The sequence below is a fragment of the Fictibacillus nanhaiensis genome (assembly GCF_042686385.1).
Taxonomy (GTDB): Bacteria; Bacillota; Bacilli; order Bacillales; family Fictibacillaceae; genus Fictibacillus; species Fictibacillus nanhaiensis.
Map to the genome: position 1 here is coordinate 114,190 of NZ_JBHUPF010000005.1, position 57,671 is coordinate 171,860.

Annotated in this window: 60 protein-coding genes and 1 other annotated feature (1 of these 61 running past the window's edge); of the genes, 16 read left to right on the forward strand and 44 right to left on the reverse strand. The window is 39.6% G+C overall.

Annotated features, from left to right (window positions below; genetic code table 11):
* The 3 genes from ACFS5O_RS03185 to ACFS5O_RS03195 all read left to right on the forward strand — a co-directional run.
* Positions 1-707 carry the 3' portion of a glycosyltransferase family 2 protein gene (locus ACFS5O_RS03185; RefSeq protein WP_379838644.1) on the forward strand. It extends 403 nt beyond the left edge of the window, so 707 of the gene's 1,110 nt are visible here — the last part of the coding sequence; its start codon lies beyond the left edge, outside the window; the stop codon is at positions 705-707.
* The gene (locus ACFS5O_RS03190) at positions 704-2,197 is read left to right on the forward strand and encodes a phytoene desaturase family protein (protein ID WP_205724421.1); all 1,494 of its coding nucleotides are present in this window, start codon (positions 704-706) and stop codon (positions 2,195-2,197) included. Before ACFS5O_RS03185 ends, ACFS5O_RS03190 begins: the two co-directional genes overlap by 4 nt.
* Positions 2,198-2,307: 110 nt before the next feature.
* On the forward strand, positions 2,308-2,811 hold the full coding sequence (locus ACFS5O_RS03195; protein WP_205724420.1) for a GNAT family N-acetyltransferase: 504 nt from the start codon (positions 2,308-2,310) through the stop codon (positions 2,809-2,811).
* 222 nt (positions 2,812-3,033) lie between these two features.
* On the opposite strand, the gene ACFS5O_RS03200 is transcribed toward ACFS5O_RS03195, so the two are convergent.
* From ACFS5O_RS03200 to ACFS5O_RS03250, 11 genes are all read right to left on the reverse strand, one after another.
* On the reverse strand, positions 3,034-3,876 hold the full coding sequence (locus tag ACFS5O_RS03200) for a phytoene/squalene synthase family protein (RefSeq protein ID WP_205724419.1): 843 nt from the start codon (positions 3,874-3,876) through the stop codon (positions 3,034-3,036).
* A gap of 5 nt (positions 3,877-3,881) precedes the next feature.
* Complete coding sequence (locus ACFS5O_RS03205) at positions 3,882-5,321, reverse strand: phytoene desaturase family protein (protein WP_205724418.1); 1,440 nt, start codon at positions 5,319-5,321, stop codon at positions 3,882-3,884.
* On the reverse strand, positions 5,318-6,814 hold the full coding sequence (locus tag ACFS5O_RS03210) for a phytoene desaturase family protein (protein ID WP_205724417.1): 1,497 nt from the start codon (positions 6,812-6,814) through the stop codon (positions 5,318-5,320). Before ACFS5O_RS03210 ends, ACFS5O_RS03205 begins: the two co-directional genes overlap by 4 nt.
* Before the next feature lie 279 nt (positions 6,815-7,093).
* Complete coding sequence (locus ACFS5O_RS03215; RefSeq protein WP_153238203.1) at positions 7,094-7,252, reverse strand: hypothetical protein; 159 nt, start codon at positions 7,250-7,252, stop codon at positions 7,094-7,096.
* A 43-nt stretch (positions 7,253-7,295) separates the two neighbouring features.
* On the reverse strand, positions 7,296-8,564 hold the full coding sequence (locus ACFS5O_RS03220; protein ID WP_205724416.1) for an ATP-binding protein: 1,269 nt from the start codon (positions 8,562-8,564) through the stop codon (positions 7,296-7,298).
* 110 nt (positions 8,565-8,674) lie between these two features.
* Entirely contained in the window at positions 8,675-10,474 is a 1,800-nt protein-coding gene (locus tag ACFS5O_RS03225) for an ABC transporter ATP-binding protein (RefSeq protein WP_205724415.1), read from the reverse strand.
* Positions 10,440-12,197: an ABC transporter ATP-binding protein gene (locus ACFS5O_RS03230; RefSeq protein WP_205724414.1), complete on the reverse strand. Its 1,758-nt coding sequence runs from the start codon at positions 12,195-12,197 to the stop codon at positions 10,440-10,442. Before ACFS5O_RS03230 ends, ACFS5O_RS03225 begins: the two co-directional genes overlap by 35 nt.
* 134 nt (positions 12,198-12,331) lie before the next feature.
* Complete coding sequence (locus ACFS5O_RS03235; protein WP_205724413.1) at positions 12,332-13,330, reverse strand: cation diffusion facilitator family transporter; 999 nt, start codon at positions 13,328-13,330, stop codon at positions 12,332-12,334.
* Positions 13,331-13,861: 531 nt separating this feature from the next.
* The gene (locus tag ACFS5O_RS03240) at positions 13,862-15,283 is read right to left on the reverse strand and encodes an alanine/glycine:cation symporter family protein (protein ID WP_205724498.1); all 1,422 of its coding nucleotides are present in this window, start codon (positions 15,281-15,283) and stop codon (positions 13,862-13,864) included.
* 362 nt (positions 15,284-15,645) lie between these two features.
* Positions 15,646-16,101 carry a threonine/serine exporter family protein gene (locus ACFS5O_RS03245; protein ID WP_066390979.1) on the reverse strand — a complete coding sequence of 152 codons (456 nt, stop codon included), beginning with the start codon at positions 16,099-16,101 and terminating at the stop codon, positions 15,646-15,648.
* 15 nt (positions 16,102-16,116) lie between these two features.
* The gene (locus ACFS5O_RS03250) at positions 16,117-16,878 is read right to left on the reverse strand and encodes a threonine/serine exporter family protein (protein ID WP_379838649.1); all 762 of its coding nucleotides are present in this window, start codon (positions 16,876-16,878) and stop codon (positions 16,117-16,119) included.
* 391 nt (positions 16,879-17,269) lie between these two features.
* On the opposite strand from ACFS5O_RS03250, the gene ACFS5O_RS03255 reads away from it, so the two are divergent.
* On the forward strand, positions 17,270-18,232 hold the full coding sequence (locus tag ACFS5O_RS03255; RefSeq protein WP_205724411.1) for a LacI family DNA-binding transcriptional regulator: 963 nt from the start codon (positions 17,270-17,272) through the stop codon (positions 18,230-18,232).
* Between the two features lie 80 nt (positions 18,233-18,312).
* On the opposite strand, the gene ACFS5O_RS03260 is transcribed toward ACFS5O_RS03255, so the two are convergent.
* From ACFS5O_RS03260 to ACFS5O_RS03290, 7 genes are all read right to left on the reverse strand, one after another.
* On the reverse strand, positions 18,313-18,969 hold the full coding sequence (locus ACFS5O_RS03260; RefSeq protein WP_205724410.1) for a hypothetical protein: 657 nt from the start codon (positions 18,967-18,969) through the stop codon (positions 18,313-18,315).
* 98 nt (positions 18,970-19,067) lie between these two features.
* On the reverse strand, positions 19,068-19,490 hold the full coding sequence (locus tag ACFS5O_RS03265) for a DUF6526 family protein (protein ID WP_205724409.1): 423 nt from the start codon (positions 19,488-19,490) through the stop codon (positions 19,068-19,070).
* Between the two features lie 25 nt (positions 19,491-19,515).
* Positions 19,516-20,613: an ABC transporter permease gene (locus tag ACFS5O_RS03270; protein ID WP_205724408.1), complete on the reverse strand. Its 1,098-nt coding sequence runs from the start codon at positions 20,611-20,613 to the stop codon at positions 19,516-19,518.
* Entirely contained in the window at positions 20,610-21,536 is a 927-nt protein-coding gene (locus ACFS5O_RS03275) for an ABC transporter ATP-binding protein (protein ID WP_205724407.1), read from the reverse strand. The genes ACFS5O_RS03270 and ACFS5O_RS03275 overlap by 4 nt, the downstream gene beginning before the upstream one ends.
* 23 nt (positions 21,537-21,559) lie before the next feature.
* On the reverse strand, positions 21,560-21,913 hold the full coding sequence (locus ACFS5O_RS03280; protein ID WP_318300061.1) for an ArsR/SmtB family transcription factor: 354 nt from the start codon (positions 21,911-21,913) through the stop codon (positions 21,560-21,562).
* 29 nt (positions 21,914-21,942) lie between these two features.
* On the reverse strand, positions 21,943-22,626 hold the full coding sequence (locus tag ACFS5O_RS03285; RefSeq protein ID WP_205724406.1) for an SIMPL domain-containing protein: 684 nt from the start codon (positions 22,624-22,626) through the stop codon (positions 21,943-21,945).
* Positions 22,627-22,978: 352 nt separating this feature from the next.
* Positions 22,979-23,908, reverse strand: a complete 930-nt coding sequence (locus ACFS5O_RS03290; RefSeq protein ID WP_205724405.1) for a dipeptidase — start codon at positions 23,906-23,908, stop codon at positions 22,979-22,981.
* A 127-nt stretch (positions 23,909-24,035) separates the two neighbouring features.
* Here ACFS5O_RS03290 and ACFS5O_RS03295 point away from each other — a divergent pair, with 127 nt between their 5' ends.
* Positions 24,036-25,697 carry a glutamine--tRNA ligase/YqeY domain fusion protein gene (locus ACFS5O_RS03295; RefSeq protein WP_205724404.1) on the forward strand — a complete coding sequence of 554 codons (1,662 nt, stop codon included), beginning with the start codon at positions 24,036-24,038 and terminating at the stop codon, positions 25,695-25,697.
* A 220-nt stretch (positions 25,698-25,917) separates the two neighbouring features.
* Here the strand turns inward: ACFS5O_RS03295 and ACFS5O_RS03300 are convergent, their stop codons facing one another.
* The 9 genes from ACFS5O_RS03300 to ACFS5O_RS03340 all read right to left on the reverse strand — a co-directional run bounded on the left by ACFS5O_RS03300 (position 25,918) and on the right by ACFS5O_RS03340 (position 33,737).
* A complete protein-coding gene (locus tag ACFS5O_RS03300; protein ID WP_205724403.1) occupies positions 25,918-26,442 on the reverse strand; it encodes a M15 family metallopeptidase in 525 nt (174 codons plus the stop codon).
* Between the two features lie 45 nt (positions 26,443-26,487).
* Positions 26,488-27,828 (reverse strand): FAD-binding oxidoreductase, encoded by a 1,341-nt coding sequence (locus ACFS5O_RS03305; RefSeq protein ID WP_205724402.1) that lies wholly within the window; start codon positions 27,826-27,828, stop codon positions 26,488-26,490.
* 118 nt (positions 27,829-27,946) lie between these two features.
* Positions 27,947-28,780 (reverse strand): STAS domain-containing protein, encoded by an 834-nt coding sequence (locus ACFS5O_RS03310; protein WP_205724401.1) that lies wholly within the window; start codon positions 28,778-28,780, stop codon positions 27,947-27,949.
* Between the two features lie 41 nt (positions 28,781-28,821).
* Positions 28,822-29,052 (reverse strand): excisionase family DNA-binding protein, encoded by a 231-nt coding sequence (locus ACFS5O_RS03315; protein ID WP_066390944.1) that lies wholly within the window; start codon positions 29,050-29,052, stop codon positions 28,822-28,824.
* Between the two features lie 90 nt (positions 29,053-29,142).
* Entirely contained in the window at positions 29,143-30,315 is a 1,173-nt protein-coding gene (locus tag ACFS5O_RS03320) for an MFS transporter (RefSeq protein ID WP_205724400.1), read from the reverse strand.
* Positions 30,316-30,557: 242 nt separating this feature from the next.
* Positions 30,558-30,977 carry a VOC family protein gene (locus ACFS5O_RS03325; protein WP_153238175.1) on the reverse strand — a complete coding sequence of 140 codons (420 nt, stop codon included), beginning with the start codon at positions 30,975-30,977 and terminating at the stop codon, positions 30,558-30,560.
* A gap of 87 nt (positions 30,978-31,064) precedes the next feature.
* Positions 31,065-32,372, reverse strand: coding sequence for a DUF4179 domain-containing protein (locus ACFS5O_RS03330; protein WP_205724399.1), 1,308 nt, complete (start codon positions 32,370-32,372; stop codon positions 31,065-31,067).
* Entirely contained in the window at positions 32,365-32,886 is a 522-nt protein-coding gene (locus ACFS5O_RS03335; protein ID WP_205724398.1) for a sigma-70 family RNA polymerase sigma factor, read from the reverse strand. The genes ACFS5O_RS03330 and ACFS5O_RS03335 overlap by 8 nt, the downstream gene beginning before the upstream one ends.
* A gap of 104 nt (positions 32,887-32,990) precedes the next feature.
* Positions 32,991-33,737, reverse strand: a complete 747-nt coding sequence (locus ACFS5O_RS03340) for a L,D-transpeptidase family protein (RefSeq protein WP_066390939.1) — start codon at positions 33,735-33,737, stop codon at positions 32,991-32,993.
* A gap of 178 nt (positions 33,738-33,915) precedes the next feature.
* Between ACFS5O_RS03340 and ACFS5O_RS03345 the strand changes: the two genes are divergently transcribed.
* Both ACFS5O_RS03345 and brnQ read left to right on the forward strand, forming a co-directional pair.
* The gene (locus ACFS5O_RS03345; protein WP_318300060.1) at positions 33,916-34,452 is read left to right on the forward strand and encodes a GNAT family N-acetyltransferase; all 537 of its coding nucleotides are present in this window, start codon (positions 33,916-33,918) and stop codon (positions 34,450-34,452) included.
* A gap of 115 nt (positions 34,453-34,567) precedes the next feature.
* Positions 34,568-34,811: a binding site (T-box leader), on the forward strand.
* A 51-nt stretch (positions 34,812-34,862) separates the two neighbouring features.
* Positions 34,863-36,197: a branched-chain amino acid transport system II carrier protein gene (brnQ, locus tag ACFS5O_RS03350; protein WP_205724397.1), complete on the forward strand. Its 1,335-nt coding sequence runs from the start codon at positions 34,863-34,865 to the stop codon at positions 36,195-36,197.
* A gap of 59 nt (positions 36,198-36,256) precedes the next feature.
* On the opposite strand, the gene ACFS5O_RS03355 is transcribed toward brnQ, so the two are convergent.
* Complete coding sequence (locus tag ACFS5O_RS03355) at positions 36,257-37,429, reverse strand: toxic anion resistance protein (protein ID WP_205724396.1); 1,173 nt, start codon at positions 37,427-37,429, stop codon at positions 36,257-36,259.
* Positions 37,416-38,081 carry a 5-bromo-4-chloroindolyl phosphate hydrolysis family protein gene (locus ACFS5O_RS03360; RefSeq protein WP_205724395.1) on the reverse strand — a complete coding sequence of 222 codons (666 nt, stop codon included), beginning with the start codon at positions 38,079-38,081 and terminating at the stop codon, positions 37,416-37,418. Before ACFS5O_RS03360 ends, ACFS5O_RS03355 begins: the two co-directional genes overlap by 14 nt.
* A gap of 916 nt (positions 38,082-38,997) precedes the next feature.
* Between ACFS5O_RS03360 and ACFS5O_RS03365 the strand changes: the two genes are divergently transcribed.
* On the forward strand, positions 38,998-40,101 hold the full coding sequence (locus tag ACFS5O_RS03365; protein WP_205724394.1) for a PRK06851 family protein: 1,104 nt from the start codon (positions 38,998-39,000) through the stop codon (positions 40,099-40,101).
* 88 nt (positions 40,102-40,189) lie between these two features.
* Positions 40,190-40,642 carry an SgcJ/EcaC family oxidoreductase gene (locus tag ACFS5O_RS03370; protein WP_205724494.1) on the forward strand — a complete coding sequence of 151 codons (453 nt, stop codon included), beginning with the start codon at positions 40,190-40,192 and terminating at the stop codon, positions 40,640-40,642.
* Positions 40,643-40,684: 42 nt separating this feature from the next.
* Here ACFS5O_RS03370 and ACFS5O_RS03375 read toward each other — a convergent pair whose 3' ends face one another.
* The 5 genes from ACFS5O_RS03375 to recQ all read right to left on the reverse strand — a co-directional run bounded on the left by ACFS5O_RS03375 (position 40,685) and on the right by recQ (position 45,934).
* Positions 40,685-40,873 (reverse strand): hypothetical protein, encoded by a 189-nt coding sequence (locus ACFS5O_RS03375; protein ID WP_066390930.1) that lies wholly within the window; start codon positions 40,871-40,873, stop codon positions 40,685-40,687.
* A gap of 199 nt (positions 40,874-41,072) precedes the next feature.
* Positions 41,073-41,912, reverse strand: a complete 840-nt coding sequence (locus tag ACFS5O_RS03380; protein ID WP_205724493.1) for a 1,4-dihydroxy-6-naphtoate synthase — start codon at positions 41,910-41,912, stop codon at positions 41,073-41,075.
* 5 nt (positions 41,913-41,917) lie between these two features.
* On the reverse strand, positions 41,918-42,580 hold the full coding sequence (locus ACFS5O_RS03385; RefSeq protein ID WP_205724393.1) for a futalosine hydrolase: 663 nt from the start codon (positions 42,578-42,580) through the stop codon (positions 41,918-41,920).
* A gap of 19 nt (positions 42,581-42,599) precedes the next feature.
* Entirely contained in the window at positions 42,600-43,796 is a 1,197-nt protein-coding gene (locus tag ACFS5O_RS03390) for a class I SAM-dependent rRNA methyltransferase (RefSeq protein WP_205724392.1), read from the reverse strand.
* Complete coding sequence (gene recQ, locus ACFS5O_RS03395; protein WP_205724391.1) at positions 43,793-45,934, reverse strand: DNA helicase RecQ; 2,142 nt, start codon at positions 45,932-45,934, stop codon at positions 43,793-43,795. The genes ACFS5O_RS03390 and recQ overlap by 4 nt, the downstream gene beginning before the upstream one ends.
* 165 nt (positions 45,935-46,099) lie before the next feature.
* On the opposite strand from recQ, the gene ACFS5O_RS03400 reads away from it, so the two are divergent.
* From ACFS5O_RS03400 to ACFS5O_RS03420, 5 genes are all read left to right on the forward strand, one after another.
* Positions 46,100-46,447 carry an ASCH domain-containing protein gene (locus ACFS5O_RS03400; RefSeq protein WP_153238167.1) on the forward strand — a complete coding sequence of 116 codons (348 nt, stop codon included), beginning with the start codon at positions 46,100-46,102 and terminating at the stop codon, positions 46,445-46,447.
* Positions 46,448-46,458: 11 nt separating this feature from the next.
* Positions 46,459-46,902, forward strand: a complete 444-nt coding sequence (locus ACFS5O_RS03405; RefSeq protein WP_205724492.1) for a hypothetical protein — start codon at positions 46,459-46,461, stop codon at positions 46,900-46,902.
* A gap of 302 nt (positions 46,903-47,204) precedes the next feature.
* The gene (locus ACFS5O_RS03410; protein WP_205724390.1) at positions 47,205-47,633 is read left to right on the forward strand and encodes a hypothetical protein; all 429 of its coding nucleotides are present in this window, start codon (positions 47,205-47,207) and stop codon (positions 47,631-47,633) included.
* A 144-nt stretch (positions 47,634-47,777) separates the two neighbouring features.
* A complete protein-coding gene (locus ACFS5O_RS03415) occupies positions 47,778-47,978 on the forward strand; it encodes a DUF3311 domain-containing protein (RefSeq protein ID WP_144704243.1) in 201 nt (66 codons plus the stop codon).
* Complete coding sequence (locus ACFS5O_RS03420; protein WP_205724389.1) at positions 47,979-49,481, forward strand: sodium:solute symporter family protein; 1,503 nt, start codon at positions 47,979-47,981, stop codon at positions 49,479-49,481. It begins immediately after the preceding gene.
* A gap of 69 nt (positions 49,482-49,550) precedes the next feature.
* Here ACFS5O_RS03420 and ACFS5O_RS03425 read toward each other — a convergent pair whose 3' ends face one another.
* The 8 genes from ACFS5O_RS03425 to ACFS5O_RS03460 form a co-directional block, all read right to left on the reverse strand.
* Positions 49,551-49,892, reverse strand: coding sequence for a DUF1801 domain-containing protein (locus ACFS5O_RS03425; protein WP_205724388.1), 342 nt, complete (start codon positions 49,890-49,892; stop codon positions 49,551-49,553).
* A complete protein-coding gene (locus ACFS5O_RS03430; protein WP_205724387.1) occupies positions 49,885-50,055 on the reverse strand; it encodes a hypothetical protein in 171 nt (56 codons plus the stop codon). The genes ACFS5O_RS03425 and ACFS5O_RS03430 overlap by 8 nt, the downstream gene beginning before the upstream one ends.
* Before the next feature lie 86 nt (positions 50,056-50,141).
* A complete protein-coding gene (locus ACFS5O_RS03435) occupies positions 50,142-51,395 on the reverse strand; it encodes an RNA polymerase sigma factor (protein WP_205724386.1) in 1,254 nt (417 codons plus the stop codon).
* Positions 51,392-51,826, reverse strand: a complete 435-nt coding sequence (locus ACFS5O_RS03440; RefSeq protein WP_205724385.1) for a YciI family protein — start codon at positions 51,824-51,826, stop codon at positions 51,392-51,394. The genes ACFS5O_RS03435 and ACFS5O_RS03440 overlap by 4 nt, the downstream gene beginning before the upstream one ends.
* Positions 51,827-51,934: 108 nt before the next feature.
* Positions 51,935-52,744 carry an alpha/beta fold hydrolase gene (locus ACFS5O_RS03445; RefSeq protein WP_205724384.1) on the reverse strand — a complete coding sequence of 270 codons (810 nt, stop codon included), beginning with the start codon at positions 52,742-52,744 and terminating at the stop codon, positions 51,935-51,937.
* A gap of 192 nt (positions 52,745-52,936) precedes the next feature.
* Entirely contained in the window at positions 52,937-53,380 is a 444-nt protein-coding gene (locus tag ACFS5O_RS03450; RefSeq protein WP_205724383.1) for a hypothetical protein, read from the reverse strand.
* A gap of 18 nt (positions 53,381-53,398) precedes the next feature.
* Positions 53,399-53,836, reverse strand: a complete 438-nt coding sequence (locus ACFS5O_RS03455) for a LytTR family DNA-binding domain-containing protein (RefSeq protein WP_205724382.1) — start codon at positions 53,834-53,836, stop codon at positions 53,399-53,401.
* Positions 53,837-54,053: 217 nt separating this feature from the next.
* Positions 54,054-55,034 carry a spermidine synthase gene (locus ACFS5O_RS03460; RefSeq protein WP_205724381.1) on the reverse strand — a complete coding sequence of 327 codons (981 nt, stop codon included), beginning with the start codon at positions 55,032-55,034 and terminating at the stop codon, positions 54,054-54,056.
* Between the two features lie 141 nt (positions 55,035-55,175).
* On the opposite strand from ACFS5O_RS03460, the gene ACFS5O_RS03465 reads away from it, so the two are divergent.
* Positions 55,176-55,937 carry a ferritin-like domain-containing protein gene (locus ACFS5O_RS03465; protein WP_205724380.1) on the forward strand — a complete coding sequence of 254 codons (762 nt, stop codon included), beginning with the start codon at positions 55,176-55,178 and terminating at the stop codon, positions 55,935-55,937.
* 12 nt (positions 55,938-55,949) lie between these two features.
* On the forward strand, positions 55,950-56,627 hold the full coding sequence (locus ACFS5O_RS03470) for a peroxiredoxin (protein ID WP_205724379.1): 678 nt from the start codon (positions 55,950-55,952) through the stop codon (positions 56,625-56,627).
* Between the two features lie 47 nt (positions 56,628-56,674).
* Here the strand turns inward: ACFS5O_RS03470 and ACFS5O_RS03475 are convergent, their stop codons facing one another.
* Together ACFS5O_RS03475 and ACFS5O_RS03480 are read right to left on the reverse strand one after the other, a co-directional pair.
* Positions 56,675-57,040: a YbaN family protein gene (locus ACFS5O_RS03475; protein WP_205724378.1), complete on the reverse strand. Its 366-nt coding sequence runs from the start codon at positions 57,038-57,040 to the stop codon at positions 56,675-56,677.
* 22 nt (positions 57,041-57,062) lie between these two features.
* Complete coding sequence (locus ACFS5O_RS03480; RefSeq protein ID WP_205724377.1) at positions 57,063-57,545, reverse strand: acyl-CoA thioesterase; 483 nt, start codon at positions 57,543-57,545, stop codon at positions 57,063-57,065.
* Between the last annotated feature and the right edge of the window lie 126 nt (positions 57,546-57,671).

The window sequence follows — 57,671 nt, forward strand, 5'->3', positions numbered from 1 at the left end:
TCCATCCCAACACGATAGAGACTTCCGTTGCACTATTGAAAAAGCGAGAAGCTAGTCTATTATCTGGTTTTCCGAAGTTTCCTGTGACCTTATTTTTTGAAAAACTGATTGTACCTTTACAGCATTTCGTTATCCTTTTTCATCTTCCGCTTCTTTTTGCAAACTTTACAAAATGGCCGCCAGCAACAGCTGCACATGGTGCGTTCATGTTGTTTAAGAGTAAGGATTACCATGCCATTGGTGGTCATGCTAGCATTAAGGATTCTTTAGTTGATGATGTAGACTTAGCCAAAACCATGAAACGAGCACGTTATAAGGTTGTTCTCGCTAACGTAACGAACTATGTTTCTTGTTATATGTACACGACCAATAAAGAAGTTTGGAACGGATTTACGAAGAACCTGTTTCCTGGACTCGGACGTTCTATCTTTCTTGTTGTTTGTTTATCTCTTTTTTATACCGGATTTTACATAGCTCCTTTGTTTTTTTTCATATACGGCTTATTCACTGAACAACTGTTATGGCTGCTTCCTTACTTCATTACAGTCATTCAAAAGGCATACGTCGACCTATTAACGGGACAAAAAGCTTATCTTGCGTTCACTATGCCGCTATCTGCAATAGGGTTGGTCGTACTTGCGATTGCCTCTATGTGGAAAGCTCTGAAAAAGCAAGGCTACGAATGGAAAGGACGTTCTTATCAATGAGAAAAATCGCAATCGTCGGGGGTGGCCTTGGCGGATTATCTGCAAGTATCTCACTTGCTAGTAACGGTTGTGAGGTTCATGTATATGAAAAAAACGAGCATTTTGGCGGGAAGCTGATGCCCGTATCTTTAGGTACTCACACGTTTGATTTCGGACCAAACACCATTACGATGCCTCAAATATTTGACGAAGTCTTTCTAGATGCGGGAGAGAATCCTAGAGATTATTTTCAGTGGATTAAATTAGATACGCATACTCGAAATGTTAGCAGCAATGGGGAAGTTTTTGAGATGTCGACTGATGTAGATCATGTGATGAATCAATTAAAGGAACTCGATTCCTATGCGGCACAACGATATTCAGATTACCTTGCAGAAGTGACCCGTTTATATCATCTAGCAGAAAAAGAATTTTTCCCTAGGACTTTTACGAGTATGAAAGATTATCTTTCTCCTTCACTTTTTAATGCTTTTACAAAAGTGCGACCACTGCAATCCATGGACAGCTTTCATCGTAAATACTTTAAGCATCCGCTATTGCTGCAAACCTTTAACCGATATGCCACCTACATAGGATCATCGCCCTTTCAAGCACCTGCTACATTCTCTCTGATCGCTTATCTAGAGATGATTCAAGGTGTTTATTACGTAAAAGGCGGCAACGTAAAAATTGCCGAAAGCATGGTGCGACTAGCAGAAAAGCTAGGGGTACATTTGCATACAGAAGTAGAAGTGAAAAAAATAAACGTGACAGAAGCTGAAGCAAAATCTCTGATCCTTTCAAATGGACATGAAGTGGCGTTCGATGCTGTCGTAATGAACGGAGATCTACTTGAAGCGTATCCTAAACTCGTAGAAGAGCGCCACAGACCTTCTATGAAGAATAAAAAAGTGGAGAGTTATTCTCCTTCGATTTCTGCATTTGTTCTTTTAGTCGGCTTAAACAAACGGTTAGACAACCTATTGCATCATCAAGTGTATTTCTCGAATGATTACAAACGGGAGTTCGAAATGTTATTCAACGGAGAATATCCTGATGACCCAACCATCTATATTTCAAATTCATCTGTGACTGATCCATCCGTCTCCCCTGAGGGCGATAACCTTTTTATATTGGTTAACGCACCACCTATACAAGCTGGGACGAAAGAAGAAGACACGGTTAGTTATGAGCGTTATAAAAATCTTGTTTACGATCGCCTCGAATCATTTGGTCTACATATACGACCTCATATCCTTCAGGAGAAAATGATAACCCCCCACGACATACAAGGTAAGTTTGGGGCATTCCGAGGGGCGTTATATGGTATATCAGCGAACGAACGAAAAAACACCTTTCTCCGCCCTTCTAACCGTTCTAAAGACATCCGTAATTTGTACTTTGCTGGAGGTACAACACATCCCGGAGGCGGCTCCCCGATGGTCATCATGAGCGGCCGCAATGTCGCCCGTGAACTGCTGAAGGGGTCAGTCCCCAAACAATTATCATAAATCAATAAAAACGAGCAAACGCCCCTAGCGTTTGCTCGTTTTTACATTCATCTTTCATACTCTTTCCATTATGTGGTACACTAATTTTTAAAAACATTGGGGGATATCGTATGGAAGTTCGTCTCTTAAAATCCGAAGATGCAAAAGCATATTGGGAGCTTAGACTTGAGGCATTAAAATCAAATCCAGAAGCCTTTGCTTTAAGCTATGAAGAAGCCATCCAAAGAAAAGATCCATTAAAAGAAGTAGCGAGCAGATTACAAGAAGAAGGCAGTTATACGTTCGGTATGTTTGATGAAGATCGGCTGATCGGCAATGTTACGTTAGTTCAAGAAAAAGCTTTAAAGATGCAACACCGCGGAAACATTTATGCCATGTATGTGAGCGCTGAGAATCGTAAAGCAGGCGTTGGTCGATCTCTCATGAAAACCGTTATCCAACACGCTAAAAGTATATCTGTTCTCGAGAAACTGAACTTAACAGTAGAAGCTAACAATGAAAAAGCAAAGAACCTCTACACCTCACTCGGCTTTAAAACTTACGGGTATGAAGAAAAAGCACTTAAAGTAGATGGTCATTTTCATGATGAGGAGCACATGGTGTTGTTTTTATAGCAAACTTTCAAGAACAATAATTCTAAAAATTTCTGAATGAATACGTCGAGTTTTGCACATATATCGGCGAGTCGACATTATTCGACTCCTACTACATACCTCTATACCCCTCTACCGGGAAATCCAAAGCAACTTAAACAGCAGCTATAATCAAAATAACACTCAAAAAGAGCTGACAACACAGGCAACCACCTGGTTTTCAGCTCTTTTACAACTATCAGTTTATTTCACAGCAACCTGCTTTAACAGTTCCCCTTTTTCAGCACTTGATACGAATGCTCTTCCGTTAAACACTTTATAATTCTGCTTACGAACTTTGTTAAGAATCTCTCGGTAATAGATCGCCGCTAGTTGAACAGGCATTCGTGATTCAATCGGATAATGTTCTAGTGTTTCATTAAATTTTGCATAGAAGACTTCCGCACGAAGCGCTATACTCTCCCATACCGCAATAAAACGATCATCCACCACTTCTTTTTTCAAATCATCCTCTGTATATCCATGTTCAGCCATCACTGTTGATGGAATATATACTCTGTTACGATCCAGATCTTCTGCGATATCTCGCAATACATTCGTAAACTGCATGCCAATCCCTAATGAGATCGCTCCTTCGCGAAGCAATTCTTTTTGTTCAGGAGCTAATATAGGAAGAAGCATTAAGCCAACTGTGCTTGCAACATGGTAAGAGTAATGCTGAAGCTCTTCGATGGTATCATAATGGGTCTTATACAGATCCATTTCTTGGCCTTTAATCATATCTAAAAAAGCTTGATGATCCATCTCAAAGTTTTGAAAAACATCCTGCAGTGCGATCCACGTTGGCTCGGCTGCAGGAATTTCACCTTTAAGAAACTGATTGAACTCTGCCTTAAAGACAGCTAGCTCTTCCTTCGGGCTATCTCCCTCATCTATAATGTCATCTACCGTTCTGCAAAATGAGTACACGGCCCAAACGGCACGTCGCTTGTCTTCTGGTAAAAATGAAAATGCTTTATAAAAGGTTTTAGAATGAACTTTAATGATCTCTTCACAATGAGAATACGATTCCTGAACCGTTACCAACTGTTTCACGCCCTTTCAAGATATTTGGCTAGATGTTTTGCACTCTGCATAACGATAGGCACTCCTCCACCTGGATGGATGGATGCACCTACGGCATACAGATTTTCGTATGGTAGAGGTTTGATCTGTGGCCGAAACACACCAGATTGTTTTAAAGTTGGCGCAATACCAAAACTGCCGCCTTGGTACAGTCCGTCAGTGAGTGCGTCATTAGGAGTGCGGAACTCGCTCCACACGATCGAATCCTTCAGCCCTGGATATCCTCGTTCTTCCAATGAATCAATAATAAAATCTGCATAACTTTGTTTCTCTGACTCCCAATCTATGGTTTCACCTGAAGGAACCGGAACAAGTACGTATAATACGCTTTTTCCATCTGGCGCGAGCGACGGATCTATTTTTGAAGGATAGAACGTGTAAATAGCCGGATCACGAGGCAACTTCTTTTGTAAAAACACTTCTTGCATATGTTCATCAAAGTGATCTGTCATAAAGAACTGATGAACATCCGCTTCATCGAACATCCTGTCTAGGCCAAGGTACAAAAGGAAACAACCAGAAGAAGATTCGTAGTTTTTCTTGACCGGCTTTGGCCCTGGAATGAGATGGTGAATACCAGGAAAGTCACCATTATAAATGACCATGTCATGCAGATGAGTACCTTCTTTAGTCACAACCCCGTTACACGAGTTGCTTTCTAACGACAATGCTTCTACAGGGGTACTCAACCGGATCTCTACGCCTTGCTCGACTAGCTTTCTTTGGAGCAAGTCTACAACACTTCCATATCCGCCTTTTACATACCAGATACCATGAGCGTGTTCACTAAACGGCACGAGTGAATACATGGCAGGTGAGTTTTCAGGTGATCCTCCGATATACAGAGTTTGAAACGAAAAAGCTTCCTGCATTCTAGGATGGCTGAAATACGCTTCTGCTAATTTTTTTACAGATTGATAAGCTTTTAGTTTCGTAAGTGTGTGTAGGTTTTTCGGTGTCCAGAAATCCCTTCGGTTTACGAAAGAACGATCTAAGAATGCTGTTTTCCCTTGGTGAAAACGCTCATACATATCTGTTACGTACCGTAAGAATCCTTGCTCTTCACCTGGAAACATTCTCTTGATCTCGTTCAACTGTCCCGGCAGGTCACTCGTTTTATAAAAATGAGACCCGTCTGGATAATTCAACTTATACATCGGACTGCATAAGATCAGCTCTAGCTCATCGCGCTCAATACCAACTTCACTTAAAATTTCATAGATCATTTCAGGAAGCAGCACGATTGTAGGACCGCTATCAATTTTGTATCCTTCTTTTTCAAAAAAGTTTAACCTGCCGCCAAGTCTAGAACTTTTCTCGTAGATCGTAACCTCTTTACCTTGTTTTCTTAAGTAGAGTGCTGTAATTAAGCCACCAATACCTCCGCCAACAATTCCAGCATTCATACAGATTGTACCTCCATCTTGCTATGTTTCTCTGCCATCATGGTTGTTGTGATACGGGCAGATTCCATGATTGTAGGTAGACCACTTCCAGGATGAGTACCACCGCCAACAAGCCATAACCCTTTGATTTCTTTTTGTTTATTATGCGGCCTGAAGTACATCATCTGTGTTAACTGATGGCCAAGGTTAAACGTCGCTCCCTTATACACTGAGAGTTTGTTTTCCCAATCAAGCGGTGTGAACATATATTCTGTTTCAATATGCTGTTCCAAGTCTTTAAAATCAGTTCGTTCTTGAAGTTGCTCTAGAACAAGCTTTCTAAAATCATGCTTATGTTGTTCCCAATCAATCAAGCTAAAATTGTTAGGTACAGGAGCTAAAATGTAAAGCGCTGACTTCCCTTCAGGCGCAAGAGTTGGATCTGTTACAGAAGGGTTATGAATATAGATGGAAGGATCTTGAGACAAAATTTTCTTCTTCGTAATCTCTTCCACATTCTTACGATAATCTTCAGAAAAAACGATGGTATGATGCGGAAGATCGTATTTCTTATCCACACCAACGTAAAGCATAAACGCAGAGCAAGAATAGCTCTTTTTCATTAATTTATCACTCGTATATTTTTTTGTAGATCCTTTAGGCATCAACTTTTCCATCGCATGAGCAAAATCCGCATTTATCACGACTTCATCCGCGAATACTTTTTCACCAGAATCTAGTTGAAGTCCCTTCACTCGGCCTTTTTCTATAAGGAGCTCTTTCACACCTGATGAAGTGACTACTTCACCACCGTATTCTTTAATCACTTTAACCATTGCTTCTGTAATTTTGTTCACACCACCTACAGGATGATAAACCCCGTATGCGTGCTCCATATAAGAGAGAATCGTAAACGCACCCGGACATTCCCAAGGGGACATACCTAAATATTTCGCCTGAAACGTAAAGGCGAGTCGGAGTCTTTCATCAGAAAAATACTTTGAAAGCTGATCATGCAATGAATCGGTCACCGTTAACTTCGGTAGAGCTTTTATAAATTTCAGCTGTAAATAATCTAATAGTGAGTCATGCTTATTTTGTAAGATAGGCATGAGCGCTTCAAATTTCTCTTTTTCTTTCTTCATAAAACGTCGATAGCCTTCACCATTGCCGGGAAAGACCGCTTCAATATTCTTATACATGACGGATTGATCTGTTGTAGAGTCAATCGTTGCATCTTTAAATTTCAGCTGATACATCGGTTCAAGTTTCTTTAACTCGATATAATCTTCTAAGCGTCGATCTGCAAGCTGAAACATTTCCTCCAAGATGTGAGGCATATTTAAAAAGGTTGGACCTCTATCAAATGTATAACCATCTTGATGAAAAGCAGAAGTACGCCCACCGATAAACGGTTGTTTTTCGTATACTGTCACTTGATATCCCTTACTGGCTAATAGCATTCCTGCAGTCAGACCACCAGGACCCGCACCAATTACAGCTACAGATTTCATACATGCATACCTTCCTTCTACTTTTACAAACTATATACAGAGTATTATACAAAAATTATACGATGCATGTTCTAGGATTGGCAAATTTAAAAGATATAAAAAAACACACTCAAAAAAAGATTCATTGATGTGTGCTTCTTCACATATGGTGTGTATGTAAATTCGACGAAAAGAATAGAAAACCTTCCCAAACGTTTAAATAAAATAAACTTTAAACATAAAACATAAAATACGACAAATTACCAAAAAAGCCTGTAGAATCTACAGGCTTATTGAACATCATTCTTTTGAATGTTTTTCTTTGTGATTAAGATAGTCTTCTTCTTCATTTTTTGGCTTTTTCTTTCTAGCTTGGCGCACGATTAATATGACAATAATGACAACTAATAATAAACTGACATTCAAAAAGCCTCCAAAAAACTTAAAGAGTTCATCCATGTTGCTTCACCTCTTCTCAGCATTTTCCCCTTATTTACGGTTTTTAAACCGGTTCTCTACTAAGAAGGTGAGTGAGAGGCAGCGTTACACTGACTTTCGTACCTTTACCTAACTTACTCGTATAATCTACTCTTCCTCCCATTGATTCGATGATTCGCGTAGATACCATCGTCCCTAAACCGGTTCCTTGCTCTTTCGTAGAAAAGAAAAGAGAACCCACACGTGCAAGCTGTTCTTTGGTCATTCCTTTACCAGTATCCCTCACAATAATCTTTACGCTGTCATCCTCTTCCATTAATTTTATAGTCACACGCCCTTCTGTTGGCGTTGCCTCTACTGCATTTTTCAAAATATTTATAAGTGCTTGTTTTAACTGATTGCGGTCTGTAGTAATGACAGCATCTGATTCAATATTGTGTGTGAGCGAAATTCCTTCCTTTAGCGCATAAGGGTTTAATAGAATACTTAATTCCATTACTAATAAAGGAAGAGGGAATGTCTCAATCTTTTTAAATTCAGGTTTTGCAAAATTCAAGTAATCACTGATAATATTTTCCGCTCTTCCTAATTCACTTAGGATGAGTGGATAATAATGCTTATGCCGTTCGTCTTCCCCTTCCATCAACTGAAGAAATCCTTTTACAACGGTTAACGGATTACGAACTTCGTGAGCGATGGATGCTGCAAGCTCTCCAAGGGTATGCTGCTTCTCGGAACGCCTGATCTCATCCTTCATCAAGTTTCTTTCGATGACAGATTCATTTAAGACGGCTGCGAAAACAACAGCTAAGATTTGAATGGTGCCAAACACACCTATGTATAGGACTAATTTTTGATCAAATACTAAAAAATCTTCATTAAAATACAAATAGATTAACAGGATGATTAACTGAACAAGTGCAGGCCATGATCCTGTAATAATTGAAAGATAAACCCTCTTCTTTGGGGTGGATCGCCAGAAGCATTTATAGATAAGAAAAGGTACTGCACATGAAATAACGGCTACGATATGCGCTAAGTAAAGGGTTTCACCACCCATTGCCGTCCTCGTGAGCATAAGAGCAACAATCGTAATTATTCCAGATATAGGACCTCCATAAAAAATAGAGAGAACGACTGGAACATACCTCAGATCCCAGTACAACGAGGAATCATAATAAGCAAAATACATACAGAGTGATGCGGCCGATCCATATAACAAGCCTAAAAAATACGGCGATCTCCCTATTTTGCGATGTTCAAATAAAAAGCTATAGCTCAATACAGGTGCAAGAACAATTAATACATGTAAAAGCAGCTTCTCAACAATCATTCTATACTCCTTCGTCCGAGTGTCTTATGTTCTAAGAATACGACAAAAAAAGAGCAATCCCTTCCAGAATCGCCCTTTTATTATGACTAAAGCCTTATTTGATCCTCTGATTAAGCATCTTGCTTTAATTGACTATGATAAAGAGAATGATAGAATTTTTTATTTTTAAGTAATTCATCGTGTGTCCCTTTTTCGAGGATACCTCCATCATGAAGGACTAAGATTTGGTCAGCCTGTTGAATCGTGTTTAATCGATGGGCAATTACAAAACTCGTTCTTCCCTGCATAAGACGTTGTAGAGCTTCTTGAATCTTCATCTCAGTAATCGTATCTATGGAACTTGTTGCCTCATCTAGTATTAAGAGAGACGGGTCTGCTAAGATGGCTCTAGCAATAGATAGAAGCTGTTTTTGTCCCTGACTGATGCCGCTGCCTTCTTGATTCAATATCGTGTTATATCCTTTTGGCAACTTCTGAACGAAAGAATGAGCATTCGCGAGTTTAGCAGCATTTATAACTTCTTCGTCCGTCGCCTCTAAACGTCCATACCGAATATTTTCAAAGATGGTTCCTTCAAACAAAAAAGAATCTTGAAGTACAAACCCCATATGACTTCGGAGTGAGCTTCTTTTCACTTTCTTTATATCATGTCCATCAATCAATATCTGACCGCTATCACTCTCATAAAATCTAGAAAGCAGATTTACGATAGTTGTTTTTCCTGCACCGGTCGGTCCTACTAACGCTACTGTCTCTCCTTCTCTCACCGAAAAATTCAATCCACTCACTGTTTTTTCATCCTTCTCATAAGAGAAAGAAACATCTTGAAACTCTACTTTACCTTTTACTGCAGTCAGTTCTACAGCGCCTGTTTCATCCATCTCTTCTTGTGATTCATCAAGGATTTCAAAAACTCTCTCTGCCCCAGCAACGGCAGACAATAACGTATTGAATTGGTTGGCTAAATCGTTAAGCGGTCTCGTAAACTGTCTAGAATACTCAACAAATATTACGATAACACCGATCGAAACTTTCCCGTTCAATGCAAGTACGCCACCGATCCCCGCTATTAACGCAAAGCTTCCATTGTTAAGAACGTTCATCAATTTCGGAATAAAGCCTGAGAAGGTCTGCGCCCAATAGCCAGACTCTTTTAATCGTTCATTCTTCGCCATGAATTCTTCCATTACTCTTTTTTCCTGTGAAAAGGACTTAACGATCCGCTGTCCAGAAGTGATCTCTTCAATATAACCATTAATCTCTCCCAGATTTCTCTGTTGTTCTTTAAAGCGAGCGCCTGTTCTTTTCGTTATCCACTTTAACCCAAAGAACATGAGTGGCACGATTGATAATGAGATCAGCGTCAATATCGGACTTAAATAAATCATGACACCTACTGTTCCAACAAGGGTAAGTATGCTTGAGAATACTTGAATAAACGAACTGTTCAATGTGGAACTGACGTTTTCTATATCATTCGTTACACGACTCATCAGTTCACCATGTTGCCGTTTATCAAAAAAGGAAATCGATAATCGGTGAAACTGGTTAAACAGATCATTCCTCATTCTTAATACGGTATCTTGCGCGATCCCGATCATCCAATAGTTTTGCAGCCAAGTTGAAAGGGATTGACCTACAAAAACAAAGATAAGACCGAATAGTAGTTTGTTCAGTCCTTCCATATTTTCTTTTACGATATACGAATCTATTGCCATACCGATTAAAAAAGGACCGAGCAAGCTTAATGCTGAGCTTATGATGACCATGAGTAACACTAGACTCAGCAGAAACTTTTGATCAGAAAAATAACTCCCGATACGTTTGATCGTACTTGCCCAATTTTTAGGTTTTACTTTTTTGCCAAATAAATGATTATGTGGATGAGGTCTGTTTGAACCCTTTGACATGCTGAAAGTCCTCCTCCCCAAACTGTGATTGAACGATTTTTACATATAAAGGTGATGTGTTCAGTAGTTCTTCATGTGTACCCCATGCTTCAACCGTTCCATCGTCTAAAAGCAAAATATGATCAGCTTCCATAGCCGTACTGATTTTTTGCGTAATAATGAACGTTGTACAAGAATACGTTCTTAATGCTTTTAACAACTTTCCTTCTGTTTTCAAGTCCAAAGCACTCGTACTATCATCGAGCATGAGGATTTTTGGTTTACGAACGAGCGCTCTTGCAATAGACAAGCGCTGCTTCTGTCCGCCAGAGAGGTTAACACCACGCTGCCCCACTCGTGTATCATACTGATTCGGTAACTTTTCAACAGTCTCATGAATTTGCGCATCAACGGCAGCAGAGATGATCTCATCAGAAGTAGCGTCTTCTTTACCCCATCCAATATTCTCTGTAATGGATCCCGTAAAAAGAACGGCTTCTTGAGGAACAACTCCAATACCTTTTCGAAGCTTTTCAATCGGATAGTTCATTACATTTTTCCCATCAACAAGTACTTCTCCTTCTGTTACATCATATAGCCTTGGTACGAGTTGAAAGAGTGAAGTTTTACCTGAACCTGTTGAACCAAGAATCGCTAACGTCTCTCCTGGTTGTACAGAAAAAGAAAGATCTCTAAGAACCGGCACATCACTTTCTGGATAGTGAAAAGAAACATTCTTAAATTCGACTGCTCCTTTGCTTATCGTCAAAGAGCTATCTGTATCTTGAGATTCAACGAGATCTATCTCTGTTTCAAGGACTTCTCCTATTCGCTGTGCAGATGCTTTTGCACGGGAAAAAGCCATAATAATAAACGATATGATTGTCAGTACAGAAGAAATACGGAATGAGTAGTTTACGATCGCAACCACTTCCCCAACCTCCACCGAACCCATGCTCACCTGTCTGCTGCCGAACCAGAGAATGAATAGAATTCCAATATTCATGACAAACAATAAGACAGGAATTGATACTTCAATCAGGCGAAGAGATGAGACTGTTTTCTCCTTCAACTCGCCACTCGCCTGTTCAAAACGATTCTTCTCGAAATCTCTTCGTAAGAATGCTTTAATCAGTCGCATTCCCATCAGATTTTCACGCATAACACGATTCACACCATCCAACCGATCTTGCACCTCACGAAACATACTGCCTGCCGTCTGGAGAACCCATTTCAAGAAGAATAACAAGAACGGTAACAGAACAACTAGTACCAAAGCCAGTTTCCAGTTCACGATTAAAGACATGATCACACCACCGGCTAGTAATAGTGGTGCTCGAAGCATAATCCTCAAGCTCATAAATACGGTATTTTGAAGTTGCGTTACATCATTGGTCATTCGTGTTATTAATGAAGAAGCAGGAAACTTATTAAAATTCACAAAAGAAAAAGACTGCACCTTCTCAAATACACGCCGTCTAATATCAAAACCATAGTTCTGACTAACATGTGCGGAGAAGAATGAATTTGCAATACCTGCTGCAAATGCGATCAGAGCCAGTCCAAACATGACAGCTCCCCAATATTTGATTACACCTAAGTCGCTCTTCAAGATACCGTCATCAATAATCTTAGCCATAATCAATGGCTGCAGAAGTTCCACTCCAAGTTCAGTTAATGTTAAAAATAAAGCAACCCCGATCGCGACACGGTATGCTTTTAAATACGAAAATACTTTCCACATGATTTATCCCCCGAACGTTACCGATGTTTAACAAACTTAACCATCTAGCATTATTTTATCCTTTTTCTTAAAAATATTTAACTATTTCGACTTCTTGTCCTGTTTTTAGTAAAAGGAAAAACCCGCTTATTGGCTCAGCGGGTTGTTTCTGTCTTATCTTCTCTTCCGTTAACTTCAATTTCTGCTTCCTTCGGCCAAGTTTTCACATGGTCAGTTTCTAAGATCCCCATCGTAACATCACCAATATCCGTATCTTCTAAAAGCTTATCTCGCACCCGATATTTAATGTCATCAGCATCTGCCAAGGTAAACCCCTCTTTTAATTCAATATAGCTTTCAACATGATACCTTCGTCCTTCTTGAAGAATTCTTAATTCTTTTATATCTACGACATCTTGATCTGAAAGAATCGTATTCGCAATTCGGTCTTCAACTACTTTTGGCGCGGCAACACCGATCAATCCTCGTGTGTTTTCAATTCCTAACTTAAAGGCTACAACGACCAGAAGGATTCCAATCAATAATGTTCCGATCCCATCTAATATATATGCTCCGGTTAGGTCTGCTAATACGATAGAGATAAGAGCTAATGAAGCACCAGAAGTCGCGATTAAATCTTCATAAAAAACTAAACGTGTTGGTGGTGCAGCTAAACCAACATTTTTAAAAGATTCCTTTACGATCCCTAATCCTTTTGCTTCACTTCTCGTCTCGTGAACGATCTCCTTCATCGCTTTAATGAGGATGAAACCATCAACTAAGATCGCTAGGATCATGATTGATATATTTAATAATAGATTTGTTGAAGACTGTGGATCCTGTATAAGCTTCCACCCTTTTAATATCGTCTCGTAAGCCATGATAGAAACTACGATTACAGCTACTAAAACGAACAAATTCACAACGCGACCAAATCCTGCTGGAAATCGTTTAGTCGGTTTTTTTTCAGAAAGAGCACTTCCGAAAAATACAAACGCCTGATTTAGGGCATCTGCAGCCGAATGAAGAGTTGTCGCAAACATGGCACCACTTCCGCTGACTGCGGCAGCAATTCCTTTAGCGATAGCGAGTACTGTGTTTCCTAATGCGGCAATGCCGGACGATTTATTTCCCTTTTTAAGTAGTTCAATCAAAGGTCTGCCTCCACTCTTGTTTTATATTTTTTAACATTCGTAATAGCTGGTTAATTCATTTATCCTTATTGCCTACGTTAATTCGAGCGTAAACTGCGTGCCCACTATAATAGTTAATTGGGTAAGGAAGCTCACACTAAGCCTCAATAAGAAAACTTCTAAACTTCTGCACTTAACATCAACTATTTTCTGAGAGCGATATTATTTTGAAACATGCTTTTAATAGGTAATTTCAATAAGAATGTTGCTTTTGGATTTTTTCTTTTTTTCTTACTTTGAAAGTTGATTGAAGCGCAAGGTGGCGAGACTCCTATGGGACGAGCGGGCAGGTGGAGACTCCTAATGGCGCAGAGCGGCAGGAGGCTCACCGTTCGCCCCATGGAAAGCGAGCTACCTGGAGCGGAAAACAACTACTTTCATATAGCCTCAATGGATACGAAAACATCTTTTTAATAAGAATTCCTGTAATGCCTCTTATTTAAACCACATAAAAAAACAGGCTGTTAAAAACAGCCTGTTCAAAATCAATCATTAAGATACTTTTTCTTCTGTATTTCCTCTGTCCTCTTGGTATCCGCCTTCCCAATACTCAGCATTCTTGATGCCAAGTTTTCTGGAATCAAAGACAGGATCAAGCCCCGCTTTCTTTTGTTCCTCGTAATCTTTTAAAACACGGAGTGCAGGCTTTGCTAGTATGAGGATAGCGATTAAGTTGAGCCACACCATGATTCCTAGACCTAAATCTCCTAAAGCCCAAGCGATATCGGCCGTTTTTACCGCGCCATAATACGTCGTTCCCAACAAAACAATCTTAAGCAAGAACATTGGTATTTTGTTATTACGCCCTCTCATGAGGTATGCGATATTTGTTTCTGCGATATAGTAGTACGCCATAATCGTTGTAAATGCAAAGAAAAATAGGGATACAGCAACAAACCCAGACCCGAATCCTGGTAGTACAGATTCAATAGCCTCTTGTGTGAAAGCAGTACCTGCTTCTACGTTAGGAATGTTCTCAACGATAAACGTCTTGTCTGCTTCATTTTGAACATTATACATGCCTGTAAAAAGAATCATAAACGCGGTTGCCGTACATACAAGCCATGTATCAATATATACTGAGAAAGCTTGTACAAGTCCTTGTTTAGCAGGATGCGATACTTCCGCAGCAGCTGCCGGGTGAGCCCCAGTACCTTGACCCGCTTCATTCGAATAGATCCCACGCTTAACGCCCCACATGATAGCAGATCCAACAATACCTCCAAATGCAGAATCAAAAGAGAAGGCACTTCTAAAGATCAATGAAAGCACTTCAGGAATCTGAGGGATATGAAAAGCAACAATGATTAATGAAACAAGTACATACCCAATTGCCATAAACGGAACAACGTACTGTGCAACATTGGCAATCCTTTTAACACCACCAAAAATAATTGCGGCTAATATCACAACTAAGAAAATACCCGTTACAGACGGATTGATGTTAAAAGCATTATCAAGTCCTTCTGCAATTGAGTTAGATTGCACGCCTGGCATAAGTAATGACATAGCTGCTAGAGCAGCTACAGCAAAAGTGATTCCATACCATTTCCACCCGATACCTTTTTCGATGTAATAGGCGGGACCACCACGGTATTCCCCGTCCTGTTTCACTTTATAAACTTGAGCAAGTGCTGATTCAACAAAAGCACTTGAAGCACCGATAAACGCAATCATCCACATCCAGAAAACCGCACCAGGGCCACCAAATCCGATAGCAGTTGCTGTTCCTGCGATGTTACCTGTTCCTACACGCCCAGATAAAGCGATCGCCAAAGCTTGGAAAGAAGAAACCCCTGCTTTAGAACTTTTTCCTTCTAACATGAGCTTGATCATTTCTTTAAAATGACGAACTTGCAAAAATCTCGTTAAAATTGAAAATAATAGCCCTACACCTAAACAAAAGTAAATCATCGGCTGACTCCAAAGAATCGCCACTGCATCTCCTACAAACGTTTCAAAGCTGTTCAAAACTTTACCCCCTTGTATTTGACTGAAAATTTTCTCTATTTGTAATTATAAGATAAATGATATATGATTACAAATTGTGACTAGAAACGCCAAGATTTTTTACGGTTTTTCCTTATTATGAAGTTAGTCAAGGTAAGAAAACAAGATAAAATTCTTTCCAGTATGGACATTTGTATCTTTTGTCGTGTACAGTTCCTAGTTAAATCTCAAAAACCCTTAAAAAATTAGTAGAATATTAGTATGAAAAGCTGTGCATTAAAAAAACCACCTGATTACCAGATGGTTTAAAAAACTGCCTATCTTGTTTAGTGCGTTTTGTTTACAATCGTCTTGAGCTTTGATTTTCGAATAATCTGGTTGATAACTTCAGAGAAAACAAGACCAATCGCTATAGATCCTGAGATCATAAAGGCTTTAGCCGCTAAATTAATAGCAAGATTATAATCATTCTCAACGAAGCTTCTCATTGCATTGTAGGCAATACCACCAGGTACTAACGGAATAATGCCAGCTACACTATAGATAATGACGGGTGTCTTATACTTTTTGGCAAAGTATTGCGAAGCGATAGCAATTGTAAACGATGCGATAACCGTTGCTAACACCATGTCTACACCATTTGTTTCTAATAAGAAGTAGAACATCCAACCGATCATTCCTACTAGACCGCAGTGGAAAAGAGAGCGTTTCGGACCGTTAAAAATGATAACAAACGCTGCTGACGCTATAAAGCTTGTAATGATCTGTTCAACAATTGTCATCGTGAACGCTCCTTCTTAAAAAAATGAAAAAATCACAGCAATTCCTGCACCTATTGCAAATGCTGTTAAAAAGGCATCTGCGCCTTTAGCTAGTCCGGAAATAAGATGTCCTGCCATCAGATCACGAACAGCATTCGTAATGAGCAACCCGGGTACTAAAGGCATGACGGAGCCAATAATAATCTTGTCCAGCTCACCGCCTATGCCTGTGGAAACAAAGAAGAGAGCTTGTAATCCAATTAACAGAGATGCAGAGAACTCTGAGAAAAATTTTATCGGGACAAGTTGGTGAAAATATAACAGCGACAAGAACCCTAGTCCACCTGTAATAAATGCCGGAAAAAAGTCCCTCCATTCTCCTTGAAACATAATCAAGAAACAGCCTGAAGAGACGGCTGCTGCTAAAACATGAATCCATAAAGAATAAGGGGAACCTGATTCACCAATTTTTTTTAACTCTTTATATGCTTCTTCAATCGTAAATTCACCAGCACTGATTCTACGCGATATACCATTTACTTGAGCAACCTTTTCTAGATCTGTGGTTCGTTCGACAATTCGAATCAACTTTGTCTTCGTTGGCTCGTTGCCTTCTACAGAAAAAAGAATGCCAGTTGGTGTTACATAAGGATGCGACTGATAAGCACCAAAAGAAGAAGCGATACGCATCATCGTATCCTCTACACGGTACGTTTCTGCTCCGCTTTGTAACATAATCTTGCCTGCTAATAAACAGACTGCCATGATATCGTAGGTTTCTTGTTTCGCCATTTCCATTAAGCATACTCTCCAATATATTACTTACCATCATTCTACCCAAAAGTAGAGCGTTAATATTTTTTCAGTTTAACTGATTGTGACTGAGTTCGGCAATGGAGTTGAACAAGTTTACAGATGTTACTACAATAAGTTCATAAGTTAGTCACCATATACATCAAATAAATAACGAAAGTGATCCTTATCATCCTTTTTCTTTTTGGAACGCCCGCTTTTTTCCTGAAGTGAAATGGTAAACGAAGATAGGTATAGGATAGAGACGCACATGAAAATTAGACTAACGATGCCGGTTAAAATCACCACAAGGCATACCTCCTTTTGTGTATATGCAAAGGGTATGGTATGAAACGCGTTTCAGAGCAAGAAAAACTTTTGAAGAAAAGGTGAAGGCATGACCAATATTAGAGATATCGCGAAGTTGGCCGGTGTTTCTGTTACAACAGTCTCCCGTGTAATCAACAACCATCCATATGTTAGCGAGGAAAAAGTATCAGCAGTTAAGGCTGCTATGAAAAAATTTAACTATCACCGTAACATTAACGCCGTTCACTTAAGCAAAGGTAAAACGCATCTGATTGGTATAGTTGTTCCTTTCTCTAATCATCCTTACTTCGGTCTATTAATCGATGGAATCGCACATGCCGCATTAGAACATAACTATAAGCTTGTCCTTATACAAACGAACTATAAAGAAACAAAAGAAATGGAAGCTTTGAAGATGCTTGAAGATAAGCAGATTGATGCGCTGATCATCTGTTCGAGGATCTGTGCATGGGGCGTTATTGAGAGTTACAGACATTATGGACCTATCGTCCTTTGTGAAGATTCAAGAAACGATAAGATTTCCTCTACGTTTATTGATCACTATAAAACATTTACCAGGGCTCTTGATTATTTATATGAAAAAGGACATCAACAAATTGGCTATACGATTGGAAGGCAGACAGGTGTAAACAGCAGCCAGCGAGATGCTGCGTATAAAGATTTCTTAACAAGATTCGCCTTACCCTACGAACCAAGTTACATCTTCACTAATCGTTATGATGTGGAAGATGGTGTTAGCGTGGCAGAATATCTATTGAACATGAAAAATTGTCCTACCGCTCTACTTGTCACGAATGATCAAGTAGCCGCCGGCATCCTAATGGGTTGCAGAGAAAATGGCCTAGCCGTTCCAAACGACCTCGCGATCATGAGCTTTGATAATCAACCCATCTCAAAAGTCATGCATCTTACAACACTTGAAATACCTTTTGTTGAAGTTGGCAAAAAACTTTTTCAGCAAGCATTGAACGGCCAGGACGTTTCACATGAAGAGGTTCACGTACGATTGATTGAGAGAAAGACGGTTTAAAAGCATGGGGGAATTATCCTCCATGCTTTTATTTTTCTATTACCATTGAGTAACGCTTAAAAACCTTTTAAAAGTTAGTATTATAAGCTATTTACTTTACTATTCTTTTTTACTTTCATTGTATTGACATACTCCTTTATAACAAAAAAAGCAATTAAAAAACTAAAATAAAACAAAAGATTAGAGGCTAAAAGATTTTTATAAGGTCTATATCCGGGCATATTTTTATCTAATGTACCACTTAACATAAAAGGGAGAATAATAATGATTATCCCCATGATTGCGCCAAATAGTAACCAAATTCCTTCTGATCGTTTCACGTAGAGATAGATAAGTAGAATTGGACAGAACATGGATATCATCATTATGAATACACTCGTTCCAGACATAATAAAACGGTAAATAACTGCTGAGTGCAGAAGACTTGGAAAAGTTAATAAAATAATGATTAATGCGGAGAATGGAATGGGACTCATGTAAAGCATTTTCCTGCTCTTCATTACTAACATGAGAATAAAAAACAGCGATAAGGCTATTCCAGTTATTTGAAGAAAGAGAAACATGGAAGTGAGTGCCGGTTTCCAAATAAGAGATTGTTTTATTGCATATTCTATTGATTCACTTTTATATAATAAAAAAAAGATCCAACCGATTAATAGTACTATTAGGGGTAGGTATCCTGTCACTCTATAAATAATTGGATCTTCATCTATAACTAGTTTTCTTTTCTTAGACAATTCTTAACATCCTTTCATAATCAAATTCCCACTCTAACCTATACGATTAACAAAGAGAAAAACCTGCAGAAGTTGGATAACTTCTGCAGGTTTTTCTACTAGATTCTATAATGATCTGCTTTCCAGTTCTTAATCGCTTGTTTAATTTCCTTTGGTTTCATGTTCTCAGTTGCTGCTTTCTCTGCCAAAAGTGGAAGTTCCTCATCTGGTGCGAATCGAAGGGCTACGATCTGCCCTGCTGTAAGTCTTCCATCCAGCAACTTTCCTGTTAAAACATAATAGCGTAAGTTCTCTTCTGCACGGATCGCTCGATCTTGAGCTTTCAATGGGTACATGCGAAGTAAAGCAAACGTCACTAACAGACTAAGAGACATCACGATTAATATCACGCCTAGTAACTTATCTTCTGCTTTAACCAGATAAACAATGCTTGCAATTAGCCCTCCAAGAACAAGTAAAGAAAGTACATAATGGTAGATGGGGTGCATCCTTGCATGGTTTTTATAATTTTGTGTATTCATTTGTTCTCCTCTTTCCTCCCTTAATCTATTCCCACTTAAATGTGAAACTCGCTACAATGAACGCTCCGATCAACCAACCACCGAGAATCATTGCCTCCATGCCGAGATCTAAAAACGAGGCACCTACGTTCATCGTCTCACGAAGAGCATGGCTTAAGTGAGCGATCGGTAAAATTTGTACGAACGGCTGTAAAAACTCAGGCATATCTCGTATCGGAAAGAACACGCCTCCTAAGAAAAGCATCGGAAACGATAGAAAACCAGCAATCGGTCCAGCACTCTCAGGAGTCTTGGCAATACCTGCGATAATGAAGCCGATTGCCATAAAGGCTAACGTCCCAAGCGTGACAAACGCAATCACGGTTAACCATGACCCTCTCACTTCAATGCCGAACGCAGCCCAAGCGACAGCTAATACAATCATCGCTTGCAAACCGTTCAGCATAAAACGAGCTGTAATTTGTGCTGCAATGAATGTAGATGCTTTAAGTGTTGTTCCTTGCATACGACGTAAGATTCCACGTTCACGCCATGATGATATCTGGCCTGCCACTCCGTTCATGTTATTGCTCATGATCATCATCGCCACGATTCCGGGGACGAGGAAGTCGATGTAACGAAGGTTAAGCGCTTCTACCCCTTTTGATTCTGTAATAACAACAGGCTCATAGCTCACTGATTTTTTACTGATCGTGTCAACTGCATTATCGACAAGCTGAAGTCCGACTTGGGACATTGCCATGTTCGTTTCATTATAATAAACAGGCAGTTTAAAAGGATCTGCTCTGTTTCCAGCAGCAAGATTTTCACCATAGCCTTTTGGGATCGTAATAACGAGCGTTAGGTCACCTTGTTTCAACTGATCTAACACATCTTTTTCGTTTGAACTTTTTTCAAGGGATACCGCTTCGTTTTTTTCCATTTCTTTCACTAAGTTCTTTGACTGTTCACTCTTATCCTGATCAACAACAGCTGCCGTAATGGATACGCCATTACCGTTTCCTAAGAATGAACCTAACATGACCATCAGAACGATAGGAAATGCAAGGGTCCAGAACAGTACTTGCCGGTTTCTAAGGAAGATCCGAAGCTGAGCGAGTGTTAATAGATAGTATGATCTCATCCTTCTCTTAACCTTCTTCCTGTCATGTGGATAAACACATCTTCAAGTGTTGCCGTTCTCGTTTGTAGATCGACAAGCTTCAGCTGTTTTTCAGAAGCGATAGCGATTAAACTCGTTAAGGTCCTCTGTAGATCATCTGTATAGAGAACGTGTACATCTTTCTGACTGCCCACTTGTTTCACTCCATCGATCTCTGCTAACGCAAGATCTACTTCATCATTAAACTTAAATTCAACCGCACTATCCGACTGAAGATTTCTCACAAGTTCACTAGGTGTATCTAGAGCAATTAGCTTCCCTTGGTCCATGATTGCGATACGATCGCATAACACGTGTGCTTCATCCATGTAATGAGTCGTCAGTACAACCGTTTTGCCCCGTTCCTTCAAACGTAAAATAATGTCCCATAACGTACGGCGTGCTTGTGGATCGAGTCCAGTCGTGGGTTCGTCCAAGAAAATAATCTGCGGATCATGCACGAGTGCAAGTGCAATCGCAAGTCTCTGCTTTTGACCACCAGACAAACCTTTAATTCTACTATTCTTTTTCTCTGTTAAAAGCATGTCATCAATTAATTCAGGAATTGAAATATGTTCTCGGTAAAAACTGCCATAAAGATGAAGGATCTCGTCTACGGTCAAGAGCTCAAAAAGAGTAGTAGATTGAAGCTGTACACCGATTACTTCTTTTACTTTATCAAGCTCTTTTGTAATATCAAATCCACCGACGATCGCCGTTCCTTCATCTGGCTTACGAAGACCAACCAACATCTCAAGTGTTGTCGTCTTCCCTGCTCCGTTAGGGCCGAGCAGACCAAACACCTCGCCATTATGTACAGAGAACTCACTTCCATCCACGGCAGTGAAATCTCCATAACGTTTCACAAGTTTCTGCACCTTTATTATTTCTTGCTGCGTTTCCATTGTTCACTCTCCAAGCATACATTTTACTGCTTCTTTTGTTTGCTGCAGCAAAACATACCTTCAAATTTTGTCCATAGCTCTTTAAGCGTAGAGATCCATTCACATGCCTCATCCATTGAATTCGGTTCTATCGCGTAATAGCGAAAGCGACCCTCTTTTCGGTGCGTTACAAGACCTGCATTCTCTAAAACTTTTAGATGCTTTGAGATCGCAGGAAGCGACATATCAAAAGGCTCTGCTAACTCTTGTACACTCCTTTCTCCTTTTGAAAGCTGCTCGATGATCGTACGCCGAGTCGGGTCAGATAGAACTGAAAATACATTATTTAAGTGTTCTGCATTATATTTAACCATTTGGTTAAGTATAATGCGCAACATATCAGACTGTCAATTTACACCTTTCCTTTCTAACTAAACGTATACTGAATTTTCACAGAGGCTGTAATCTTATTCTCGCCTGGCTGTATAGGTGTTTCGGCACTTTGTGCATACATAACAGCCTGAAAAGGAACAGGTCTAGGAGGCAGCTGTTGAGATGTTTCTTGAATGGTAATGGGCACTGGTTGCAGCATAACTTGTATTGCCCTTGCCATAGAAATAGCTTTTTGCTGAGCATTCTGAATAGCTAGTGACAATGCTTGATTATAAAAAGCATCTGGGTTTGAAACGGTGAATTGAATGGAAGATACAGAGTTAGCTCCGTTCGCTACTGCTTGATCGATTGCCTGCCCTGTTTGCCGAACATCTTTTAGCATTACCTGTAACTGGTGCTCTACACGATATGCTCTAAATTGCTGCTGTCCATTCTCATAGTTATATTGAGGTTCAATTCGAAAACTAGATGTTTGAATATCGCTTTGAGGAATACCTAATGACACAAGGGTTTGTATAACAGAAGCCGTTTTATCAGCATTCTCTTTTTGAGCCACACTTAAATTTGGGTTTTCTGTAATGACTCCTATTGTAAGAAGAGCCCGATCCGGAACAGCAGAAACAGAACCTTCACCTGTCACAATTAAGCGATTCATTGTTGTGAGGTCATCTTGCTGCCTCATGCCTGCATTTTGAAAACCTGGATGGTTGTAATACATAAACAGACTCCTTCCGCCTAGTTATTCTTTATAACCTATGAGAGTGTGTATGATAAAAGAAGAACATATGAAGAGGGGATTTGTGGAGTTTCCCTAGGTCAAGAAGACTTATGCTCGGTCGTGTGGTTTTATGATCGTTCACGGGACGGTTATGCTCGTTCACGTGGTTTTATGATCGTTCGTGAAAATTTATGCTCGTTCCCGAAAATTTATGCTCGCTTATAGAATTTTATGATCGTTCGCGACAATTACGCTCGTTCGCAGCTAAAACTACTATCCTTCTCCACAGAAAAAAACTGACATCCTAGATAAACATATTTGTTCATCTAGAGTGCCAGCCCTTCCTTTCAAATCATATTTTAGAAATAAAATTCATGAAGTTCTGAGAAGCAAATCCTCGGACTTCTTCTTCGGAATAATGTTTCAATAGCTCATTCATTAAGTTTTGAGTCATCGAGGCATCTTCTAAATTCGTAATAAGCTGCGAGATGCCGTCAAAATCAGATCCGAGCCCGATTTGTTTCACTCCGCCAAGTCCACAAAAATGGTCGATGTGCTTAATTAAGTCACCAATACTCGCTGAACCCTCATTCGTCGTAAATGGCGGGTTATACACTACATGCACGACTCCGCCTTTACTAAACATCGCGTTTGCCATTTCATCCGTTAAGTTACGTGGATGGTCACACAGTACGCGTGAATTAGAATGACTCGCAAGCGGATAATCGGCAATCTCCATCACATCCCAAAAAGCACGATCACATAAATGAGACACATCGGTTAAAATTTTATTTTTATTATTGAACGCCACAACCTCTTTACCAAACACCGTCAATCCTGCGCCCCGCGGTTCCTGTGCACCGTCTGCTGCAAGATTCGCATGATTCCAAGTTAAGCCAATCAAGAGAACACCGAGTTGATGCAGGATGCTTAACTTCGTAAGATCATCACCAATTGCATCCACTCCTTCAAGCGTAAGCACTGCTCCAATTTCTCCATCCTGCAATGTTTGAAAGTCGTGCCAGTTCTTCAAATGCTTCATTTCTGGATTTTTACCAATAACCTCTTTATAGAAATAGTCCACTTGCTGAAGAGCAGATTGGAATTTTTGATCACTAGGAATAAAGGGCTCTATAAAAATCGCAAAGAACTGCACGTTCACTTTTCCTTTTTGCAGTCGTTTCTTATTAGTAGCCAGCTGTGGCGCATCTGCATAACGCAGCCTGCCACCCATTTCCCAAAGTTTTAATAATGCATCGCAGTGCAAATCTATGACATTCATGCTGATCCCACCATTTCTTTTTGTTAATAATGCCTTTACCTATAAAAGAATACGTTTAGTTGAAATTTATTTTTGTTATAATGTAAAGTATATCTTAGTTTACATATAAGGAAAGGCTTGATACGGGATGGAGAATAGTTCTTCAAATTTTATTAAAACAATCATCCAAAACGATCTGGAATCCGGAAAACACAAGAAAATCGTTACACGATTTCCACCAGAACCAAACGGATATCTTCATATTGGACATGCAAAATCAATTGTAATCAATTTCGGACTGGCAGACGAGTTTGGCGGAGAAACCAATCTGCGCTTCGATGATACCAACCCATTGAAGGAAGATCAAGAATACGTTGATGCGATTAAGCAAGACGTCGAGTGGTTAGGGTTTGAATGGGAAAACCTTCGCTATGCTTCCGATTACTTTGAAGAAATGTACGATCGTGCTGTTCTTTTAATTAAAAAAGGAAAAGCGTATGTGGATGACCTAACAGCTGATGAGATTCGCGAGTACCGCGGAACGTTGACAGAGCCCGGTAAAGAAAGCCCTTATCGCAACCGTTCTGTTGAAGAGAACTTAGATCTATTCGATCGCATGCGTAAAGGCGAGTTCGAGAACGGTCAAAAAGTACTTCGGGCAAAAATCGACATGAGTTCACCTAACATTAACTTACGTGACCCTGTCATCTATCGTGTCTCTCACGCTACTCATCATAATACGGGTGATACGTGGTGCATCTATCCGATGTATGCATTCGCTCATCCGATTGAGGATGCGATTGAAGGCGTTACACATTCGCTTTGTACAACAGAATTTGAAGACCAACGCCCTCTTTACAACTGGGTTGTGGAAGAGTGTGAGATGGAAAGTCAACCTCAGCAGATCGAATTCGGCCGCCTAGGATTGACGAATACGGTAATGAGTAAACGTAAGCTGAAGCAATTAGTAGACGAAGGCTATGTGGACGGATGGGACGATCCGCGCATGCCGACAATCTCAGGACTACGCCGTAAAGGCTACACGCCTGAGTCAATCGTTGAGTTTGTAAAAGCAGCTGGTGTTTCTAAAGGTTCTGGTGTAACGGACACAGCGATGCTTGAGCACTTTATCCGTGAAGACCTTAAGGTAAAAGCACCTCGTACGATGGGTATTGTGGATCCATTAAAAGTGGTAATCACAAACTACCCTGAAGGACAGGTTGAGATGTTAGATGCAGAGATCAATCCAGAGAATCCTGAAATGGGTTCACGTCAGATTCCGTTCTCGCGTGAAATCTATATCGAGCGTGAAGACTTTATGGAGGATCCTCCGAAAAAGTACTTCCGTCTCTTCCCTGGCAACGAAGTACGCTTAAAGCACGCTTACTTCATTAAATGCGAGGACTTCATAAAAGATGAAAACGGCAATGTCGTTGAACTACATTGTACGTACGATGTGGAAACGAAATCCGGCTCAGGTTTTACTGGTCGTAAAGTAAAAGGTACACTTCACTGGGTAGAAGCTACACAAGCCGTGCCTGCAGAGTTCCGTATCTATGAGCCACTTATCTCAGATGCAGATATGGAAAAAGAAGAAGATAGTGAAGGTAAGACTTTCTTGGACTACGTGAACAAAGATTCACTTATCGTAAAACAAGGATTTATTGAAGCAAACATGAAGGACGCAAAACCTCAAGATAAGTTCCAGTTCTTCCGTCACGGCTACTTTAACGTAGATCCGAAGCATACATCAGAAGAAAAGATTGTGTTTAACGAAATTGTTTCATTGAAGAGTTCGTTTAAGCTTTAAATCATAATGAAAGAAGGGTTCCAGCTGTGGAGACCCTTCTTTTTCTTGTTGCGATATGTTTTTAGACCCTAAAAATGAAATTATAAGCCCTTCAACTCCATTTATGAGCCTTCATAAATTTTTATCGTCCGTTACAAAATGTTTATAGTCCTTTAAGTTATTTTATAGGCTTTTCGACAAATAACCTTACGAATTACTTAATTGCAAGCTCATTAATCTCTTAATTTTTTGGAGGTCTTTCCCCATACTGCAACTCCCGAATACTCAATCCAAAATCCATCTCAAGGTGCGGATAGTCTTTAAAACCACTCCAATCTCCACCCCACTCAAAGCCCAAATTTTTGGCGATCGCAACGACTTCCATCCAATCCGACTGTCCATTCCCATTGTCATCTCGTTCAAGATCCCAGACCACAGAACCATCATCTAACTTAAGAGCAAAATCTATCGCTAAGCCGTAGTTATGATAAGATTCGCCACCTTCCACATGAGTCACGATGGTTCCTTCTTTTGAACGGCCTTGCTCATACAGCCGATCTTGCTCTGCTGCGGATCGAAAATCATCGGTTATTACAATATTAATTCCTTTTTCAGACGCTTTTTGTATTAGAAGATCACGATTCTCTGCCACGATCGGATGCAACTCTGTAGGTAGAGGTGTATTCCTCTTTTTCCATTCAAGTGTTACCAGATAAAAGATAGATGCAAGGACCGCGAGAAATAGTATACTTTTAAATATTTTCAATGAAACAAACTCCTTTGCCTAACAGCACTCTACCTACAGTTTATATCAACGAATGGATTGCGGAAAAGAAAACACTCTTTTAGGATCGTATTTTTGATTGATTCGTTGAAGCCTCTCAACATTTCTGCCAAAGTACTCTTTTTCATAGTCTTTCAGTTCGCTGTATGGAAAATTAACAAATGACCCTTTCGTGATGGTCTTCAAATATCTAAACCTTTTTTCCACCCATCTTCTATTTTCTTCTGCGACGGCTGGATCCTCCCATACGGATTGTATGCCTAATATATAGCGTGCTTTTCGATAGTAAAAAGCAGACTCTGACTTGCTGACATTTCGAATCTGGCCTCCCATTGCATACACGGTAAGTGCTGCAAACACTGAACCTTCCGCACGTTTTTTTACGAGATTCACGATTGCTTCCACTTCTTCTCGGTCGTATTCTTTGTATACGAAACGTCCGGTCGATTTAAACTTTTCATAAGGCGGATAAGTAGACTGTACTTCCTTAACAGCTTCTAAAAACGGTAAAGATCTGGCGGAAATCTGAAATCCATTTATTTTTTTATAAACGTTTAGTAGCTCCAATGCTTCTTCCTTTTTTCCATAAAAAAATCCCCTGCCAAAGATAGCAAGTCCTTCACTCACAGCGTTATACATGCTGGCATTCAAACACATTCGATCATCTAAATTCATAAGCCACTTCTGCCATATTCGTAAAAACTTGCCTAGCTCTTTTGTTGTGGCATCAGGCTTATATAGTTCAAACAGTGTCACTTGTTCTACTTTGGGCGGCAGTTTGAACGTCATAGAAACGACCACTCCAAAGTTTCCTCCTCCTGCACCTTTGCACGCCCAGAACAGATCACTATTTTCTCTTTCATTTACTTTTAGAACTTTACCTTTGTAGTTGATCAACTCCAGTTCGACCAAGCTGTCACAACCCAAGCCGAATAACCGGCTAGAGAAACCCCATCCTGCACCAAGCACAAAGCCACTTACGCCTACAGTAGGGCAAGTTCCTCCTGGAAATGGATATCCTCTAGAACCTATCGCTTGATAGAGATCTTTGTTTTGAATACCTGCTTGAACTTTAACCGTTCCATTTTCCTCATTAACAGTTACATCATTTAACCGACTGATGTCTATAACCAATACACCATTACCCGCCGAATAGCCTTCGTAATGATGACCACCTGATCGGATTCGAATATCTTTACCATATTTTTGTGCCCACAAAATAGCATGGCTTACATCTTCATATTCAGAACAATAGACAATAACACTAGGAAACTTTTGAATGGCTCTATTCCATTCTTGCCGTGCAGCGTCATATTGCGGATCGTCAGGTAAAATCAATTCCCCCGTTAAACCTTCGAAAATGTCCATTCTCAACACCCTTTTTAGAAAATGATGTACATTTAAAGTTTATGAGAAGGTGGCATGGACAAATTCTGATATACAAAAATAAAAGACCAGGGTAACCTGGTCTTTATACATACATTTTTTATTGTTGTGAACCGATTGCTTGAGAGAGGCTCGACTTTATGGAAACTTTCTCAAAGGATAATCCTAATTGAATAGCGGTCATTGCAATTTCTGGTCGAATGCCAGACAAGGTTGACTTTACTCCGATGAGACCCAGCGTTTCAATAAGAGAGAAAATCTGCTGAGCGACCATCGTATCAATAATTAAAACACCAGAGAGATCTATAAAAAGGTGTGTGATCTCTTTTTCGGTACACTGCTCGAGCGTATTTTCAACGATATACTTGGCTCTTTGTGTGTCAATCACACCGATTAATGGCAGAAGTCCCATATGATTATTCAGGGCGATGACAGGTGAACTTAGCTCGTTGATCATCTCTTGCTGCGCGATTAGTTTTTCCTCACTATATTTTTGGTTTTCTTCAACAAACCACGTCATAATTTTATTAAACGTATCAATAATAATTTCATTCCATGCATCGATGATCGTTTGAGGATATTCACCTTGATGAAGATTAACGAATTCTTGTATGAGATTTAAATATTGCTTTTGTACGTTAAAGAATTCTTTCATGATGACCGTTAAAGGTGTGTTCAAGTGCTCATCGTCTTGAGCAATCATTAACACCCATTTTTCGAAGTCTTTTAGAAATTTACTTTCTTCCGTAACAAAAACCTCACAAAAATGTTCGTGAAATTCGTGATTTTGTTTTTTTAGCGTTTCGATCGTCTTGGGATTTGTGGAAGCGTATACCCCCGTGGCCTTTGATTTATCAATGGATTGGTACCAATCTTCCGTCAACTGCCATGTTTTCTCCATTAAAAAAGAATGCAGCGCCTTATCTCTATGCATCTCTTTTCCACTCTCCCCATCTACCCTAATTTATCATTACTTTAATCTTCGTCTTTAGCATCCCAGTCTTCAGGGATAGGTTCACTCAAGTACTCCTCAACCATCTTCTTATATTTTTCTAACTGTTCAAAATGAGTATTGAACTGTTCCTTGTTAATAAGATGCTGGTCACCGTCAAAAATGGTACGGATTTTATTTTGCTGAACTAAGCTTTCAACTACCGCTTCAGGCATCGATAAATATTCAGCCGTTTCTTTTATAGTAAGATACATACTCATACATCCTGTCTAACTTTTGTTTAATCTTAGCTTACAGCAAGAACGGTATGGATTCAATATACCCTAAATAATAGCTTCTAAAATCTAATTGAGGGATTTTTTATTTTGCATTAAATGTTTTCTCATTAAAATGACAAAAAGGAGTAGGATTACATCTATAAATCCATATACCAAACCGTAACTACCAAGATGATAGAGGAAACTGCCTAACAGGGGTCCAATCGACATCCCCATGTACCTAAAAAAGTTATACGTACCGATTGCTGTAGCGCGATTGGATTGAAACTCTTGTGTAAGAAGAGCTGTTTGAACGGGTAATGACATCCCTAAGAAAAGACCGAAGAATGAGATTGAAATAATCAATAAGATGAGCGACACGTTCGAGACTAGGATAAACAAAAATAAAGAAACGACGTTCAAAAAGGCGGAGTATACGATCACTCTACGTTCATTATATCTTCTCATTTTGCCGCCAATAAAGCTTCCCACTACGATTCCTAGTGATAGCGGTAGGAAAACCAAACCCTTTTGTTCTACAGACAATGAGTACCTTTCAGTCATAATAGCGGGTAGAAATACTAAGAAGTTATACAGTGCGTAGTATTGAATAAATCCTAAACCGATTACGGAGTACCCTATACGGTTTTGCAGAATCGTAAGAAAATCTTTAAATCTGAAGTTCTGTTTTTTTGTTGTACTAGGTTTTGTTTCGTGCAGAAAGATGAAATTTCCTGCAAAGATGATACATCCAACACAGATTAATGCAATAAAAATCATATGAAAATCAAATGAAGCACTTAAAAAACCACCAACTACAGGACCTAAAACTGGTCCTAGTGATACCATCATCTGAAACGTTCCCATAGGTTGAATCCGCTCTTTTCCTTCAAACAGATCACCTATAACCGTTACCGCTACAACTGAACCGGCAGCAATTCCTATGGCTTGCAGAGAGCGAAACACTAACAGAAATTCGATAGATGAAGAAAAATAACATCCGATCGTAGCCACTAAATAGATCAGGATGCCTGATAGCATCACTTTACGCCGTCCGATTGAATCCGTAAGTGGTCCATAAACCATCTGCATCAAAGCCAGGAAAATCGTATAGATCGAGATCGAAAAGTTAACCAAGAAAGGTGTTGTATGAAGTTCTTTCGTCACCTCAGGAATAAGAGGTACGTAAATTGTTTGAGAAAAGGGACCGAGAAACGCAGCAAGTGCAACAAGGTAGACTAACAATCTGCGGTGCTTCACAAATAAAAACTCCTATCATCTATAAATAAAAAAGTCTGCTGAAAAATTCAGTCAGACTCCCCTTACATTAACTTTTTAAATTATACACCTTGTTAATAAGATTTAATAAGATTTAGCTTTTAAGTGTAGAATTATCTTGATTGAGCTTTTCAAAATCTTTCTAAGTTTTTCATGGTAAATAGCTAGTTTAATATTTCTTGTTATATAAACTTGAAGAATCAAAAAAAAGAACTAACTTAAAGTCAGCTCTCCTTCTTCTTGTCCGGATAATCACACAATTCAATAATCTGCCCTTGTGAATGCGCGGGGTTCATATAAATTAATCTTCTTCCAAAAGGATTTGTTCGATACGTATCTTTTAAAAAGGTATACCCTCTTGCTTCAAAGTCATCAATCGTTTGAAGAAGATCATCCACTTCATAAGCCAGGTGATGCACACCCTTTCCCTTCTGTCGGATGAACCGCTCGATGGGAGATGTTTTACTTGTAGGTTCAAGAAGTTCAATCACCTGGTTTTCAAGCTCAATTACGGCAATGTGGGTCTCTACTCCAGGCTTCTCACTCGTATATCGTTCAGTCAGCTTTCCGCCTAGTACATTCGTATAAAATTCGATTGCTTCGTCTATTCGTCTTACTGCAATTCCGGTATGGTCTAGTCTCATCACGTTCACCTCATTTAACTAGCATTATAGAGGGTTGTAGGAATATAAGCAAAAAGGTAGTCCTCTAAAAAGAACCACCTTCACAGATTATTTAATTCTAATTTTTTCGTTACCTTTGATCCACTCCGGATAAAAACTTAAGTCAATGGTTATAGGATTCTGAGAGCGATCTATTGGAGGAAGGTCAATTCCTAATCGGGATGTACCTTTTTCTTCTTCAGTGCCCATGGACTGTGAGTTCACTTCAATTTCTTTACCTTTTGCATCAGTTATTGTACTAAAAATCGCCGAACGGAAAGGTTTTTTCGTATGCAGATCAAAGACGAGCTGCCCGTCTTCTTTCCTTAGATTTCTTAACTTGTTTCCATAGGGCTGTTTTAAAATCTTCATTTTTTCTGTATCCACCACAATGACTGCATTCGCTTTATCGATAGCTTGAGCACTATTTAAGACCAGGTACAATTCTTTCGGTTCTTTAAAATAGTTACTTTGCAAATAAACTTCTCGCTCAGTGTCTTTATCACCTGACCCTGTTATACCATTTGCTATATTACCCCACACTTCATTGTTTTCATCGACTAAGCGTAAGTCATCAAGTTGCAGGATGTATTTTTCATTTTCGTCATTCATCTTTAACTTAACGACAGCTCGTAATGGATAGATGGTTACCTTCTCGATATTGATCTTTTGACCTTCTAAATCCATCGTTTGTTGGACTGCATATTCTTTTTTCTTCTTAAACTCTTTAAGGGTTAATGGAATGGAAAATTCTTTGTCCTTTAACTGTAGTTCAACGATATATTCTTTTGCTTCAATAGGAGCTTCAAAGAAATATTCAATTTCTCCACTAAACTTATTCTCGCCTTTACCTGATGTATGGGAATCACCGAATGAATTATATGCCTCATCCAATACAGTGCCGTCTTTCGCTCTGATCTTTACATCATCAAACATCACTTCTTTTAGTTTTTCTTTAGATTCAATCGAATAAAAAAGCACCATGCCCATCTCGTCAGCAATTGTTCCATCGATAGTAACTTTCAACCCATCTTTTTCATCTGAAATGCCCTGCTTTTGATAATATTTTTTCTCAACAGCTGCCATTCTTCCTTTATCATCGCGAATCATACTCACTATTTTTTCCATACCAGGTATTTCAGAAATATAATTGGCTAAAGCCGGTGAATTCTTGATAGAAGAAAATAATCCAATGAGTAAAAGAGCTGCCGCTATAAAACCAAAAGCACTTCTTTTCTTCATTCTAGATTTCCTCTCTTCTGTTTTTGCCTTCTGAAATCCACTTAATATCGCCTGATCAATAGAATCTATTGAAATTGGTATATTTTCATATTCTTTCTTCAAACCGTTCAGTTGCTCTTTCTCTCTTTCAAACATGTAGATTACCTCCTTTCTCATCTAGCTTTTCTCTTAATGCTCGTAATGCCTTATTCAGCCACGTTTTAACTGTACCTTCTGGACACTGCATGATGGTCGCTATATCTTTAATCTTTACATCATTAAAATATTTTAAGGTAAGGATTTCGCGTGACCTGTCGTCTAAATCTAACATTGCGTCCTTAAGTTCCAGTTGTGTGTGGTTCTCTGAAACACCCAACGAATTCAATATTTCATCATTCATGACGAATCGTTTTTTTAGTTTCAACTGATCATTACAATAGTTGATCATAATTCGAATCAACCAGGTTTTAAAATAGAACTCGTTTTTTAGCTTCTTAATATTTTTGTAAGCACGGTACGTTACTTCTTGCATAGCCTCGAGAGCTTCTTCTTCATTGCGCAAAAAAGATAGAGCTGTCTTATATAAATCGACTTTATACGTTTGAATCAATTGTAAAAACGCCTCATCGTTTCCTTTTATCGCTTTTTTCACTAACTGTTCTGTTTCCAATTTCTAACCTCCTGACCCTACCTATATATTAGACCTTGGAAAGTGAAAAAAGTTTTATTAAAAATAAAAAAATCAGCCTCCTTTTCAAGGCTGATTTTCTGTATTTAAAACATCCCTAGCGCTTTCTTAGTCGCTGGGCCTACTACACCATCAACTGTGAGTTTCTTAGCTTTTTGAAATTTACGCACAGCGGCATCTGTATTGGCTCCAAATACGCCATCGACGCCTTTTGTGCTGTATCCTAAATTTGTTAGCCTCCGTTGAAGCTCCATCACTTCAGCACCTCGGCTCCCCTTTTTCAAGTTAACGACTGAGAATACAGGAACGGTCGAACTGTTCGTTACTTTATAGCCATTCGCTGCTGCTAGAGCAGGAAAGGATTTACCTGAAGTTGTGATCACAACAGGTGTATTAACCGAAATCCTTGCATATAACCACTGCACCTCATTGTTGTACATACGGATACAGCCTGCACTCACATATTTACCTATGGAACTTGCATTATTGTTTCCATGGATGGCATACGTCGTTCCCCATGTTCCATTTGCGTTTAAACCTAACCATCTGTTTCCTAAGGGATTTCGCGGATCTCCACCAGGAATGTTACCTGTATAATAAGGCCGATTTGTGATCTTGTTTACAATTTTAAATTTGCCCTCTGGCGTATAAGAAGGTAGTTTACCCGTTGCAACTTTAAACACCTTCGATAATTTATTATTCTCAAAATATGCAAGCTGGTTGGTTGATTTATTTATCACGATAAATGATGAAGCTGCTGCCTTTGCTGGTTGAACAAGTAAGAACATGAAACCAAACATCAGTAATGCAATCAGTACCTTTTTCGTATTCATTCCTTCTCTCCTATTCTTTATTGAAATAACAAATCCTCATATTCTATGCGAGGGTATAGGAGATGCATTACTACTTTTATTAAAAAATTTAATCAAAAAAACATGAATATTAAGCTTGTACGATGAATAGACTGATAGGTTATATTTGTCTTAAACCAATGAACAGGAAGAAGCTGAGATGATGCGTAACGTTACCTTTAAAAATAATTTGAAAGTTACTATACGAAAAGCGACTGAAGATGATGCTCAAAATATAATCGATTTCTATAATGTTGTTGGCGGTGAAAGTGATTTTTTATCCTTCGGTGCAAACGAATTTAAACGGGATCTAGAGGAATATAGGAATTACATCACCGCAACTTCCGAAGAATCAAACTCCATTATCTTGATTGCGGAAACAGATTCAACAATTATCGGGATTGCAACGATCAACTCACCTCAAAAAGAACGAACCAAACATGTTGGAACACTTGGTATAGTCGTTTCCGAAACATACACAGGCTTGGGATTAGGAAAAGTTTTAATGAATGAACTTTTGGCGTGGGCACGTCTAAACAACATCACAAAAAAGATTAGTCTTGTAACGAATGAGAATAATGTTAAGGCGATTGAATTATATAGGAAATTGGGTTTTGAAAAGGAAGGTTTGTTAAAGCACGATAATTTTATTAGGGGAACTTATCACAATACCATTGTTATGGGGCTGCTTTTATAAGCTGTTATTCTTCTTTCATTTTGGTACAATTGAACTGCTGTCCGTTCAACTTTTCAATGTTTTCAGAATTTGTTGTTGACTTTAATCTTTTAGGGTGATAAATTTACAAATAATATGAAAGTCAATGACGAGAAAGAGTAAGATTTGATTACTGTTCCCCAGAGAATCGGCGCTTGGTGAAAGCCGATGTTCAGTGCTTATCCGAAAATCATCTCTGAGATGCAAAGCTGAAATGTAAGCTTTGACGGGCCGTCCGCCGTTACAAGGGAACACGTATGATTGTACGTTGACTGAGTGCCGCAAGCTTTCGATAAGCTGTGGAATTAGGGTGGTAACGCGAGCGATAACTCGTCCCTTCTATAGGGGCGGGTTTTTTTATGTTTTCAAATCAATAAAAGGAGAGATTACTTATGAGAAAGATGGACACCGTTTTTATTGGACTTATGTTATTTTCAATGTTTTTTGGAGCAGGAAATCTCATTTTCCCTCCATTCTTGGGCGCCGAGGCAGGATCCTCATACTGGCTTGCGATGGCTGGATTTATTCTAACTGGAGTAGGACTTCCTTTTGCTGTATTATTTGCCGTTTCCCTTGTAAAAGGAGGCGTTCAAACGATCGGCAATCGTGTTCATCCCGTTTTCAGTACGGTCTTTATGGTCGTTATCTATTTAAGCATCGGACCGTTTCTAGCTATTCCGAGAAATGCAAACGTGGCTTATGAGATGGGACTTAAACCGTTCGTAGGCAGTGATTCAAACGCAGCACTCATTCTTCTATTATTTACCGTTACATTTTTCGCGCTCGTTTATGCGGTCAGCTTGAATCCGTCAAAAATGGAGAAATATATGGGACGCTGGATTACTCCTATCCTTCTTTTATCAATGGTTTTGCTCTGCACAGTAGGATTTTTCAAACTTGATGCTCCCCTTCAATCACCATCAGCTAACTATCAATCTGGAGCGTTTTCGACAGGTTTCATTGAAGGTTACAACACAATGGATGCACTTGCTGCTCTCGCATTTGGTATCGTCATTCTTACTGCGATTGGGCAAAGAGGCATTCAAGATCGAAAGCAATTAACAAACTTCACACTAAAAGCCGGTCTGATTGCTGGAACATTACTGACACTCGTTTATGTCAGTCTAGGATTGATCGGCGGTAAAATGGCAGCAACAGGTTCTTTTGAAAATGGAACAGACATCCTTGCAGAAGCGTCCACTCTATTATTAGGTAAAAGTGGAACAGCTCTACTAAGCTTTATCTTTACTTTGGCTTGCTTTACTACAGTTGTTGGCCTAACAACAGCGTGTGGACAATATTTTTCAAAACTAATGCCGAGTGTCAGTTATAAAAAAGTTGTCTTACTCGTTACACTCGTAAGCTTCACGCTATCAAACCTTGGACTGAACCAAATTCTTAAAGTTTCAGTGCCCTTTTTAGTTACAGCCTATCCCTTAACAATCGTATTGGTTATACTTACGTTTTTTAACCGCTTCTTCAAAAACTCAAAGAAAGTGTATGGAAGTGCAGTACTTTTTACTGGTGTATTTGCGCTGATGGATGGCTTAGCGGCATTCGGTGTAGATTTAGGTCCCGTTCAAGTGGTGAAAGATTTCCTTCCTTTATCTTCTATGGGATTACAATGGATTCTTCCCGCTATTGTCGGAACCGCCGTCGGAATGGTGTTAAGTAGCTTCAGCAATGAACATTCGCCAGTAAATGAGTTGGAAGTCAAGGCTTCTTAAGTTACTTAAAAAAGAAGGATCCTGCCACATTGCATGAGCAGCAGATCCTTCTTTTCATTTTATTCACCTTTAATTTCGAGTAGCTTCTGTCTTAAACCGATTTCCATCGTTGCCAGTTCTTCTTCTGCTAAGCGACGCTTCATGCGACCTTCTTCTTGAATACGCAATGTTTCCTCAAGCGTAGAAAGAAGATTCTCTTGCGTTTTCTTTAATGTTTCAATGTCAATTAAGCCGCGCTCGTTTTCTTTTGCGGTTTCAATCGTGTTGGTTTTTAGCATTTCAGCATTTTTTAGTAGAAGCTCGTTCGTTGTTTTCGAAACTTGTTTTTGAGCTTCTACCGCATTACGCTGTCTGATCAACGTTAATGCAATAGCGACTTGGTTCTTCCACAATGGAATAGCTGTCATAATAGACGATTGAATTTTTTCTACAAGCGCTTGGTTCGTGTTTTGAATGAGTCGGATCTGTGGTGCACTTTGGATCGTGATCTCACGACTCAATTTTAAGTCATGAACACGCTTATCTAGTCGGTCAGCAAACTGGACCATGTCATTTACTTCTTGAAACTTCATCTGGTCGTTCGTCTGTTCCGCCACTCTTCTCATCTCAGGAATCGTAACTTGGTTCAGCTCATCCAGCTTAAGTTCTCCAGCTGCGATATATACGTTTAAGGCTTGAAAGTACTCTTTATTGTTTTCATACAATTTTTCAAGCATCACGATATCTGACATAAGAACATTTTTACTGCCATCTAGCTTTACAGAGATTCTATCAATCTGTGCTCCCGTTTTCTGATACTTTGAAAGTACCTCTTGAACAGAGCCTGAGATTTTTCCGAACATGCGGCCGAACAACGTAGGTTTGTTTGACTTTAATTCTTCAGGATTTACATCTTGAAGCTTCCTCATTAGATCGCCAATGATCTCACCGATTTGCCCAGTATCTTTCTTTTTCACATGATCAAGCATCGTGTTCGAAAAGGAATGAAGCTTTGCCTGTGCTGGTGCTCCGTATGTGATCATCGTCTGGTGGTTCGTTGGGTCGATCTGTTTCGCCAACTGATACGCTTTTTCTTTATTTTCTTCTGGTAGAACATCTATTAATCGTACCTGTTTGTTTTCATTCGAAGGCACAGGAGATTCTTGCTGTTCACCAAAAGGGTTTGCCAACAAGTCATCCATCAGGTTTGTCGGTTCATCAGAATGGTTAAGGGGTGCATTATTTTCTTTCATTTATATCGCCTGCCTTTTTAATGGATTGGGAGTCTTTGTGGGATTTAATCGAGTACTTGGCTACATCGATCTCATAATGTAGGTCATCTATATCATTTGACAGTACTTGGTATAAATCCTTTTCGATTTGATCGATTAGTTCGTCGAGTGTTCTTTTCGTTTCTACCAACGATTGCGTTAATTCTTTTGATTTTCTAGGCTGCGAGGATAAAAACATATATTTTTCGGTAAGTTCTACGGCTGAGTCTAAATGAGAAAAATAGAACTGTTCTGCTTGATAAAAACGTCTTGGTTCTTTTTGTGTTAAACTCTGGATCTTTCTGACTACTCGGACCAAATCCGCTCTTTGTTTTAAAGTCGGTAGGTCACGAACTGAAAACATCGCTTTTTGCAGTCTATAAATCTTAGGTTTTGCTTCATCTAAGTTCTTTCTGATGTATTTATACTCTCTTCTTGATAAGTGATGTTCACTGAGAAATTTCTGCTTTTGAAGAAGTCCTGTTGCTGTGTATGCGGCAGCTCCTCCAGCTACTGCAATGCCTGACGACAAAAGGTAGGTCTGGTCATACCCGATAATACTTGCCAGCCATACTCCTACTGAAGCTGGGATAGCAACAAACATGCGGATAAAAAAAGCTAAAAATCCGTTCATTGTAATCGACTCCTGACATAAACTCTTTACTATTCATACGGATATAGTGGTTTTTGAGTTTCGTTTTCATTAAAAAAGTTCATCTATACTATGTTTCTATTATTACCTTATCGAAACCTTCCTAAAATAACCATGGCTTTAAGAAGTAATGTGTTCTAAGACTTGAGGCGTATATATAAAAACTCAAAATTGGAGTTGATTAATCAAATTTAGGATTTAAACAAAACAAAGACGCTGAATATGTATACATCACATAAACAGCGCCTTTAGCTTAAACTCACTTTATTCACTTAAACGTTCTTTCCTTTCTTACTAATACACAAATGCTAGTTATTGTCCCTAACTAGACTTCAATTAATTGTTCGTTCAATCAATTGCCTTGCATTAGATCTTATTTTCCCTCTACTTCTGGTAAATTCCCACACGCCCACATGCTGCGAAAATAGTTTTCACCGGCTATTTCCATCTGCAACACGATCTTAGCATGCTTCGCTCACATACGTCATTGGAATCATCCTCTTTCGTTATGTGTATTTGCGCGTTCCCACATACCCACACATCTCGAAATCAGTTTTCACTGGCTGATCTCTAACTGGATGTGATTTGATATGCTTCGCTTACTTATTTCATTGGAATCACGCCTTCCTTTATTTGAAGTAGTGTTTCTTTGTTAACTACATATTAACCTATTCTAAATTTTATTTAAATATTCAGAATAATCAATTTTATGTGATTTAAGGTGTTTTTATTCCTCTTTTTTAAGCCTTACTCCTTCATTCGTAAAATTTCTTTTTATTTCATCATATTTCAACAATTAAAATAATAAATGTGTATTTTTAGGCTATCACCTATTTCCACTTTCCTACATAACATGCATGTAGAAACACAACTACAAAAAAGAGGAGTGTTTTCAACCTTGACTGGAAAAATTCTAAATTATTACGCTGGCGGTAATACGGCTAGAGGTTTTCACAACTTATTTACATCTAATCTTAGTGGTCTTGATCGCCTATTTATTTTGAAGGGCGGACCTGGTACTGGTAAGTCGACACTCATGAAGGCGGTCGGGGAAAAGTGGAACAATGAAGGCTACGACATCGAATACATTCATTGCGCTTCAGACAACGGTTCGATTGATGGTGTGATTATCAGAGAACTTGGAATCGGAATTGTCGATGGTACTTCTCCACATGTTATTGAACCAAAAGCCCCTGGAGCGATTGAGGAATATGTGAATTTGGGTGAAGCATGGGATTCTAAAAAACTCCTAAACAAAAAGGCGGAAATTTTAAAGATTACAGATTCCATTTCTGCTGATTATCAAAAGGCGTATGCCACTTTCCATGATGCGCTCCTCATCCATGATGAATGGGAAGAAATTTATATTATGAACATGAATTATGAAAAAGCAAACGAAATTACGGATGAATTGATGCATCAGTTTTTTTCTAAAAAAGTAAATAAAACCGCGAACGTCTATCACCGTTTTCTAGGCGCAGCTACCCCAAAAGGTGCGGTGGACTTTGTGCCGAACTTAACGGAGGGTCTGGAAAAGAGATATTTTATCAAGGGAAGACCAGGGTCTGGAAAATCGACACTGCTAAAAAAGTTGGCCGCAAATGCGGAGGCTTCAGGATATAATGTTGAAATTTATCATTGTGGGTTCGATCCGAACAGTTTAGATATGGTGATCGTAAGAGAGCTCGGTTTTGCGATTTTTGACAGTACGGCACCGCATGAATATTTCCCTGAACGTGAGGGAGACTCCATCATAGACATGTATGAAAAAACAATTAAAAAAGGTACCGATGAAAAATTCTTTGATAATCTAAAAGAGATCAGCGGCCGCTATTCAAAAAAAATGAAAGAAGCTATCGGTTATCTAGCAGATGCAAAAAGAAAGCATGATGACTTAGAAAAAATCTATATAGCTGCGATGAATTTTTCAAAGATTGACAAAATCCATAAGAAGATTGATCAGGAGATCGAAAAATTAACAGCTGCACAACAACAAAAATAAGACTTGGAGCAGCTACCATTTTGAGGATGGTAGCTGTTTTGTTATGATGAACCTAAGACAATCTTACATATGGAGGACAGGTTTAGTGATGAAAACAGAACATACAAAAGCTGTTGAAGATCTATATTTTAACTTCATACAAGCGTGGAACGAACGGAATTCACGAGCTATGGCTGATTATTTTGCGGAAGACGGCGAGATGGTTGGATATGATGGAAGTCAGGCATTTGGTCCTGAAGAGATCCATGCTCATCTCGAGCCCATTTTCAGTAGCTTCCCAACTCCACCTTATTACGCAAAAGTGAAGAACATTTCTTTCTTAAGTGATGATGCCATCATGGTTCGTGCTATTGCTGGCATGATACCTGTAGGAAAAACGGAATTATCTCCGGAACTGAATACGCATCATACGGTGATTGCAGTTAAGAATAATGAAAAATGGTTCATTAAACTTTTTCAAAACACACCTGCTCAATTTCATGGACGTCCTGAACTTTTAGATCAGATGACGGAGGAGCTTCGTGCTTTGCTTCCTGAATAAAAACAAGGAAACCCGCTTTAGTTTAAGCGGGTTTCTTCATGTCTATTTTCTTAAAATTTCTTTGAGCCCTTTATAGATCAATACGGCTCCAAAAACAAGAACAGTTAAGATTGCGATAATTTTAACAGCTGGACCGAATGCAGCTAAAAACGTGCCGCCTAGTGGAAGTGCAAGTAGAAAATAACCAGCTAACAAAGCACCAATCAGTGTTAATACGTTTGTATTAGACATATTGCGCCTCCTTATAACAGTTTTTCTTCTCGTTATAAGGTATGCGCCGATGTGGAGAGTGGTTAATTCCTGATAAAATCAGTTTACTGTCGACTTTTTAGCATTTACTGTCCACTTTTCTATATTTACTGTCCACTTTCGAACTTTTACTGTCCACTTATTACAATTTACTGTCCACTTTCTGGCTTTTACTGTCCACTTAAATTTTCAATAGTTTCGTATAATCCTTCTTCGGCACGATGCCTTCTTCTCCAGCACGGTTCAGTAGTGTCGTGATTGAATCGAACCCTTTCTCACCAAGTTCAGCGGTAAAATCATTCACATACAGATCGATATGAGATTTCGCAACTTCCTCTGAGAGTTCGCTCGCGTGCTGCATCACATACTCTCTTGATGCCTCAGGATTTCGCCACGCATACTCTACTGATTCACGAATCCACCCTGTAATAGACTCTAAATCTAGTGAACGACGTGCGATGATCGCTCCGAGTGGAATGGGCAGTCCCGTATCTTCTTCCCACCAGCTACCCATATCAGCCAACAGATTCAATCCGTAATTTTGATACGTAAAGCGAGCTTCATGGATGACAAGACCTGCGTCAATCTTGCCGTCTTTTACAGCAGGCATGATCTCATTAAACGGCATAACGATAATCTCGCCTACTCCGCCTGGTACATTTTGAGCCGCCCATAAACGGAACAGCATGTATGCGGTAGAGCGTTCACTCGGAACGGCCACTTTTGCTCCTGATAGCATGTCTGGTGTAACTTCACCTGACTCGTTCACAAGAACTAACGGACCACATCCACGACCGAGCGCACCTCCGCATGGAAGTAGAGCATATTTGTCCAAAACATAAGGAAGCGCTGCGTATGAGATTTTCAAGATATCAAGTTCATCTGACTCAGCAGCTAAGCCGTTTGTAATATCAATATCTGCATATGTAACATCAAATTCTGGAGCCCCAGGAACAAGACCATGAACCAATGCATGAAAAACAAACGTATCATTGGGACAAGGTGAAAACGCAATACTCATTTTACTCATAACAAAACCTCCGCGATAACTTTACTAGCTCTCTCTAGTGTAGCGAACGCTTCCTTCATACGCCAAGCAGAACGATCTCGCGGACCGATTGGATTTGATATGGAACGAATCTCAAGTACCGGCTTTCCAAATTCTTGTGCCGCTAGCGCTACACCATAGCCTTCCATTGCTTCTGCTACAGCATTCGGCTCACGATCCTGTAGATTTTTTGTCGTTTCAGAAGTCCCTGTCACTGTAGACAGTGTTAGAACGTGACCGAGTTGAACAGGCACACTTGCGAGCTTTAGTGACGTTAAACAGTGCATGACCAGTTCGCTGTCTGCTTTTATACGCGTTGAAGCACCAAAACCAAGCTCATCCAAAGTGATGAATCTTTCAGGAGATTCTGCCCCAAGATCTCCTGAAATGATCTCATCTGCAATGACTAATGTTCCAACAGCTGCTTTATCCTGAAAACCACCAGCAATCCCCATGTTGATTACAACGTCATAGTCTTTCGTTAATAAAGCTTTTGTGGTTTGAATACCCGCTGAGATCGGACCAACTCCAGCTAATACCACATCAATCGAAGGCGTTTGCCCAATTCCTTTTAAGATCGCTTCTTTTTCAGCAGCTACAGAAGTCATAATTAAAATACGGCGTTCGTTATTCATCGACATGAAGATCCCCTTTCGCCGGTTAGCTTAATTTTTCAATGAACACTACTTTTAAATAGTTACCCTCTTTGAACTCTTTGTGAGTTTTAAAATCTTGTGGAAGTTTAAACTCTTCCAAAATGTTATATGTGCCACCCGTTTGTTTAAAAGCTGATGCTATCATCTCTTTAAACTTTTTCATCTCAAACGTAGAACAGTTAGAAGAAGCTACGATTACACCGTTTCTTTCTGTAATCTGAATCGCTTGTGCTAACAGATCAGGATAATCTTTCCCAGCACTGAACGTATGTTTCTTTGAACGCGCAAAGCTAGGGGGATCTAGAATAACAAGGTCAAATGAAAGCTCTTTACGGACGGCATATTTAAAGTAGTTGAACACATCTTCTACGATGATGTCGTGGTCTTCATAGTCCAGACCGTTCACACTGAACTGTTCTTGCGTCTTGCTTCGGCTTCTATTCGCTAAATCAACGCTCGTCGTTTTGGCAGCTCCGCCAAGAGCCGCGGCAACTGAAAACGCACCTGTATAAGAGAACGTATTCAGAACGGTTTTCCCTTTCGCATATTGATCACGAATCGTCTTTCGCACGTCACGCTGATCCAAGAACACGCCTACCATCGCACCATCATTCAGATATACTGCAAAGTGGATGCCGTTCTCTCTCACGATCAGTGGACTTGGCGCTTGTTCACCTTCAACAAAATCGTCATCATCAATATATTTTCCTTTTACAGCAAAACGCTTCTTCTCGTAGATGCCTTTTACTTTAACAAGCTCTTTAAGAGAAGCGATTACTTCATCCTTAAAGGAGTAGATGCCTTCACTATACCAAGTTAGAACGTAGTAGCCGTTATAATGGTCGATCGTCAGCCCACCGATTCCGTCTCCCTCGCCGTTAAAAACGCGGAATGCCGTCGTTTCATAATTGTTAAAAAGATCTTGGCGATGGTTGATCGCTTTTTTTATTTTCTTTTCAAAAAATTCTTGATCGATGAGTTCTTGTGAATTTTGCGTGAGTACCCATCCACGGCCTTTGTTTTGTTTACCGTAATATCCCTTACCGAGGAACACATTCTTTTCATCAAACAGTTCAATGATCGTTCCTTCTTCTTTAACGTTGCTTATATTTTGTACAGCATCTTCCGTGATCAATGGAAAGCCTGTTTTTAACCCCTTCACATAAGAAGGTTTTACTTTTAATCGGACATTCTTCTTCATCTTGTCACCCGTTTCTTATTTTCGTTTTGCAGCAAGTAAACTTTAATCATAAAGTAACTTACTTCTTCAGGAAGTAATTCTTTGATCGGCTTTAACTTTTCTCCGCCGGCTTGTTGAATGGCATGTTCAATTTTTGAGACATAATCATCTGGAATAAGATCCTCCATCTGAACGTCCATTCCCTCTTGCATGCATTGAACGAGATGACTCTCGACCGTACTCACGGCCAGATTGCGGTGTTCAGCAATTTCATCTACAGACATTTTCTCTTTATAGAAAGTGTATGTTTCAAGATGAGAATCAGGCGTTGCCTTTTTTGCAGGTGCTTTTGAAACCGTACTTTGTTCAGCACTTTCTCTTCGCTCTGGATGCTCAGCTAAATAAGTAGAAATGGCAGAGATAAAACGCTCACCATACTTTTCTAGCTTATTTTGACCAACTCCCGTCACACTCAAAAACTCAGTTCTTGACTCAGGCAGTTTCACGCACATATCTTTTAAAGCGGTATCTGCGAAAATCACGAACGGCGGAACGTTTTCCTGTTCAGCTATCGTCTTACGCACGATTCTAAGCTCTTCAAATAACGGGTCATCTGCAGCAACTTGTTTAGTTACTACTGCTTCTTTACGCATGATCTGTTCTTTTCCGAGTAGGATGTCTTTCCCTTTTTCTTTTATATAAAGAGTTGGAAACGTACCATGCTCAACAGCGATGATCTCTTGTGAGATAAAAAACTCGATGAGGTCTGTTATTTCTTTCGTGCTTTTATCTTTCAGCATGCCGTAAGTTGGCAGCTTATTAAATCGCATCTCTAAAACCTTTTTATTCTTGGACCCGGTCAAAACCTGTGCGATCAATGTCTTCCCAAACCGCTTTTGCCCCATACGCACGATACAGGACAATACGATCTGCGCTTCTCTTGTTACATCGATGCTATCGCGATTATCCGTACAGTTTCCGCACCGGCCACATGGCGGAATTTCTTCATCACTAAAATAACGAACAATCGATTGCTGCAAACAGCTTTCGGTGTAGCAATAATCCACCATAAGCTGAAGCTTCTCTAGCTCTTGCGCCATACGATCCTGCTCGCTAGACTGATCGATCAGAAAACGCTGTACCTGGACGTCTTGCGAAGAATATAGCAGGATACATTCACTTGGAAGTCCATCACGGCCAGCACGGCCAGCTTCTTGATAATAACTCTCCATGTTTTTAGGCAGCTGAAAATGGATAACATATCGAATGTTTGATTTATCAATACCCATTCCAAACGCAGAAGTCGCCACCATAACCGATGACTCATCTTGAAGAAACTGCTCCTGCTGCTCCATGCGCTCATTGTCATTCATTCCTGCATGATAACGAGAAACGTTAATGCCGCTTTTTTGGAGTGTTTCATATAGCTGATCAACCGTTTTACGCGTTGCTGCGTAAATGATCCCTGCTTCTTTCTCGTTCTTTTTCAGAAAATCTTTTAAGTAAGAAAGACGGTCTTGTCCCTTAATCACAGAAAAAGATAAGTTTTCACGTTCAAATCCTGTTAATACCGTTTTGTTCTCATCAATATCGAGAGACCAACAGATATCTTGACGAACACGTGGTGTAGCTGTTGCTGTTAATGCTAATACTACCGGACGTTTCGGCAGATTCCCGATCATTCTTTGAATACGTTGGTAGCTCGGTCTGAAGTCGTGTCCCCATTGCGAGATACAGTGGGCTTCATCTACCGCGATCAAAGGAATATCAATCTGTCTCAAATGGTCCATAAAGTCATAAGATTCAAGACGTTCTGGTGCAATATATAAAAGTTTATACTCACCGCTTTTCGCCTTTTCAATTCGTTCTCTCGCCTCTGCTGCTGTAAGTGAACTATTGATGAAGGCCGCGGAAATTCCTAACTGCAATAATGTATCAACCTGATCTTTCATTAATGAAATTAAAGGAGAAATAACAATTGTCGTTCCTTCAAAAACAAGGGCAGGTACTTGATAACAGATCGATTTCCCGCCACCTGTAGGCATGACACAAAGGGTATCGTCACCCGCTAAAACCGATTGTATCGCTTGCTCTTGTCCGTTCCGGAATGAAGAATAACCGTAATGCAAATTCAGCATTTGCTTTGCTTTTTCTATCAAAACCTAATTAGCCTCCCTCAGGTAGAGTCATCTCTTGATTATAAAGGTACTGACTCCACATAGCAAAGACACATCTTACCGTTTTCTTCCGATAAAAATAGACAGACTACTTAATAAAATGTGATACATTAGGAATTGGAGTAATGAAAAAAGGAGTTTTTACATATGACAAATCAAGAAAACAATAATTTGCCACCAAAAACGTGTTCGATTGAAAGACTCGTAACAATGCCAGCTGATGTTGCTAAAGTTCTAGAAGGCAAGAAAACGGCAACTCGCCGTAACGGACGTTATGCAGACATTGGGGAGATCATGGAATTAGAAGGGCATTCGTTCGTTGTGAACAATGTATACCGACAATCTCTTGGTGAACTAACCGATCAACATGCTCAAGACGAAGGATTCGCAACAGTTGAAGAGTATAAGAACGCTATTCTTTCGTACCACCCAGGTATGCCGTGGCTTCCTCATATGCAAGTATGGGTTCACGAATTCAGTCCTGCTAAAGGCTAAATCATAACTTGATGGATGTTTTGTATCGTATTTTGCTGTATATCCATATTTTAAGCGTGATTATTTCAGTTGGACCGTTCTTTATCCTGTTCCCACTGATCAAAAAACTGAGAACCGTTAGTGGAGATGAGATGCAAGCTCACCTTGGCACATTTCGGTTTGTCGTTTGGCTCGCCAAACACGCGGGTCACGTCTTGGTATTGTCAGGTTTATTGCTTGTTTTTACTGGATCATGGACGTGGGATACACCGTGGATCCTCATGACTTTAATCGTATTGTTCTGCTCGCTTTTCTTTTTAGCTCGCGCCTTTTCACCTACGCTTCGTAAGTTTGATGGTGGAGCGCATGATAAAGCGGCGCTAGCTCAAAAACTGCAGCGTGCCGTTTGGATATACCTCGGATTGTTGATGATCATGCTTTGGTTTATGGTAGGAAAGCCATATTTGTGGTTTTAATAAATTGGAGAAGCTGCTCCCTTTTAAAGGGTGCGGCTTTTTTTACGTGGCGTCCATTTGGAGTGGACAAATTTAGCTTGGCAGACTAAAAATGTGGATTGGAGCCTAAAACTCGTGGATTGAACACCTAAACTTTTGGATTCAGCATGCATATTTCTGGATTCAGAGGCTATTCTTGTGGATTCAATTGCTAGGTGTCCGGCAGGCACGGAAATGAGCGCCTAAAATAAGAAGAAATCTGGCTCTCTGTATAGAATACATTAAGTATTAAACTCCATTTTCCGAACAGGAGGCACATTATCATGGATTTACATCCGATCACAGTCATCGAAATCATGTTCACCGTAACTTTGATCAGCATACTTTTCATTATTGCTTTCTTCATTCCTAAAACTAAGCGAAAAATTGGCTTATACACAGCCACTATCATTACAGCTCTCGTTTTACTATTTTTCATTATACGTCCCTTTTGGATCAGCTATCACGTTACCTTAAAAAAAGAACAGCTCACCCAATATTTAGAGAAGCAATTTCCTAATGAAAAGTGGCAGATTACACAAAACATCGGACGGCAATACAATCCTTATATCTTTTTAGTAGAGTTTCATAACGAAAAGGGTTGGAAGTATCACTATTTTGTAAAGAATGCAGAGCACATTAGGCAGCACGGTCTTAGCATTCCGGATGGTGTTGAACAAATGGAGGGTAAACATGAGCGAAATGATTGGTAAAACAAAAGTTTGAAAACCCTTACATTATCTAATAATATTAAATATTTTAAAAATTTATACAATTCCCCTTGTCCCTCTCTTTTTAAGCTGTTATGATTGTGAACATTATATTTCTTAAAACACCACAGAAGGGACATATGCAGCATGAAGAAATTATTATTGATTGTCTTGATTTCCGCTCCATTTATCGCACAACTGGTTGTTCTACCGTTCGTAAACAGGATTGATCCTATCATTTTCGGCCTTCCTTTTCTTCAGTTTTGGTTGTTTTTGTGGATTGTTTTAACTCCTTTTTGCACATTAGGAATCTATCATCTTCAGAAATCAGAAGGGAGCTTGGATTAAATGCAGCAGGGTAATCTTACAGCGCTATCTATCACTATTTTCGTTATCTTAACGGTCGTTTTAATTGGTTTTCTTGCCGGCAGGGACAAAGCTACACGTAGTTCTGTTGAAGAATGGTCTGTCGGGGGAAGACGCTTTGGCGGCCTACTCGTATGGTTTCTAGTCGGTGCAGACCTTTACACAGCTTATACGTTCCTAGGTTTAACGAGTACCGCTTACACAGCAGGAAGTCTCGCATTCTTTGCGATTCCCTACTCGGTTCTAGCGTATTTTATCTCTTATTTTTTCCTTCCGAAGTTATGGAAAGTGGCAAATGAGCATAAGTTAACCACTCTAGCAGACTATGCTCGTGAACGTTTCGACTCTAAGCTATTATCTTCACTCATCGCCATCGTCGGCGTACTCATGCTGATTCCGTATATCTGTTTGCAGCTGAGTGGTATTCAAGATACGCTTCAGGTTGCTGGGACAGGCTTTATCAATGTAAAAGTGGTTGTGATCACCTCTTTCTTGCTTGTTGCACTGTATACATTTTTCAGTGGGATCAAAGGACCGACTTATACAGCAATCATTAAGGATGTTCTAGTGTGGGCGATCATGTTATTCATGGTCGTGTCTCTCCCTATCATGCACTTTGGCGGCTGGAATCCAATGGTCGATAAAATCGTAACGGAAGCCCCTCACCTCTTAACAATTCCAGAGTCTGGACCAAAAGGTGTTGCATGGTTCATGACAGCAGCTTTTGTATCATCACTTGCTCTTTTTATGTGGGCACATGCGGCTACAGGCGTTTTTACAGCAAAAAGTGCAGATGCCATTCGAAAAAATGCACTGTATCTGCCGCTTTATAATATCGTTTTAATTCTTGTTGTTTTCCTTGGATTCATTGCTTTTCTTGTTTTACCAGATGGAACGGATCCTAGGTTTGCTCTTCTTGCATTGATCCAAACGTCTTATGGTGGAATCGGTCAGGGATTAGCGTACTCAACGATCGCACTTGCTTCCCTCATTCCATGCTCTATCATGGCGATCGGTGCATCGAACCTTTTTGCAAACAACATCTATCGTGACCTCATCAATCCGAAAGTAAAAGGTGCAAAATTAACGATGATCACGCGTGGCATGGTTTTCATTGTGATCGGACTCGCCTTATTGTTCGGTCTTGTGTTTCCACAAGCGCTCGTTTCCCTACAGTTGCTTGGTGTATCAGGAATGGTACAGATTTTCCCAGCGATCGTTATCAGTTTGTTCTGGAGAAATCAATCTAGAGAAGCTACCATTATCGGTCTGATTGTCGGACTAGTTGTTACCTTCACAGTCTACTCAACAGGTACAAGTCTTGGAATCTATGAAGGTTTCTGGGGATTGATGGCTAACTTTGCAACGGTGGTCGTGTTGAATCCAATCTTCGTTAAAAAAGCAAAGAACTCATCAAGCGCTGTAAAAGATTACTTATTCAATCAGACATTAAAAGAAGAACAACTTGTACGAAAAGGAGCGTAACTTTTACTCCACAAAAAAGCTTGAGTCCAAAATCTCTCGGACTCAAGCTTTTTTTGATGACTAGATCGATCATAAAGAATTCGATGCTTTTCTGACAAAAGAAATAAGTTGTTTGGAATCAACCGTGTCACCTTTACGCAGCTTAATGGTTTTACGTTCTGATGGACCACTAAATAAACCTTCTGGAAGTTCTAAGGAGTTTGCATTGAAGATTGTAAAGCTTACAGCATCTTTAGATGTTGAGATCACTGCGGCATATTTTCCGTTTTTTAAGAAGTGGGGCTTTTTATATTGAATCCGCTCATGAACTTCAGGTATCGCCTGGTGAACAACTCCGCGTAGATTCGTAGATAACTCCACCTGCCAGGGTTCTTTTAATTCGTCAATAAATTGGGTTACATCGTTATTCATCGTTTACTGTCTCCTTTATTTTTGTCCTATCGGCCTTTTGCAACATATATATATGTTCTTCTAAGTCCTTTTTAAGACTTTCTTTACTTGGACTCGAAAGCAGTGGCTTTCGACGTAATGAATGATGTCCCTTGCTTTCTACTTTACCAATCTGATATCGCATCCATCGTTTCCTCCTTTGGATTGTGATCAGCTTTCCTACCTTTACTGCGAAACTGAACATCTATAATGGTTTTAAAAAAAGTTCATTCAAGACTCACATTCTTTTGCTCTGGACATCAGAAGGCTTTTCTCTTTTTCATTCTTAGTCATAGATGCAGCGCGTTTAAATTCTATTCGAGCGTCATCAAATCTTTCCAATTTAAAAAGAAGATCTCCACGCACGCTATATAGAAGGTGATACTCCTGTAAAGAAGGTTCCTTACTTAATTCATCTACAAGTTGAAGTCCTATAAAAGGACCAAATGCCATTGAGATGGCAACAGCGTGGTTTAATTCAACGATTGGTGAAGGAGATACCCTGTATAACGCCTCATAAAGCGCTGCTATTTTTAACCAGTTCGTTTCTTCAACGGAATGAGCCTCCACATGACAAGCAGAGATTTTCGCTTGAATCGCATATTGCCCTAGTGGTACACCTATCCTTTCACTCCGCTCGAGTGCCGCTAATCCACGACGAATAAGTAAACGGTCCCATTGTGCTCGATTTTGATCCATGAGTAAGATTGGTTCCCCTTTTGCATTTACCCTAGTCTTCAACCGTGAAGATTGTATTTCCATTAACGCGACTAGACCATGTACTTCTGATTCACTTTGGGCGAGCTCAGCGAGAATGCGCCCTAATCTCAATGCCTCCTGACACAGCAAAGGACGAACCCAATGATCGCCTGATGTTGCTGCATACCCTTCGTTATACATCAGATAAATAACTTCAAGCACCGTTGATAGCCGTTCTTTTCGATCTTCTTTTGCTGGAACTTCAAAAGGAATATTTTCAGATCTAAGTGTCCTTTTGGCACGTACAATTCGTTGTGCTACAGTAGATTCTGACAGAAGAAAAGAACGTGCGATCTCATCAGTAGTTAGACCACATAATAAACGCAATGTTAGTGCAACCCGAGATTCTTGTGATAACACCGGATGACAGGTCATAAAGATTAAACGAAGAAGTTCATCTCCAATTTCTTCGTTTATCACATGATCAACATCTTCTTCCGTGTACAGATCAGTTCCTCTGGCCAGCTCGGAATATTTTTGTTCACGTTTTTTTGTGCGCCTTATTAAGTCAATCGCACGCCGTTTGGCCACAGTCATCAGCCATGCCCCCGGATTATCCGGGATACCGATATTTGGCCATTTTTCTAATGCGACGATTAATGCATCATGAGCAATATCTTCAGCGATACCTACATCTCGCAGCATGTGCGTTAAGCTTGCGACCAACTTCGCAGATTCTATTCTCCATATCTCTTCGATCGCTCGATTTACATCGATCACTGTCACGCTTTTTGTTGCTCCTCAGCCTTTTTTCGAAGTTCTCTTTCTTTCATTAAATGAATAGGGTTTTCCATTATTTCCTCCGCTTCAAAAACTTGTCGCAGTTCAATCTCACCATGCCCATATCCATGTGGATCCGGCATACGCAGAGCCCACTGAATGGCTTCTTCTCTTGACTTCACTTCAATGAGCGTATAGCCTGCAATCAGTTCTTTTACTTCTGTAAAGGGACCGTCAACCACTTTAGGGCGACCGCCCCGCTCCGGGTAAGAAATTCGTATACCACTTGAACTAGGTTGTAGGCCGTCTGCAGCAAGAAGCACACCTGCCTTTACTAATTCCTCGTTATATTTTTGCATGGCATCTATTAATTCCTGGCTCGGCATAACCCCCGCCTCTGAATCTGCTGTCGCTTTAACGATCATCATAAATCTCATGTTTAGTTGCCTCCTCATTTTTAACTCTTCATTTTAATGATTTGCACGATAAATCTATAAAAAGGTTTCGGTATTTGTTAAATAAATCCTTTCGTGATTTCCTCTAGTTTATACAGCAGAAAAAAATAAGACGAGTTCAGAAGAAATCCTTTTAACATTAAGCTGTTTCGTATGTCCAAGCCCCTTCTTACTTATTAATTCAGCATTAGGAAGCACTTTTACTAAAGCATCTGCTCCGTCACGAAGCATTAAAGGACTTTCTGTACCTTTAAGTACAAGCGTTGGCACTGTAACGTTATTCCAAAGATCTTCAGGCAATGACTTTCCTTCCATATATCCTTCTAATAATGTCGCATCGTACGGAAGGGTATGTGCAACCGCCATAAGCTTGGACCAAACACCAGGCATCATACGCATCATAGTTACAACGAATGAAGGAGCCCCCATGCCCTTCGTCATGAAGTATTTAATCGTATCCGCAATGAGATCAGCAGCAACAAGATCACTAACCTTTTTTGAAAAATCAGTTGGTGGTACATGATCTGTGTCATTGACGATAAATGGTGGTTCGTGGAGCGCTAATTTTGCAATGCTCGCTCCATGAGCAGCTGCTTGTAAAACAAGAACGGCTCCTGACGATAACCCCCAAACGAAAGCCGTTCCTCCTGCTTTTGTGATAATTGCATCCAGATCTTCATACTCTCGTGCGGGTTCATAATATTTTGAGTCACCGCTATCCCCACGACCACGTCGGTCGTATGTGTAAACTGTAAATTGGTCTGATAATAATCTTGCAAGTTTAACCATGCCTGGGAACTTTCGATAACTGAATGCGCCTCCGATTAAGATGAGTGAAGGCCCATTTCCTAACTTGTCATAAACAATTTTTGTTCCATCTTTTGAAATTACAGTATGCATATGAATCTCTCCTTAGCATTTCAGTTGTTTTCAAGTTGATTTACTTATACGACGAAGAAGAGACGATACTATCGACACACTTTTTTAATTTTTTCAGTTTTTTAAAGAGGGTTTATATAAGAATAATCGCAACGAAATCGTTGCGATTATGATTGTTACCACACTATACTCTTTTTACGACTTCCTAAAAAGCTAGCGAAGTTGATTCTGCTCCCGATAATGCTGCATCTTCTGATTGAATTGAAATCCTAGCACTTTAAAGTAGATGGTGAATCCAAGTATGCCGCCCAGATAAAGAATGTGAAACAAAACCAACATCATAAAAGATGTTTTACTTCCCCACTCGAACCAGTTAAATACTTGGGACATGCCTATTAAAACGAAGCCGAGAATAAAATATTGTATGATCAGTTTCCAACTATTTGTTAACTTCACTTTAGTGTCCTCAGTCCAAAACAGGTAATGCAAACCAGTAACCAGAATACTTATAAAGAAGATTTGAACGATCATCTCGAAGGAAATCTCTCTTGTTCCTAGCATATAGCCGAACACAACATAAATGATGATTCCTGCCGAAAAGAATAAGCTCATATTCGTTTTAAATGCTACCGTATACGCCATTACATTTTTAAACATATCATCGTCTCCTTCATTTTAAAAACCTAATTTCTCTTTTAAAATAGGCACATACTGACGGGATACTAACATGTTCTCTCCGTTCTCCATCTTCACTTCTAACCTGCCTCCGATTCGTGGGGAAATGGATTGTAATCGATCGAGATTCAATATGCTCGCTTTTGTAGCACGAAAAAAATTCACATCACCGAACAGCTCTTCAATTTGATACAACCTTAATGACACCTCATAGACCGATTTTTCGGTATAAGCAAATGTCTTTTTATCAACAGACTCAAAATAATAAATATCATTGGGTAAAAGAAGATAAACCTTTCCATCCTTTGTGCCCAAAACTTTTCTTTCAAGAGACCTCAACGAAGTTAGAACTTTAATAACTTCATCATTTAACATTTTGCATTTCACTATGATTTCCAAACCTTCATGATCATCACTTTCATGTATTGTAAGCTTCATCTCACGCCCCCTTTTATGTGATTCACTTTATTTTTACCCAGTATATGTCATGATTTTCTCATCGTAAATCCACTTCTGACCAACCTGCCATAAACCGTCACCAAGTTGCACTCATCTCTTCATGAATAACAAATAATTACCGTACATTTTAATAAAAAACGTCACTTACTAGTTTAATTAATAAAAAAACACTTGTAAGTTTCACAAGTGCTATCTGTTAATTATTCAATTCTTTTCTTACGATATCTAATAGAACGGTGTTCTGGTCTGTCTGAACCATCCCTTGGTTCTCTTTATTCATTAGATAGTAAGGCAGTTCCAACACATCCCTCAGTCTGCCTTCCGTTAAGAATGGTGTAGTAACTTTTAGTTGGATATCATCCGGCTCTAAAGGTAGTGTTGAAGCAAGGATATAACCCCAATCTACTCCGGTCTTGTTTGAGAAATTGTGAAATGGACTTGTGAAGAATCCGCATTCTTTTAACGTCTTTTCGATGCTCCACATATATTCTGGCATTAAGTTGACCGTTGAACAGGCAATGGATAGTACACCACCAGGGTTTAAGTGTTCTTTTAACTCATGATAAAACTCTAAAGAAAACAATCGGGATAAACTCGGGCATCTTTCAGTCGGCTCTGGTATGTCCACAATTATTACGTCCCAGGTTTCTTGGCTTTGTTCTACAAAACGTCTTCCATCTTCAATCTTAGTTTTCACTTTGTGATGGTTTAATGCACCATCATTAAATGACACTAATCGATCGAAACTTTTCCCAAGATTCATCATCTCTTCATCAATATCTACTGCAATAATTTCTTCAACTTCTTCGTAACGTAATGCTTCTCGTACGCTGATCCCGCCTCCACCACCGATGATTAAAATGCGTTTCGCCTCTTTCGCTGCCGCCATTGGAACATGTACGATCACTTCTGCATACTCATTCTCATCCTGTTTTGTACCAAACATGATCTCACCATTGCTATATACCCATACTTCTTCTCCGACTTCGACTAGTGCAATTTTTTGAGTAGATGTATGAAACGTTTGCAGCACTTTGAAATTTTGTTGAGGTCTCTGGCTATCATTTATATAGGTTATAAGATAACCGTTTCCCCATATGATCCAATAAAAATAGACACTTGCTTCTACTATAACAACTGCAGCTGCGCCAATGGCTAGCCACATGAGCTCATCCACTATGAACACTCCTTATTTTGAACAAGTTATATTCACATTACTATTCATTCATCGAACATGTGGTGTTGAAAAACTTGTACATTAGCAAAATTTAGGCCTCTGCATAGACTAATGCGACAATCATTTTTTGGAGGTTATGTTATGAGCTATATGAATCCACAACAACAACAGCAAGATAGCGGACAACAGCAGAGCGATGGACAGCAGCAAGCACTTCAACTATCCCTGCAACTCATTAAACAAGCCGTAGCAGGCGAAAGAGAAGATCGATTATTTTACGATTACTTAATTTCTGAAGCGCCTACCAACGATCAAAAATTAATCATCGCCTCTATTCGTGATGATGAGAAAAGACACAACAAACTTTTCAGAATGATCTACAAAGATCTTACAGGCCAGGAAGTTCCACCTGAAAGTGGAGAAGAGTTTCAGAAACCGAAAACCTATAAAGACGGCCTCGTCAAAGCTCTGTTTGGCGAACTAGCTGCTGTCGAGAAATATCGCGTTATCCGTCAAGGACTTCCTAATACGTATTATCGAGATATCCTCTTTAACATCATTACAGATGAGATTAAACATAGTGCAAAGTACAACTATTTATTTACGTTAAACAGTACATCAAGTTCTCCTCGTTCTTTTCAACAAGAACACCGAATGACACAAACAGAGAGCTTGGCGGATCAATGGGTTTCGTACATTGACCCTCTAGTGAAAAAAGCTTTACAAGAGACAGAAGAAGGCATTAACCTAACTCATCTTTATCAAGAATATATCTTGTCTGGTGTTCTTGTCGGGCAAGGGTTTACACCTCAACAAGCCATTGAACAAGTAGAAGAGTGGGAAAAAACAGGAGAGTCTCAGCTATTGAAAAAGAGTAAGATGATGGGAAACCAAGGAAGGTAGGAGAAGAGAGGGATGGAACCTACACAAATATTTTCAAAGCCTTTTATTGGCGATCAATTTCCGGAGATGACGGTTCATACAACCCTTGGGGATCTTGTCCTTCCAACAAGTTATCAAGGTCATTGGTTTGTCCTATTTAGCCATCCAGGTGACTTTACACCCGTATGTACAACAGAGTTCGTAGCATTCCAAAAGCTCATGCCTGAGTTTACAAAACTAAACACTTATTTAATCGGATTATCTGTAGAACAAGTGTACTCTCACATAAAGTGGATTGAATGGATACAGCAGAATTTGAAAGTAGAGATTACTTTTCCGATCATTGCAGATAGTCTTGGAAGGATTGCTACTAGACTTGGAATGATCCACCCTACAATGGGAACAAGAACGGTGAGAAGTGTTTTCATCGTCGATCCAACAGGCAAGATACGTCTTATGCTGACGTATCCCGAGAATGTGGGACGTAATATCAACGAGATCCTAAGAGCAGTTAAGGCGTTGCAGACAGCAGATAAAAATAAAGGTGCAACACCCGCAAACTGGCCGAAAAACGAACTAGTCGGAGACCGTCTGATCGTTCCAGCACCTACAACCATACAAGAGGCGAAGAAGCGTGCAGAACAAGCACAAAGTGGAGAGATTGAGTGCTACGATTGGTGGCTATGTACAAAGCCACTACATGATAGATAGAGAGAGCAGCCTTTGATTAGGCTGCTCTTTTTAAGTCCACACATTCTTTATGCCGTTTTAATCTTTACAATAAAATAGTAATACTTATACATCACAACAAGAATTAAGATCACTCTTGCAATCATGCTGTCTGTAAGAATAAAAGTAATCAAGATCATCGAGTCTGAAAACAGGCTGATCATAATCTTTTTCTTTTTTGTCAGTGAGCGATTTCTTACAAAATCGTCTAGATGTTTTTTATAGATATCCGTTCCTTTAAACCACACTTCAAACTTTTTGGAACCTTTTACAAAGAAATAAGACGCGAGTAATAAAAGAGGTGTGGTAGGAAGCAACGGCAAGACAATTCCTACGACGCCTAAACCAAGGAAAAAGAACCCCAATGCTACAAATATGATGTTTTTAATTTTCATTCGGATTCTCACTTCCTTTATCTTATAGAGTTCCGTTCGCGTTTTTATATAGCAAACGCCGTTCTTTCCTTAGTGGCGCACCTTTAAAGAGTGCTTCTTCCTCTTCTGTCTCAGGAATGACACTTGCTACAGGAAACGGCTTACCGTTTTGATCAATGGCGACCATCGTTAAGATCGATGTGGTATTCAGCGTTCTATTTCCCGTCTCTAGATTTTGACACTCTACTTTTACGTAAACTTCCATTGATGTTCTTCCAGTTGAGATGACTACACCTTCTAATATGAGGATGTCTCCCACTTTAGCTGACGATAAGAAGTTTACATTATCAATGGAGGCGGTGACAACGACTTTCTTGCTATGCTTCATGGCGGCGATCGCTGCGATCTCATCAATGTAAGATAAAACGGTACCACCAAAGATCGTGCCCATGTGATTCGTATCAGGGGGCAATACCAACTTTGTTTGAATCGTTCTCGAAATGTTTGCTGATAGCTGCTGTTCCATACCATTCCCTCTTTCTGAAGCTTGAAAGCTCCCCTTGTTTTGAGGGAGTTAGTGAACAAAGAAAAATACCCATCACAAAAGACGGGTACGTAAGAATACATAACAGAATCAATGATCTATTAAATA

Coding starts and splice junctions, on each gene's coding strand:
- ACFS5O_RS03190 (WP_205724421.1), top strand. CDS start 704: ATGAGAAAAATCGCAATCGTCGGGGGTGGCCTTGGCGGATTATCTGCA.
- ACFS5O_RS03195 (WP_205724420.1), top strand. CDS start 2,308: ATGGAAGTTCGTCTCTTAAAATCCGAAGATGCAAAAGCATATTGGGAG.
- ACFS5O_RS03205 (WP_205724418.1), bottom strand. CDS start 5,321: ATGAATGCTGGAATTGTTGGCGGAGGTATTGGTGGCTTAATTACAGCA.
- ACFS5O_RS03210 (WP_205724417.1), bottom strand. CDS start 6,814: ATGAAATCTGTAGCTGTAATTGGTGCGGGTCCTGGTGGTCTGACTGCA.
- ACFS5O_RS03215 (WP_153238203.1), bottom strand. CDS start 7,252: ATGGATGAACTCTTTAAGTTTTTTGGAGGCTTTTTGAATGTCAGTTTA.
- ACFS5O_RS03220 (WP_205724416.1), bottom strand. CDS start 8,564: ATGATTGTTGAGAAGCTGCTTTTACATGTATTAATTGTTCTTGCACCT.
- ACFS5O_RS03225 (WP_205724415.1), bottom strand. CDS start 10,474: ATGTCAAAGGGTTCAAACAGACCTCATCCACATAATCATTTATTTGGC.
- ACFS5O_RS03230 (WP_205724414.1), bottom strand. CDS start 12,197: ATGTGGAAAGTATTTTCGTATTTAAAAGCATACCGTGTCGCGATCGGG.
- ACFS5O_RS03240 (WP_205724498.1), bottom strand. CDS start 15,283: ATGATTTACTTTTGTTTAGGTGTAGGGCTATTATTTTCAATTTTAACG.
- ACFS5O_RS03245 (WP_066390979.1), bottom strand. CDS start 16,101: ATGACAATTGTTGAACAGATCATTACAAGCTTTATAGCGTCAGCAGCG.
- ACFS5O_RS03250 (WP_379838649.1), bottom strand. CDS start 16,878: ATGGAAATGGCGAAACAAGAAACCTACGATATCATGGCAGTCTGTTTA.
- ACFS5O_RS03255 (WP_205724411.1), top strand. CDS start 17,270: ATGACCAATATTAGAGATATCGCGAAGTTGGCCGGTGTTTCTGTTACA.
- ACFS5O_RS03265 (WP_205724409.1), bottom strand. CDS start 19,490: ATGAATACACAAAATTATAAAAACCATGCAAGGATGCACCCCATCTAC.
- ACFS5O_RS03270 (WP_205724408.1), bottom strand. CDS start 20,613: ATGAGATCATACTATCTATTAACACTCGCTCAGCTTCGGATCTTCCTT.
- ACFS5O_RS03275 (WP_205724407.1), bottom strand. CDS start 21,536: ATGGAAACGCAGCAAGAAATAATAAAGGTGCAGAAACTTGTGAAACGT.
- ACFS5O_RS03280 (WP_318300061.1), bottom strand. CDS start 21,913: ATGTTGCGCATTATACTTAACCAAATGGTTAAATATAATGCAGAACAC.
- ACFS5O_RS03285 (WP_205724406.1), bottom strand. CDS start 22,626: ATGTATTACAACCATCCAGGTTTTCAAAATGCAGGCATGAGGCAGCAA.
- ACFS5O_RS03290 (WP_205724405.1), bottom strand. CDS start 23,908: ATGAATGTCATAGATTTGCACTGCGATGCATTATTAAAACTTTGGGAA.
- ACFS5O_RS03295 (WP_205724404.1), top strand. CDS start 24,036: ATGGAGAATAGTTCTTCAAATTTTATTAAAACAATCATCCAAAACGAT.
- ACFS5O_RS03305 (WP_205724402.1), bottom strand. CDS start 27,828: ATGGACATTTTCGAAGGTTTAACGGGGGAATTGATTTTACCTGACGAT.
- ACFS5O_RS03310 (WP_205724401.1), bottom strand. CDS start 28,780: ATGCATAGAGATAAGGCGCTGCATTCTTTTTTAATGGAGAAAACATGG.
- ACFS5O_RS03315 (WP_066390944.1), bottom strand. CDS start 29,052: ATGTATCTTACTATAAAAGAAACGGCTGAATATTTATCGATGCCTGAA.
- ACFS5O_RS03325 (WP_153238175.1), bottom strand. CDS start 30,977: ATGAGACTAGACCATACCGGAATTGCAGTAAGACGAATAGACGAAGCA.
- ACFS5O_RS03330 (WP_205724399.1), bottom strand. CDS start 32,372: ATGTTTGAAAGAGAGAAAGAGCAACTGAACGGTTTGAAGAAAGAATAT.
- ACFS5O_RS03340 (WP_066390939.1), bottom strand. CDS start 33,737: ATGAATACGAAAAAGGTACTGATTGCATTACTGATGTTTGGTTTCATG.
- ACFS5O_RS03345 (WP_318300060.1), top strand. CDS start 33,916: ATGATGCGTAACGTTACCTTTAAAAATAATTTGAAAGTTACTATACGA.
- brnQ (WP_205724397.1), top strand. CDS start 34,863: ATGAGAAAGATGGACACCGTTTTTATTGGACTTATGTTATTTTCAATG.
- ACFS5O_RS03355 (WP_205724396.1), bottom strand. CDS start 37,429: ATGAAAGAAAATAATGCACCCCTTAACCATTCTGATGAACCGACAAAC.
- ACFS5O_RS03360 (WP_205724395.1), bottom strand. CDS start 38,081: ATGAACGGATTTTTAGCTTTTTTTATCCGCATGTTTGTTGCTATCCCA.
- ACFS5O_RS03370 (WP_205724494.1), top strand. CDS start 40,190: ATGAAAACAGAACATACAAAAGCTGTTGAAGATCTATATTTTAACTTC.
- ACFS5O_RS03375 (WP_066390930.1), bottom strand. CDS start 40,873: ATGTCTAATACAAACGTATTAACACTGATTGGTGCTTTGTTAGCTGGT.
- ACFS5O_RS03380 (WP_205724493.1), bottom strand. CDS start 41,912: ATGAGTATTGCGTTTTCACCTTGTCCCAATGATACGTTTGTTTTTCAT.
- ACFS5O_RS03385 (WP_205724393.1), bottom strand. CDS start 42,580: ATGTCGATGAATAACGAACGCCGTATTTTAATTATGACTTCTGTAGCT.
- ACFS5O_RS03390 (WP_205724392.1), bottom strand. CDS start 43,796: ATGAAGAAGAATGTCCGATTAAAAGTAAAACCTTCTTATGTGAAGGGG.
- ACFS5O_RS03400 (WP_153238167.1), top strand. CDS start 46,100: ATGACAAATCAAGAAAACAATAATTTGCCACCAAAAACGTGTTCGATT.
- ACFS5O_RS03405 (WP_205724492.1), top strand. CDS start 46,459: ATGGATGTTTTGTATCGTATTTTGCTGTATATCCATATTTTAAGCGTG.
- ACFS5O_RS03410 (WP_205724390.1), top strand. CDS start 47,205: ATGGATTTACATCCGATCACAGTCATCGAAATCATGTTCACCGTAACT.
- ACFS5O_RS03415 (WP_144704243.1), top strand. CDS start 47,778: ATGAAGAAATTATTATTGATTGTCTTGATTTCCGCTCCATTTATCGCA.
- ACFS5O_RS03420 (WP_205724389.1), top strand. CDS start 47,979: ATGCAGCAGGGTAATCTTACAGCGCTATCTATCACTATTTTCGTTATC.
- ACFS5O_RS03425 (WP_205724388.1), bottom strand. CDS start 49,892: ATGAATAACGATGTAACCCAATTTATTGACGAATTAAAAGAACCCTGG.
- ACFS5O_RS03430 (WP_205724387.1), bottom strand. CDS start 50,055: ATGCGATATCAGATTGGTAAAGTAGAAAGCAAGGGACATCATTCATTA.
- ACFS5O_RS03440 (WP_205724385.1), bottom strand. CDS start 51,826: ATGAGATTTATGATGATCGTTAAAGCGACAGCAGATTCAGAGGCGGGG.
- ACFS5O_RS03445 (WP_205724384.1), bottom strand. CDS start 52,744: ATGCATACTGTAATTTCAAAAGATGGAACAAAAATTGTTTATGACAAG.
- ACFS5O_RS03450 (WP_205724383.1), bottom strand. CDS start 53,380: ATGTTTAAAAATGTAATGGCGTATACGGTAGCATTTAAAACGAATATG.
- ACFS5O_RS03455 (WP_205724382.1), bottom strand. CDS start 53,836: ATGAAGCTTACAATACATGAAAGTGATGATCATGAAGGTTTGGAAATC.
- ACFS5O_RS03465 (WP_205724380.1), top strand. CDS start 55,176: ATGAGCTATATGAATCCACAACAACAACAGCAAGATAGCGGACAACAG.
- ACFS5O_RS03470 (WP_205724379.1), top strand. CDS start 55,950: ATGGAACCTACACAAATATTTTCAAAGCCTTTTATTGGCGATCAATTT.
- ACFS5O_RS03475 (WP_205724378.1), bottom strand. CDS start 57,040: ATGAAAATTAAAAACATCATATTTGTAGCATTGGGGTTCTTTTTCCTT.
- ACFS5O_RS03480 (WP_205724377.1), bottom strand. CDS start 57,545: ATGGAACAGCAGCTATCAGCAAACATTTCGAGAACGATTCAAACAAAG.